Origin of the sequence: Lamprobacter sp. (genome assembly GCF_034860625.1) — a bacterium.
Lineage (GTDB): Bacteria > Pseudomonadota > Gammaproteobacteria > Chromatiales > Chromatiaceae > Lamprobacter.
This window is the reverse complement of sequence record NZ_JAYESN010000005.1, coordinates 56,389-101,659: the sequence shown is the minus strand read 5'-3', so window position 1 is coordinate 101,659 and position 45,271 is coordinate 56,389. Positions and strand designations below refer to the sequence as shown.

General features: G+C 63.0%; 46 protein-coding genes (1 of these 46 cut by a window edge). 18 read left to right on the top strand and 28 right to left on the bottom strand.

Annotation, left to right across the window (positions count from 1 at the left end):
- Positions 1-494 precede the first annotated feature (494 nt).
- From VBE63_RS02650 to VBE63_RS02640, 3 genes are all read right to left on the bottom strand, one after another.
- Positions 495-1,361 carry an Rpn family recombination-promoting nuclease/putative transposase gene (locus VBE63_RS02650; protein ID WP_323681441.1) on the bottom strand — a complete coding sequence of 289 codons (867 nt, stop codon included), beginning with the start codon at positions 1,359-1,361 and terminating at the stop codon, positions 495-497.
- Positions 1,354-2,343 (bottom strand): transposase, encoded by a 990-nt coding sequence (locus VBE63_RS02645; protein WP_323681440.1) that lies wholly within the window; start codon positions 2,341-2,343, stop codon positions 1,354-1,356. The genes VBE63_RS02650 and VBE63_RS02645 overlap by 8 nt, the downstream gene beginning before the upstream one ends.
- A 282-nt stretch (positions 2,344-2,625) precedes the next feature.
- The gene (locus tag VBE63_RS02640) at positions 2,626-5,256 is read right to left on the bottom strand and encodes a PEP/pyruvate-binding domain-containing protein (protein WP_323681439.1); all 2,631 of its coding nucleotides are present in this window, start codon (positions 5,254-5,256) and stop codon (positions 2,626-2,628) included.
- A 224-nt stretch (positions 5,257-5,480) separates the two neighbouring features.
- Between VBE63_RS02640 and VBE63_RS02635 the strand changes: the two genes are divergently transcribed.
- Positions 5,481-6,014 (top strand): MOSC domain-containing protein, encoded by a 534-nt coding sequence (locus VBE63_RS02635; RefSeq protein ID WP_323681438.1) that lies wholly within the window; start codon positions 5,481-5,483, stop codon positions 6,012-6,014.
- Between the two features lie 278 nt (positions 6,015-6,292).
- Here the strand turns inward: VBE63_RS02635 and blaOXA are convergent, their stop codons facing one another.
- The 3 genes from blaOXA to VBE63_RS02620 all read right to left on the bottom strand — a co-directional run bounded on the left by blaOXA (position 6,293) and on the right by VBE63_RS02620 (position 8,390).
- Complete coding sequence (gene blaOXA, locus VBE63_RS02630; RefSeq protein WP_416274495.1) at positions 6,293-7,108, bottom strand: class D beta-lactamase; 816 nt, start codon at positions 7,106-7,108, stop codon at positions 6,293-6,295.
- 72 nt (positions 7,109-7,180) lie between these two features.
- Complete coding sequence (locus VBE63_RS02625; RefSeq protein ID WP_323681436.1) at positions 7,181-7,945, bottom strand: outer membrane protein; 765 nt, start codon at positions 7,943-7,945, stop codon at positions 7,181-7,183.
- Positions 7,946-7,994: 49 nt separating this feature from the next.
- Entirely contained in the window at positions 7,995-8,390 is a 396-nt protein-coding gene (locus tag VBE63_RS02620; RefSeq protein ID WP_323681435.1) for a hypothetical protein, read from the bottom strand.
- A gap of 180 nt (positions 8,391-8,570) precedes the next feature.
- Between VBE63_RS02620 and VBE63_RS02615 the strand changes: the two genes are divergently transcribed.
- From VBE63_RS02615 to VBE63_RS02590, 6 genes are all read left to right on the top strand, one after another.
- Positions 8,571-8,819: a hypothetical protein gene (locus VBE63_RS02615; RefSeq protein WP_323681434.1), complete on the top strand. Its 249-nt coding sequence runs from the start codon at positions 8,571-8,573 to the stop codon at positions 8,817-8,819.
- Between the two features lie 415 nt (positions 8,820-9,234).
- Positions 9,235-9,528 carry a DUF333 domain-containing protein gene (locus VBE63_RS02610; RefSeq protein WP_323681443.1) on the top strand — a complete coding sequence of 98 codons (294 nt, stop codon included), beginning with the start codon at positions 9,235-9,237 and terminating at the stop codon, positions 9,526-9,528.
- Between the two features lie 148 nt (positions 9,529-9,676).
- Positions 9,677-10,567, top strand: coding sequence for an alpha/beta hydrolase (locus VBE63_RS02605; RefSeq protein ID WP_323681433.1), 891 nt, complete (start codon positions 9,677-9,679; stop codon positions 10,565-10,567).
- A 361-nt stretch (positions 10,568-10,928) separates the two neighbouring features.
- A complete protein-coding gene (locus VBE63_RS02600; protein ID WP_323681432.1) occupies positions 10,929-11,300 on the top strand; it encodes a DUF4158 domain-containing protein in 372 nt (123 codons plus the stop codon).
- A 172-nt stretch (positions 11,301-11,472) separates the two neighbouring features.
- Positions 11,473-13,590, top strand: a complete 2,118-nt coding sequence (locus tag VBE63_RS02595) for a Tn3 family transposase (RefSeq protein ID WP_323681431.1) — start codon at positions 11,473-11,475, stop codon at positions 13,588-13,590.
- 48 nt (positions 13,591-13,638) lie between these two features.
- Complete coding sequence (locus tag VBE63_RS02590; protein WP_323681430.1) at positions 13,639-14,256, top strand: hypothetical protein; 618 nt, start codon at positions 13,639-13,641, stop codon at positions 14,254-14,256.
- Between the two features lie 350 nt (positions 14,257-14,606).
- On the opposite strand, the gene trpE is transcribed toward VBE63_RS02590, so the two are convergent.
- The 18 genes from trpE to kdsC all read right to left on the bottom strand — a co-directional run bounded on the left by trpE (position 14,607) and on the right by kdsC (position 31,528).
- Complete coding sequence (gene trpE, locus VBE63_RS02585; RefSeq protein ID WP_323681429.1) at positions 14,607-16,148, bottom strand: anthranilate synthase component I; 1,542 nt, start codon at positions 16,146-16,148, stop codon at positions 14,607-14,609.
- Between the two features lie 81 nt (positions 16,149-16,229).
- Positions 16,230-16,910, bottom strand: a complete 681-nt coding sequence (locus VBE63_RS02580) for a phosphoglycolate phosphatase (RefSeq protein WP_323681428.1) — start codon at positions 16,908-16,910, stop codon at positions 16,230-16,232.
- Positions 16,911-16,923: 13 nt separating this feature from the next.
- A complete protein-coding gene (rpe, locus tag VBE63_RS02575; protein WP_323681427.1) occupies positions 16,924-17,622 on the bottom strand; it encodes a ribulose-phosphate 3-epimerase in 699 nt (232 codons plus the stop codon).
- A 73-nt stretch (positions 17,623-17,695) separates the two neighbouring features.
- Positions 17,696-18,928 (bottom strand): hypothetical protein, encoded by a 1,233-nt coding sequence (locus VBE63_RS02570; RefSeq protein ID WP_323681426.1) that lies wholly within the window; start codon positions 18,926-18,928, stop codon positions 17,696-17,698.
- A gap of 49 nt (positions 18,929-18,977) precedes the next feature.
- Complete coding sequence (gene mgtE / locus VBE63_RS02565) at positions 18,978-20,339, bottom strand: magnesium transporter (protein ID WP_323681425.1); 1,362 nt, start codon at positions 20,337-20,339, stop codon at positions 18,978-18,980.
- A 141-nt stretch (positions 20,340-20,480) separates the two neighbouring features.
- Positions 20,481-22,061: an AmpG family muropeptide MFS transporter gene (locus VBE63_RS02560; RefSeq protein WP_323681424.1), complete on the bottom strand. Its 1,581-nt coding sequence runs from the start codon at positions 22,059-22,061 to the stop codon at positions 20,481-20,483.
- 60 nt (positions 22,062-22,121) lie between these two features.
- On the bottom strand, positions 22,122-23,870 hold the full coding sequence (gene ptsP / locus VBE63_RS02555; RefSeq protein WP_323681423.1) for a phosphoenolpyruvate--protein phosphotransferase: 1,749 nt from the start codon (positions 23,868-23,870) through the stop codon (positions 22,122-22,124).
- Positions 23,867-24,136, bottom strand: a complete 270-nt coding sequence (locus VBE63_RS02550) for an HPr family phosphocarrier protein (protein ID WP_323681422.1) — start codon at positions 24,134-24,136, stop codon at positions 23,867-23,869. The genes ptsP and VBE63_RS02550 overlap by 4 nt, the downstream gene beginning before the upstream one ends.
- The gene (locus tag VBE63_RS02545) at positions 24,133-24,534 is read right to left on the bottom strand and encodes a PTS fructose transporter subunit IIA (RefSeq protein ID WP_323681421.1); all 402 of its coding nucleotides are present in this window, start codon (positions 24,532-24,534) and stop codon (positions 24,133-24,135) included. The genes VBE63_RS02550 and VBE63_RS02545 overlap by 4 nt, the downstream gene beginning before the upstream one ends.
- Positions 24,531-25,397 (bottom strand): RNase adapter RapZ, encoded by an 867-nt coding sequence (gene rapZ, locus VBE63_RS02540; RefSeq protein WP_323681420.1) that lies wholly within the window; start codon positions 25,395-25,397, stop codon positions 24,531-24,533. The genes VBE63_RS02545 and rapZ overlap by 4 nt, the downstream gene beginning before the upstream one ends.
- A 43-nt stretch (positions 25,398-25,440) precedes the next feature.
- Positions 25,441-26,415, bottom strand: a complete 975-nt coding sequence (gene hprK, locus VBE63_RS02535) for an HPr(Ser) kinase/phosphatase (protein ID WP_323681419.1) — start codon at positions 26,413-26,415, stop codon at positions 25,441-25,443.
- Between the two features lie 18 nt (positions 26,416-26,433).
- A complete protein-coding gene (locus VBE63_RS02530; protein ID WP_323681418.1) occupies positions 26,434-26,886 on the bottom strand; it encodes a PTS sugar transporter subunit IIA in 453 nt (150 codons plus the stop codon).
- A 198-nt stretch (positions 26,887-27,084) separates the two neighbouring features.
- The gene (gene hpf, locus VBE63_RS02525; protein WP_323681417.1) at positions 27,085-27,447 is read right to left on the bottom strand and encodes a ribosome hibernation-promoting factor, HPF/YfiA family; all 363 of its coding nucleotides are present in this window, start codon (positions 27,445-27,447) and stop codon (positions 27,085-27,087) included.
- A 55-nt stretch (positions 27,448-27,502) separates the two neighbouring features.
- Positions 27,503-28,990, bottom strand: a complete 1,488-nt coding sequence (locus VBE63_RS02520; RefSeq protein ID WP_323681416.1) for an RNA polymerase factor sigma-54 — start codon at positions 28,988-28,990, stop codon at positions 27,503-27,505.
- Between the two features lie 107 nt (positions 28,991-29,097).
- On the bottom strand, positions 29,098-29,823 hold the full coding sequence (gene lptB, locus VBE63_RS02515; RefSeq protein WP_323681415.1) for an LPS export ABC transporter ATP-binding protein: 726 nt from the start codon (positions 29,821-29,823) through the stop codon (positions 29,098-29,100).
- Positions 29,823-30,365, bottom strand: a complete 543-nt coding sequence (gene lptA, locus VBE63_RS02510; protein ID WP_323681414.1) for a lipopolysaccharide transport periplasmic protein LptA — start codon at positions 30,363-30,365, stop codon at positions 29,823-29,825. Before lptA ends, lptB begins: the two co-directional genes overlap by 1 nt.
- 31 nt (positions 30,366-30,396) lie before the next feature.
- A complete protein-coding gene (gene lptC / locus VBE63_RS02505; protein WP_323681413.1) occupies positions 30,397-31,020 on the bottom strand; it encodes an LPS export ABC transporter periplasmic protein LptC in 624 nt (207 codons plus the stop codon).
- Positions 31,001-31,528 (bottom strand): 3-deoxy-manno-octulosonate-8-phosphatase KdsC, encoded by a 528-nt coding sequence (kdsC, locus tag VBE63_RS02500; RefSeq protein ID WP_323681412.1) that lies wholly within the window; start codon positions 31,526-31,528, stop codon positions 31,001-31,003. Before kdsC ends, lptC begins: the two co-directional genes overlap by 20 nt.
- 71 nt (positions 31,529-31,599) lie before the next feature.
- Here kdsC and VBE63_RS02495 point away from each other — a divergent pair, with 71 nt between their 5' ends.
- From VBE63_RS02495 to VBE63_RS02450, 10 genes are all read left to right on the top strand, one after another.
- On the top strand, positions 31,600-32,193 hold the full coding sequence (locus tag VBE63_RS02495) for a hypothetical protein (protein ID WP_323681411.1): 594 nt from the start codon (positions 31,600-31,602) through the stop codon (positions 32,191-32,193).
- Positions 32,194-32,353: 160 nt separating this feature from the next.
- Positions 32,354-33,166: an ATP-binding cassette domain-containing protein gene (locus VBE63_RS02490; protein WP_323681410.1), complete on the top strand. Its 813-nt coding sequence runs from the start codon at positions 32,354-32,356 to the stop codon at positions 33,164-33,166.
- Positions 33,167-33,177: 11 nt separating this feature from the next.
- Positions 33,178-33,957, top strand: a complete 780-nt coding sequence (mlaE, locus tag VBE63_RS02485; RefSeq protein WP_323681409.1) for a lipid asymmetry maintenance ABC transporter permease subunit MlaE — start codon at positions 33,178-33,180, stop codon at positions 33,955-33,957.
- 4 nt (positions 33,958-33,961) lie between these two features.
- Entirely contained in the window at positions 33,962-34,432 is a 471-nt protein-coding gene (mlaD, locus tag VBE63_RS02480; RefSeq protein WP_323681408.1) for an outer membrane lipid asymmetry maintenance protein MlaD, read from the top strand.
- The gene (locus tag VBE63_RS02475) at positions 34,429-35,031 is read left to right on the top strand and encodes an ABC transporter substrate-binding protein (protein WP_323681407.1); all 603 of its coding nucleotides are present in this window, start codon (positions 34,429-34,431) and stop codon (positions 35,029-35,031) included. The genes mlaD and VBE63_RS02475 overlap by 4 nt, the downstream gene beginning before the upstream one ends.
- A gap of 4 nt (positions 35,032-35,035) precedes the next feature.
- Positions 35,036-35,407, top strand: coding sequence for an STAS domain-containing protein (locus VBE63_RS02470; RefSeq protein WP_323681406.1), 372 nt, complete (start codon positions 35,036-35,038; stop codon positions 35,405-35,407).
- The gene (gene murA, locus VBE63_RS02465) at positions 35,400-36,656 is read left to right on the top strand and encodes a UDP-N-acetylglucosamine 1-carboxyvinyltransferase (protein WP_323681405.1); all 1,257 of its coding nucleotides are present in this window, start codon (positions 35,400-35,402) and stop codon (positions 36,654-36,656) included. The genes VBE63_RS02470 and murA overlap by 8 nt, the downstream gene beginning before the upstream one ends.
- 82 nt (positions 36,657-36,738) lie before the next feature.
- Positions 36,739-37,407: an ATP phosphoribosyltransferase gene (gene hisG, locus VBE63_RS02460; RefSeq protein ID WP_323681404.1), complete on the top strand. Its 669-nt coding sequence runs from the start codon at positions 36,739-36,741 to the stop codon at positions 37,405-37,407.
- 122 nt (positions 37,408-37,529) lie between these two features.
- Entirely contained in the window at positions 37,530-38,852 is a 1,323-nt protein-coding gene (gene hisD / locus VBE63_RS02455; protein WP_323681403.1) for a histidinol dehydrogenase, read from the top strand.
- A 40-nt stretch (positions 38,853-38,892) separates the two neighbouring features.
- Entirely contained in the window at positions 38,893-40,125 is a 1,233-nt protein-coding gene (locus VBE63_RS02450) for a pyridoxal phosphate-dependent aminotransferase (protein WP_323681402.1), read from the top strand.
- Positions 40,126-40,153: 28 nt separating this feature from the next.
- Here the strand turns inward: VBE63_RS02450 and VBE63_RS02445 are convergent, their stop codons facing one another.
- Entirely contained in the window at positions 40,154-41,545 is a 1,392-nt protein-coding gene (locus tag VBE63_RS02445) for an FtsW/RodA/SpoVE family cell cycle protein (RefSeq protein ID WP_323681401.1), read from the bottom strand.
- A gap of 164 nt (positions 41,546-41,709) precedes the next feature.
- Complete coding sequence (locus tag VBE63_RS02440; protein ID WP_323681400.1) at positions 41,710-43,320, bottom strand: penicillin-binding protein 2; 1,611 nt, start codon at positions 43,318-43,320, stop codon at positions 41,710-41,712.
- Positions 43,321-43,684: 364 nt separating this feature from the next.
- Between VBE63_RS02440 and VBE63_RS02435 the strand changes: the two genes are divergently transcribed.
- The gene (locus VBE63_RS02435) at positions 43,685-44,101 is read left to right on the top strand and encodes a YajD family HNH nuclease (protein ID WP_323681399.1); all 417 of its coding nucleotides are present in this window, start codon (positions 43,685-43,687) and stop codon (positions 44,099-44,101) included.
- Positions 44,102-44,184: 83 nt separating this feature from the next.
- On the opposite strand, the gene bchO is transcribed toward VBE63_RS02435, so the two are convergent.
- Positions 44,185-45,078 (bottom strand): alpha/beta fold hydrolase BchO, encoded by an 894-nt coding sequence (gene bchO / locus VBE63_RS02430; protein ID WP_323681398.1) that lies wholly within the window; start codon positions 45,076-45,078, stop codon positions 44,185-44,187.
- A 146-nt stretch (positions 45,079-45,224) separates the two neighbouring features.
- Positions 45,225-45,271 carry the end of a magnesium chelatase subunit D gene (locus tag VBE63_RS02425; RefSeq protein WP_323681397.1) on the bottom strand. It continues 1,750 nt past the right edge of the window, so the window shows 47 of its 1,797 coding nt (coding positions 1,751-1,797); its start codon lies beyond the right edge, outside the window; its stop codon occupies positions 45,225-45,227.

Here is a 45,271-nt window from a genome sequence, read left to right as displayed (position 1 = left end):
CCCTGATATCTCTCTCAACCAGCTCCAGATACGCCTTCTCCACGTCCCCGTCCTCGATCCCTGCGGCGATGAAGTCGTCCAAGGCATCGCACAACGCAATCGCCTCGGGGCTGTCTCCGAGTGGCTCCGTCCAGCGATCCGAGAGGGCATAGCGTCGCTCCAGATCAGCTTGGGTCATCGGCTCGAACAGCAGGTGCTTGCAGCGCTCCAGTTCAGCCAGCCGCTTGGCGCGTGTCTCCGGCGCCCTCGTGCCTCAGTGGAAAATGGTCTCGGGCGTCTCGGCGCTGAGGATGCGTTTGGACCATTGCTACAGCTGTTCAGGTTCGGCGGCGGTGATACGCTCGCGGTAGGTGTCGACGTCGTCAGGTCCGAATTTCTCATCCAACTACGCCAGTAAGAGGGTCGCTTCGCCTAGCTGCAGCCGAGCGCTGCCGCCGCGTCAGTGCCCGACCTTCGGCAGCTCGTCCCGCAGGGCCTTGGCAGCGGTGCCGCAATCAGTGCGGCGTGTCCTGGCGGAGGCGTTGCACCACCTCCAGCGAGAGCCCGCTGTAGCGTGCGATGGTGGCGTCATCGAGTTGGCCGTCGCTCAGCATTGCCAGGGCGGTGGCGCGACGCGCCGCTTGCGAGCCTTTTTCCAAGCCCTGCTCCCGGGCCTCAGCGAGCAGCGTCGCCTCATCCCGCAGGGCCTTCTCACGCGCCTCGGCCCAGTAGCGCGCTTGCTCGTCGGCGCTCATGGTATGCAGCTTGCCGCGGGCCTTCTGAACCGGGGGATGGGTTAGGGTGTTCATCACAGCCTCCTCGCGCCAGTGCTCAAAGTAGGCGATCCAGGCCGAGAGGCGCGCCGGGAGATGCCCGAGCGCGTCGGCCTTACGCAGTTCGACAACGTTCAGCTGCAGTTCACGCCCGAGGCGCACCGCGGGCCGGTCGCGGTCGCGCAGCTCGAAGCACCACAGCGCCTGATCAGCCTGCTCGGGCGCAGCGAACAGCGCGAAGTCGAGCAGATGGATGCCGATCACCGGCTTGAGTTGACCATAGTCCTCGCCCACACCCGATTGCTCGCTCAGCATCCGCGCCAGATACAGCGTGCCGCGGGCGCTCCAGGCTGGAAACCGCCGCACCTGCATCTCCACATTGTAACGCTGGCCCTGCTCATCGATGGCCTTGAGATCGAGCACCAGGCGCTTGCCGCTGAGCCGCTCGGCCGTGAGACGGGGGTCGAGCAGGCTGACCTCGATGATCGGCGGCTCCTGAAAGCGCACCGCATTGATCAGGTCGACGAGCAACTCCGGCTCTTCGGAGAAGACGCGGAAGAAGACATAGTCGTTCTTCGGATCGAGCAGTTCGGGAGCGTTGTCAGCCATTCATGCATCCTACACCGCTCACCAGCCGCTCGGTCACGCCCTGCCAGTGCACTTGCACTGACCAGACGACGTCCTCGAAGCGCTCCTCGAACAGCGGGGTGATGCCAGGGGTGTGCCACAGCGCGGTGTCGCTGAGTACGCGCAGCGTCTTGCGTTGGCCCCGGTACCAGGCGACGGTCACCGCCTCGCCCTGGGTGCGCGCCTCCTCCACGCGCTCGGTGAGCTTGGTCAATCGGGCCCCTTTCTGGGGCTTGCGCCCGCGCCGCCCGGCAGGCACCGGCTCGGGGAACTCAAACAGGCGTGCATCCAGGCGCAGCCGACTGATCAGCATGGCCTGATTGACCACGCACTCCCAGCCCAGGTGGATGCAGGCATAGCGCCCATCGCCGATCAGAATCCAGGGGCGTCGTCCCAGCCAGCGTGCGACCAGACGCACCATGACGACGGTCCACTCGACGGTCGTGCGATGCCGGCGACCGGCCTCGCTGTCGGCCTGCTTGGAGGGCCTCAGCAGGGTCAGAAACGGCAGGGCCCACATCCGCTGACTCCAGGGCACGGGCACCAATAGCGCCATCACCAGCCATTCCACGCCCAGGCAGGTGACCACCTTGCCGCGACTTGAGCGCACCGCATCGCGATACATCCCTTTGGCCCGGATACACCGCCCGAAGCGCCGCTCTAGGGTCTCGTCGACCGCCATCACGATCGGCACGCCAGCCGGCAGGAGGGCCAGCAACAGCCCCAGCAGGATCTGCGCGCCGCGCAGTCCTGACCAGCGCGCCCGGTTGAGAACCCGATGGTCGCGCTCGAAGCGCCGCTCGCCTGAGCGCCCCATCGCGCGCAGCGCTGCGGTCACCGTGCGCGGCCCCTGTGCGAGCAGGGTGCCAATCACCAACACCTGCGCATGCGCCCAGCTCGGACGCGTAAACAGGACAGCAAACGGCTCTAAGACGGCTACAATGGTGAACGGCAGTGCGAGCATGGGCGGCGTCGTTTGGCGTTTTGGTCGACATCAGACGATACCGCCCACCTCGCGCTGCCGCCAACCGCTCAGCCGTCGGCCACCCCTTGCAGGGCGCTCTCCGGCCACGAAACCGCTCGGCAAAATGGCCAAAGTCGAGTTATTGAGAAGTTACGAATAACAAGATCGCCGACCAGGTGAATTAGGGATTCACTGTAATGTCTTAATTTCTCTGCGCTTATCTGCGTCATCTGCGGTTGAAATGCTCTTTTGGGTTGATTGGCTGGCCAGCCGGGATGACTGCTAGGCGAGATCGACGGTCTGTGCTGGCTCGGCTGGCTGATAACACAGCAGGCGCTGTTGCACCACATCAGCGCTCAGACGCAGGCCGGTGGCGCGGACGTCGACCACAGTGACGCTCGCGGCCACCTCGGGATCGGTCTCGGCGGGCGCGGCCATGCGTGTCGCCGCAGGCAGGCGTTCGAGCCAATCCGGATGGTAGTGATGCCCAGCTAGGCGCGGAAACAGGGCCACATAGGCAATCCCAGACTCGACCAGATCCTGGAAGAAGTGCGAGCCGAAGGACAGGTCCGGGGTCATGCCGGCACCGATCTCGGCGACCTCGGCGATCACCGCCATGCGGTTGATGTCGGCGAAGCGGACCGGCACCCCCAGCTCAGGGCTGCTGGTTCCCCAACGGCCAGGACCGATGAGCAAGGTCGTGCAGTCGTCGCCCTCGGTGAACGCGCGGTTGAAGTCACCGACGAGCCGCCCGACGGCGTACTTTTGCATTCGCGACAAGGCCCCATAGCGGCGGCCATCGACGCGGATCACGCGGCTGATCGGCCGATCGATATTGCCGCCCATGAAATGCCCGCGGGTGGCGAAGAACAACTGCTGCTCGCTAACCGTCTCGGGCAGCTCCACCCGTTGCGTCGGCCCCAGGGTTTGCAACGGGCGGCACTGCACGAGACTAAAGCTCGGCGTGCCGTCCGCGGCCAGGTGCGCGGTGAACTCGATGTCGACCGGGTAGGCATAGGCCGCCTCCAGCGTTTTCAGCATGCGCTGCAGCACCGCACCGAAGGCGGTGCGCTCGAGCAGGGGCGCGAAGGTCACGCGCCAGATCGGCGCGCCACCACGCGCGCGCGTCCGTTCGCTGGCCTCGCGATCGATCTCCGCGCACCAGGGCAGCGGCCAGGCCGGCGCCAAGATCGCGAGCTCGCGCACCGCGATCGTCCGCCGCCGGTTATCGCTGATGTCTAGTACATCGACATCGCGCTGGGAGAACTGCCCCGGATCATTGGCGTCGCGAAAGGGCAGTCGGCGTGGCTGATCGAGTGCGACCACCCGCGCATGATCGCCCTCGATGCGATCCACGGCGCGCGTTCCCAGGCCCACCACCAGTCGCAGCATGCCCGCCGCCGGATCGAGATCCGGCTCCCAGGCGAAGAGGTTGCGCGAGACCCCGACCCCGGCGCAATCCGGCAGATAATAGCGTCCGTGATAGCGTCCGTTGACCCGCTGCAGCAGCAGTGCCATCGGCTCCTCACGCGCCTCCAGACCGCGCTGGCGACGGTAGACCAGGGCATCGTTGCTCATGGTGCTGGCGTACACTTGGCGGATCGCCGCCTCCAGCTGCTCGAGGCGCTGCTCCGGCGAGCCCTGATTGACGCAGAAGACACTCTCGTACTTGCCGGCGAAGGCATTGCCGAAGCCGTCTTCCAGCAGGCTGCTGGAGCGCACCAGGATCGGATACTGGCCAAAGTGATCGAGCATGCGCTCGAGATCCAGCCGCACCTCCTCGGGCAGTTCGCCTTGGCGCAGATCGGCGTTGAGGGTCTCGGCCTCGGCGAAATAGCCCTCCGGGGTGCGCTGGCGCATCAGGCGCGTCCACCAGCCGTTGTGCACCAGGTAGGAATAATAGACATCGGAGCCGAGGTAGAAGGAGTCGTGCGGTTCGAGAATGGGCGCCCAGAACGCGGGATCATCACGCTCGAGGATGCGCCGCGCGAGCAACATACCGACGGCCTTGCCGCCGATGAAACCGCTGCCGATCATGCGCCCGCGGATCGCCACCAGATCCTCGAGGTCGAGATGTCGCCGGGCCAAATCGAGGACTGGCTCGTCGTGGCTGATGAGCACCCGATAGAGCCGGTCGAGCACTTGTGCGCGTTGCGCACCCGTGTCCTCGCACTTGGCCAACTCCGAGGCCTCCAAGAACAACCGATCCCAGTAATCCATCTGACAGACAGTTTCGCTGTCGCGCCGCAGCAAGGCCGCCTGCAAGCGTGTTGCCGCCCTGCTGTCGGCGACGGGCGTGAAATCGCCGTTATGGTGTGTGTGGGGCAGGAACATGGTCGGCGAGTGCCGACCACTGACCTTGACCGGCTGCAGGTAGCGCGCGTTGTTGGCATGACGCACGTCGATCAGCACCTGGGTGGTGTCGCGGATGCGCGCCATGGTGCGGTGGGAGTGCGCCTGTGACTGCAGGCCGAAATAGGCCACGGTGTCCAGTTCGCAGAGATACGGACAGACCACCCGGAACAGGTTGCCGACCATCAGATCGGTGGCCCAGGCCGAGAGCAGATCGGAGAGGCAGTCGAAGACGTAGAAGGCGCCCCGACCATGATTGGTGATCAACTGATGCACATGGCGCGTGAAGGCCTCGAAGCCGCGCAAGGCATCGACGCGCACAGCGCGCACCGCAGGCCCTGGCGCGATCAGCGGCGCATGGCGCCCGAAGCGGACATAGATGATGGCGCGTCCTTGGGCAGCGGCGGCGCTGACGAAGGGCGGCACGAAATGGCGATAATCCTCGATGTCATCGACGCGCCAGACGACATTGTCGCCGAGGCGTAGACCATCGAGCACCCGGTCTAATCCCTCGAGCCCGGTGGATAGGATGTCGTGAGTATTCGTTGGTGCCCCCATCATTCATCCTGTTCGCCTGATGTGCCTTTTCCAGATCCTGATCGATGATGCCACATTCACCGACTGGCATTCGGTTGGAGAGCTGACACCGAAGCGCCGATCGAGCAGCCGCTGGATCTGAGCACAGCGTCCCGCTTCGTTGCCTGATTGCGATCCCCTGCTGGCAGCGGATCGACACCAACCCCCTCACCTTGACTGAGACCCTGTGGGTCAACCTGGAGCAACGCATGTCCCCTTGGCGACACTGGCTATTGACACTGCGCTACCGCCTGCGTCGCGAACGCAGCCAGATAGGTCGACTGTCGGCGATCTTCGTTGCCGACCACGCTGGCGCGCCGATGCGTTCCTGTGATCAGGCCTTGGCCCTGGTCGACGCCGGGCTCGCCGAGGATCGATACGCACTGGGCCATGGGTTTTGGCGACTGACCGATGGTTGTCAGGTGACGCTGATCCACGCCGAGGATCTGGCGCGTGCGCAGCGCCAATCCGGGCTGTCACTGGATGCCGGTCAGCATCGGCGGAATCTGGTCCTGTCCGGGTTGGCGCGCACTGAGCTGCGCCAGCGGACAATTCGCATCGGCGAGGCGGTGTTCGACTGGCATCGGGTTCGCCCGCCCTGCGGTTATCTCGACCGCGTCTCTGGGCCGGGAACGGCCAAGGCCTTGGGACGCCAGTCCGGTCACTGTCTTCGCGTGCGCACAGCGGGCCTGATCAAAGTAGGTGACCGTGTCGAGGTCTCAGCGCCGGCTCGGCAAGGATAGCACCTGCAGTGTCCTGTGCCCGCCAATGGGGATCTGCCCAGGTGCCTAGAGCGGGATCTGACAACACGCCCCGATTGCGATCTGCGCATTCCTGCCCGCAGTGCTATCCAGCTGCACTACAGGCTTAGGCGATTTCTGTCAAAGCTGATACCGCCTTGCTGGTCTTTTCGTTTGCCTTCTTCGTCGCGCCGCCGGTTACATAGCCCCGCTATGGCGACGCTCTTCTAAGGCAAGCGAACATCCTGCGCAATTCGGTACGAGCTTTTCCGGCAATCGCTTTATTCGCCGATGATTCCTTTCGCCTGCAAGCTGGCTCGCGTGAGTGACTGGCGCAAGGGCAGATCAGATTCATCGCGGGTGTCGAGGTTCAGGGCGAAGATCCAGGTGGCCTCAGCGGTCTCGACATAACCGACGTACCAACCGATCTGAGGTGTCGCGCGTGCCGCCCAGCCGGTCTTGGCGTAGAGGCGGAAGTCTCTACCCTCCTCGGCCAGCATGATCGCGCGCAGGCCGGCGTAGGTTTCCGGGCGATAGGGCAGCCGGCGATCGATGACCTGGCGCAGGAAGCGCACCTGCTCCTGGGCGCTGATGGTCAGGCTGCCGTCGAGCCAGAATGCGGTGGTGACAAAAGGCTCTTCGAGCCTACCATAGTCCGCCTGAGCCAGATGGACGCGATAGCGCTCCGCGCCGATGCGCTCGGCCAAGCGCTGGTAGCACCAGACGCAGGAGACGGCAAAGGCGCTTTTGAGGGTTTGATCCTGGTTCCAGGTCGCATAGTCATGCTGGCGACCGTCCCAGGGCAGCACCTCGTCGATGCCGCTGATCGCACCCTCTTCCAAGGCGATCAGCGTGTTGAAGATCTTGAAGGTGGAGGCGACCGGCAGGCGTTGCTCGGCCCGCGCGGCGTTATGCACGATGATCTGCTGGCCATCAAGACGGTCGAGGACGATGGTGCCCTGCACGCCCGCCTCGGCGAACAGCGCGGCGAACTCGGGGGCCTCGGCCTGAACCGCACTGATGGGGACCATCATCGCCAGCAAGAGCCAGAACAACTGTCCCGGTAAAGTTGGTCTTGGGCCGTCGGATGGCCGCATGGTCTGGTGGGTCATGAGCGCAGTGATCCCTAAGCATTGTGGTTTGGTGCGTGGCGGGAATCCAGTCAAGCCTCAGAACGCGTAACGCAGCCCAAGATGGATCCCGAGCGTGCGCAGGTGGGTCTCGGTCTCGTCAATCGGAATGCCCATCGGAACATGGTTCATCACCATGACACCCGCGTCCGTACCAACCTTGCCGAGATCGCTGTAAGCAATGGAGAGGTCCAGTATCAGGCTGTCGGTTAGACGGATGCCGGTTCCGGCCATGAACCGATAGGCGAAGCTGGTCCGTTCACCACCAGGGGTGACGCTGAGCTTGTGCCGGTAGGGATTCTGCGGAAAGCGGTAGGTCATCTCGCTGAGTTCGTTGTAGGCGATGCCGGCGCCGGCGCCCACATAAGGCTGAAAGCGGCCCAGATCGGCCTTGATAAGCGGCGCGAGGTCCACGAATGCATTGACCATCCCGCTCCAGGACTTGAGATCTGCTGAGACCGGTTCATGCGTGCCCACCGAGAGGAAGTTGGCGTTGCCGTCATAGGCGCTGTCAAAGCGGTAGCTCAGCGACAGATCCGTTCGCAGCCAGGACAGCAACCGTTTGCCAAGCGCGACTTCGATCAGCGGTGAGCGGCCAAAATCACCATAGGCACCGAGCGGGCGTCCATCATCGCCCTTGACACAGCCGAAGAGCGCAGCGGGCTGTTGCGAGGCGCAATTGCGGTCGGAAAAGTCTGCATCGCTTGACTGCTCAACACCTAGGGCAGCGCGGATGTACCACCCGTCCGCGGCCTTTGCCGTGGTCCCGAGCCCGAGCAACAGGACGCAAGCGAATGGACACAAAGGCCATCCCCTCGTCGCGTGCCAAGCGGTTATTTTCATTCCTGGGTCCTCAAGCTGGAGTCGCTGGCTTGGGCTTCTTCTCGAACACCTGCAGATTCGGCTCCTGCAGCAGGATCGCCGGCCCCTTGTCGGTGGGCACTTGGGCACCGAGCGTGCCGCTTAGCGCCGCGACCCACTGCGACCAATCCGTATTGGCCTTGGTGAGCTTCTTCCAAGCCTTCAGACGCAGCGTGGCGACCACCAAGGCGTTGTCGGTTTGGATGCCGATTTTCATGCCGTCCTTGATCTGGACCGCCTTGGGCAGTTGGTTAAACTTCAGGGTGAGCTCAAGGCGACCGGGCACGATGGCATCCTCCGTCAGTGGGGCGTCTTTGGGGAGTTCGGGAGCGGCTGCGGCTGGTGGCTTGATTGAAGGTAGCTTACGCGGTTTGGTGAACGGCGCCACGGATATCACAGTAGCGAAAGCCTACCCTGTACGCGACGTCCTGCCCAACGATGAATCGTCTGGGATGCGCCATAGATGTCCAGTCGGAGGCTAAGCACTTCGCCTCATAGCGCCTGAACCAGATCGCTTGACGGCTGAGGACTGACGAACAGCCACTAACCGATTGAAGCTGGAGATGACATGACCATCAACGCACTCGACAACGGCCTGCTTGGCCTGCAGCGCGGCTTCCAAACGGTGACAACCGCCTCCGGAAACATCGCAAGGCAGACGAGCGGTTCCGGGGCTCATCAGACATCTGGCGTGGGGTCGGATCTCGTGCGGGAACTGGTCAGTCAGCGTATCGGCCAGCGGCACACGGAGGCCTCCGTCCAGGTCGGCAAGGTGGCCGATGAGACGCTCGGAACGCTGATCGATCTGTTTGTTTGAGCGAGGCTGGCGGCCGTTGTCGACACGGCGGATGACACTGAACACCAAACCTTCTCATATGGCCGTTCTGGCGCTCCTCCCGCTGCTGCTCGCGGGTTGCACCCACCGGTCGCTACGTCAGCGACTGGGGTGAGATCACCCTCGCACCCGGAGATACCGGCCTGCGTCACTCCAATCCCGGCCTTGTGTTCTTTAAGATGCCTGCGGTGAGGGGAGTTATGCTCTGTGTGGCAGCGCGTTTCCGATCGGCGAGTATCCCGCCGGCCAAACAGCAATGATCGGCAGCTTCCTCGAGAGCTGCGTCATCGAGGTTGTCGGCACCGATCTGCCAAAGATCGTACCTCACGGTGCCGGAGGCCTCTGGTGAGACGCGGTGAGTAGGCTTTTGCGGCATCGAACCGCCACTGTGTTCAAAATGCTTGGCCTCATCGGCTCAACGCTCACCTTCGCGACTGATCCCCCCAAAGCCCCAACCAAGCAGGGCTTGGCGAATCCGGCATCGGTGAACTGCACCCAACTTGGCGGGATGCTGGACATGCGCACGCGCACCGAAGGCGGCCTCAAGATCACCGGCTATGAGAGCGATGCCGAGATCGACTGCGCCATCACGGGTGGCGAGGTTGATAGGCAGGCTGGCAGCTGCCAGAGCGCAGAGGGTACGCGTTGCGGGCTGGATGAGAACCTTGCCGGCAGTTGTCCAGCAGGCTAAACGCTGCCCTCGGAGTGGCTGCAGCAAAGGCCAGCCGACCGCTGTCGCCGCGACGCGGGCACTGGCGGGCTGGCTGATCCAGGATTGGAGGGCGATCTAGCGACGATCGTCACTGCGCGCGAAAACAGGCCAGGGGTAGAGTGGCTCAATGATCAGCTCCATCATCACCACCGCCTCGCTGATGCTCGCGCTGCTTGCCTTTCTCGCGCTACTCGTTGCGATCTTGATCCCGCTCGGCGTCCATCTGGGCTTTCGGGCACCGCGCATCGCGCCGATGAGCTCGCCCGCGGATCTCGGCTTTGCGTTCGAGAGCATTCGATTTCCGACGCTGCGCGGCCGCAGGCTCAGCGGCTGGTTTCTGCCAGCGGACGATGCCACGCGAACGGTCATCATCCTGCACGGCTGGGGCAGCAATGGCGAGCAGATGCTGCCGCTCGCGCAACCATTGCATCGCGCCGGATTCAATGTGCTGCTATTCGATGCACGCAACCATGGTGCGAGCGATAGCGACAGCTTTTCCTCGCTGCCACGCTTTGCCGAGGACCTCGGCGCTGCGATCGCTTGGCTGCGACGAGCGCATCCTTCGCAATCAACAGGTATCGCCGTGCTAGGCCACTCAGTCGGCGCCGGCGCGGCGCTGTTTGAGGCGACAAGGAATCCACTGATCGACGCGGTGATCAGCATCGGTGCCTTCGCCGATCCGGCGCAGCTCACCGAGCGCTATCTGGCGCGGCTGCACTTGCCCCGCGTTGTGGTCGAGCTCACCAAAGGCTATGTCGAATGGGTGATCGGTCATCGGTTCGCACGCATCGCCCCAGCCAATAGCATCCGCGATGTTCCCTGCCCGGTGCTGTTGGTCCATGGCGATCAGGATCGAACCGTGCCGCTCGAGGATGCCAGGTGCATCGCTGCGGCTGCTGATCCGGTACGGACACGGCTATTGATCATGACGGGCGCGGGTCATGATTCGGTCGACAAGATCGAAGCCCATGCCGATGAGTTGCTGGCGTTTCTGGGGCCAGCATCCGCCACGACATGAGTCCATCTGGGGTGCCTTTGCCATCCTGACTTTATCGAGCTTGGCTGCCCATCGCTCGCGGACGTCACCTTGGCATGTTTCCGCCGTTTCCGGCTGCGTGCCCGTTTAGGCGTTACCTTATCGCCGTGCCCCGGCCAGCGAGGCGTTACCCCCGCTTTTGGATATGGCGCCCCTTACCCGGGCACCAGTGGAAACGCGCGCGTAGCCCAGGAGCATGGCACAACCACCATGTTGCAAATATCATCGCGAAACAGTTTAGTTTCGCGACAGACTTTTACAACAGTCCAAAAGCCCTCGTTCGAGCCTTGTGGTCGTTGTCGTTTCAGTTAGGACTTATGCGACATGGGCATGCACTGAATCCATGGGACTCAACGACGAGACGAGCGAGCGCGTACCACCGCTGACCCCGACGGAGTACGCGCTGGTCATGGCGAAAAACGCCGCCAACCGTCTCGGTTTCGCGTTACTGCTCGTGTTCTACCGGGAGCATGGGCGATTCCCGCCCAGTCTGGCCAAGATCGATTCCGGTCTGCAAGCGCAGGTGGCGGGTCAGCTCGGCCAGGAGTCCACCTTACCTGACCGCTACGATCCGTTGCAGCGGACCTGGAAGCGCGCCCGCGCCGAGATTCGCGCGCTGTTTGGCTTCCGCGAGGCGACGGTCACCGACGCCGACAACCTGGCGATCTGGCTGCGCGATTGCGTCATCGCTGCCGTCAGCAGCGATCTAGCATGACTGCTCGAACACTTGGAAAGGCGTTGTCGCGAACTCGCCATCGAGCCACCGACTGTCGAGCGGATGGAGCGCATCGCCCGCTCGGCGGTACGCGCCTACGAAGACGCCTTTCACGCCCGCCCGCACGCTCGATCGGCTCTCGTCCGCGACACGCAAGCGGCTGGATGCCTTGTTGAGTCCAGAGGAGACTGACAAAGCCGCTGCCGAGCATGAGGCCAGCCGCCAGCCCCCGGCAGTCTTGTTGAAGCTGCTCGGCAACCCTGGCCGACCCAGTCTTGCCAGCCTACAAGACGAGTTGGGCAAGCTAAATCTCTTGCGCGGGATCGCACTTGCCCCGGATCTGTTCGAAGACGCGGTGCCGCGCGATCTGGAGCGCTGCCATCGCCGGGTCTGCGTGGAAGCCCCCTATGAGCTGCGTCGGCACCCGGAGGGCGCGCGGCTGACCTGGCTCGCCGCGTTCGTGCATCTGCGCGCACGCACGCTCACCGACGACCTCGTCGATCTACTCATCGAGACCATCCACACGATCGGAGCACGTGCCGAGCGCAAGGTCGAGCGCGAGCTGCTCGAGGATCTCAAGCGCGTCAATGGAAAACAGAACTTGCTGTTCGCCCTTGCCGAGGCGACGCTGGCCGAGCCGGATGGCGTCGTGCGAAACGTCGTCTTTCCCGTAGTCGGCGAACAGACGCTGCAGGACTTGGTGAAAGAATGGAAGGCCACCGGGCCGACCTATCGCCTCACCCTGCGCGCGGTGATTCGCAACTCCTACCGTGGGCACTACCGACGCATGGTGCCCCGGTTACTGGCCGCGCTCGACTTCCGCTCCAACAACGACCGTCATCGTCCGGTGGTGGAGGCGCTTGAGCTGGTCAAGCGCTTTGCCGAGAGCAAGGTCCGGATCTTTCCGTCCGAGGAGGACGTTCCACTCGATGGCGTCGTGCGGGGCCTGTGGCGCGAGGCGGTGGTGGAGCAGGACGCTGCCGGCGAGGATCGCGTCAACCGCATCACCTATGAGATCGCCGTGCTGGAGGCCCTGCGCGAGCGCCTGCGCTGCAAGGAGATCTGGGTGGTCGGGGCTGACCGCTACCGCAATCCCGACGAGGACCTGCCGGCCGATTTCGAGCACAACCGCGAACGCCATTACCAGGTGCTGGAGCTGCCGTTGGACGCCGATCGGTTCGTCAACGACCTGCAAGCCAAGATGCACGAGGCCCTGAGCACCCTGGATGCCGGCTTGACGAAGAACCCGGCCGTTCGACTCACCACCAAGAAGGGCGGTGGCTGGATCACCCTGACCCCCTTGGATGCACAACCCGATCCGCCCAACCTGACCGCACTCAAGACCGAGCTCAATGCCATCTGGCCGATGACGAGCCTGCTCGATATGGTCAAGGAAACGGATCTTCGGCTCGGCTTCACCGAGGTGCTCAAGAGCCCGACTGCCTACGAGACCCTGGAGCGTGCAGTCTTGCAGCCACGCTTGCTGCTGTGCCTGCACGGGATGGGCACCAACGCCGGCTTGCAGCGCATGGCGAGTCTGGATTCGGGAGCGACGGCCAAGGATCTGACCTATGTGCGCCGACGCTATCTCAACGTCGACGCCATGCGCCGGGCCATTGCCATCATCGCCAATGGGACCCTGCATGCCCGCAACCCGGTCATCTGGGGAGAGGGGACGACGGCCTGTGCCTCGGATTCCAAGCATTTCGGCGCCTGGGATCAAAACCTGACGACCCAGTGGCATGTCCGTTATGGCGGGCGCGGCGTCATGATCTACTGGCATGTCGAGCGCAAGTCGCTGTGCATTCACAGCCAACTGAAGTCGCCGTCGTGGTCAGAGGTGGCCTCGATGATCGAGGGCGTCCTCCATCACTGTACCGAGATGGAAGTTGACCGCCAGTACGTCGATTCGCACGGTCAGAGTACGGTTGCCTTTGCCTTCTGCCGCCTGCTCGGGTTCGAGCTGCTGCCTCGACTGAAGGCCATCCACGCGCAGAAGCTGTATCGACCGGAAACCGGCAAGGCCGATGCCTACAAGGATCTTCAACTGATTCTGACCCGACCGATCGATTGGGAGCTGATTCGGCAGCAGTACGACCAAACGATCAAATACACGACGGCACTGCGCCTAGTGACCGCCGAAACCGAGGCGATCCTGCGACGCTTCACCCGACAGAACGTGAAGCACCCGACCTACAAGGCGTTGGCGGAGCTTGGAAAGGCCAGACGGTTTGATCTCGACATGGAAAGGCGGACTCCCCCTCGACTGAGCCGAAATGGCCCCTGGTGACACGACTGTTGGGTCTACCCCCAGGAGCGCGCCGAGGCCGCCGCCCGAGTGACCTCGAATCAGGCCCGTGGGGTTCGTAACATGGGTGCTGGCGCAACGATTCTCGGCATCGGACAAAATCCCGCATCGGCCGCCGAGGTGGACCGATTCGTGCTGCTGGGTCTCTCCGGGCGCACGCAAGAGAACCTGCCCTGGGTGTTACGAGGCGACTGGTCGGCACTGGCCAAGGACTTGCCGGAATCGCGCTTCGCCTACTTCGAGCGCCTGCTGGCGGGCTATGTCATCTTCTACACGGCGGCCCGCACCCGTGATGTTGTGACCGACTGGTGCCGGTTGCTAATCTGCTCTGGATGCCGATCTTTTGGACGGTACGGATACTCACCTCGGGGCGCATCCGACCGCGCTTTGGCCGCTGGGACATCGCCCGCACTCAGAGACTGTCCAGGAAGGGCGGTCTATCAGAGTGGTACGCGCATCGCGACCACCGCGGCACCGGTCCCAGCGATCAGCCTTGATCCGCAGGCCTATCAACCGCCGACGCTGCGTCACGGAGCCATATCGCCGGCGCGTTTACAGCTCGATCCGCATAGCGTCGTTCCGCTGCCCCTCGCGTCAGCCGGCCTTGATGCTCAGACGCTGTCGGCTTGCTCGCACCGATACTTTTAGGCAAAGGATTCGGCAAGGCTTTAGCCTCCATGTCGCCAACTTCGCTGCACAGCGGGTGCGCCGATCACGACCAGGCAAACATTCCGTGGTCGCCAAGAACATGAAGGACTGGGAATATCCTTTCCACCACCGAAGAGGATTCGATGATGCAACAGATGGAGCCTTCTGCGGGACGGCAAGCAAGTCGGACGCGCTTGCGCCGGGTGGATTTGCCCAGAGGGTCCAATTGGAGCTGGCGATAGCCCCAGGGAATTCTTGCAGCAAGCTGCTGCAGAATTGTCTTGTCCAGCCAGCGCAGCGAGATTGTGCATCTAGGCGAGGTTACACGCGGAGAAGCGTCCAACCTGAAGTTAAATGCCATCACGACGCCCAGACTCAGGCTCCTCAGCCGCTGCGGCAGCACCAGCGACACAGGGCTGACGCTCAATACCGGCCTCGGCCATCGCCACGGCGCGGAAGATCGCTCGCCCCTTGTTCATGGTCTCTTTCCATTCCAGCTCCGGCACCGAATCAGCGACGACGCCGGCTCCGGCTTGGATGTGCAGCTGGCCGTTCTTGATCACGGCGGTACGGATCGCGATCGCCGTGTCCATGTTGCCGTTGAAGGCCAGATAACCAACCGCGCCCGAGTAGATGCCGCGCTTGATCGGCTCGAGCTCGTCGATGATCTCCATCGCCCGGATCTTGGGCGCACCGGAGACGGTGCCGGCCGGGAAAGTGGCGCGGAGCACATCCATCGCGCTCATGCCGGCCTTGAGCTGGCCGGTGACGTTGCTGACGATGTGCATCACATGCGAGTAGCGCTCGACGATCATCCGGTCGGTGAGCTTGACGCTGCCGATCTCGGCGACGCGACCACAGTCGTTGCGGCCCAGATCGATCAGCATCAGATGCTCGGCGAGTTCTTTCGGATCGGCGAGGAGCTCCTGTTCGAGCGCCTGATCCTCATCCTCGGTATAGCCGCGACGGCGAGTGCCGGCAATCGGGCGCACGGTGACCACGCCATCCTCGAGCCGGGTCAGGATCTCGGGTGAGGAGCCGACGATCTGGAACTCACCGAGATTCAGAAAGTACATATAGGGTGAGGGATTGAGCCCTCGCAGTGCGCGATAGAGATCGAGCGGGCGCGCCCGATAGGGGATCGAGAGCCGCTGCGAGAGCACTACCTGCATGCAGTCGCCCTCGAGGATGTAGTCCTTGATCCGCTCAACCGCCTGCTTGTAGCCCGCTTCGGTGAACCCAGAGACGAAATCGGTCTCGTCGATGTGGCGGCCGCCGGCGCTTGGATCGCGCGGAGCGCCCCGCTGCATACCATGCACTAACTCATCGATCCGCCGCTGGCCAGAGTCAAGGGTATCGCCGACGCTTGGGTCCAGATGCACGATGATGTACATCCGCCCCTGCAGGTTGTCGAAGACCACGACCTCCTCGGACAGCATCAGCAGGATGTCGGGCGTATCCATGGCATCGGGGTTCGGACAGGGATCGAGCCTCGGCTCGATATAGCGCACGCTGTCATAGCCGAAGTAGCCGACCAGCCCACCGGCGAAGCGCGGCATGCCGAGATGCTCGGCAACCTTGAAGCGCTGCTGAAAGGCCTCGATCCAGGCTAGGGGATCGGCGGCCTCGGCCTCTTCGACGATGGCCCCATCACGTTCGATGATGATGCGGTGGCCATAGACCTTCAGCACGCTGCGGCAGGGCAGACCGATGATCGAGTAGCGGCCCCATTTCTCGCCACCCTGCACGGACTCGAACAGATAGCTGTAAGGCGCATCCGCCAGCTTCAGATAGCAGCTCAGCGGGGTATCGAGGTCAGCCAAGACCTCGCAGATCAGCGGGATGCGGTTATGACCCTGCGCGGCGAGGGCGTGGAGATTCTCGGGGGTCATCGGGCGGACTCCAGACGATACGGAAAACCAAGGGCGGGCTCGAATCCTTGGATGACCTGAGCAACAGCCTCGGCATTCGTCTTACCCGCGCTCGAGTAAACCATCAAGCTCGGTGAAGGAGTCGATCACGGCATCCGGCTCAGCGGTGAGGATATCCTCACCGTGGTTGTAGCCATAACTCACGCAGATAATGCTGAAACCGGCTGCACGCGCCGCTTTTACATCGCTGACCGAGTCACCGAGCATCAGCGCCGCCGAGGGCTCAACACCGAAGTGTTCCGCAGCATGCAGCAACGGCACCGGGCTCGGCTTCTTCTCCGGCAGGGTATCGCCGCTGACCACCAGCTCGAACGCGTCGCGAATGCCGACTGCAGCCAACAAGGGTTCGGTGAATTGGGCCGCCTTGTTGGTCACACAGCCGAGTCGATAGCCGCGCGACCGCAGCAGATCCAGTCCCTCGCGCACGCCGGAATAGGGTCGCGAGCGCACCGAGATGTTCTCGGCATAGAGCTCGAGGAAGATTGGCAACGCGCGGTCGATATCGGCCGCGTCTGGCTCACCCTCAAGCTGACCGATCAGCGCCCGGGCCACCAGACGCTCGACGCCATTACCCACCCACTGCCGCACTGCGCGCTCGCCCCGTGGTGAGCGCCCAAGCCGGACCATCATTTCATCGACGCAATAGGTCAGGTCCGGCACGCTATCCACCAGCGTGCCATCGAGATCGATCAGGACCATACCGGGACGGAAGGGGAACTGCATGAAGGCGTTGCCCTCAGCGACCCGCGCCGGCCAGGGCCTCGCGCATCTGACGGATGATGCCGTCGTAACGGTTCGGGTCGCTGTCCTGACCCTTGCCGAAGATGCCCGAGCCGGAGACGAAGGTATCGGCGCCGGCGGCCTTGATCTCGGCGATATTGTCGACCTTAACGCCTCCGTCGATCTCGAGCCGGATGTCGCGGCCGCTGGCGTCGATCATCGCGCGAGCCTCACGCAGCTTATCCAGCGCCGAGGGAATGAAGCTCTGACCACCAAAGCCAGGGTTCACCGACATCAGCAGCACCATATCGATGTTGTCCAGCTCGTACTTCAGATAGTCCAGCGGCGTGGCGGGGTTGAAGACGAGCCCGGCCTTGCAGCCCTCAGCCTTGATCAACTGCAGGGTGCGGTCGACATGCTCGCTGGCCTCGGGATGAAAGGTGATGTAGGTGGCACCGGCCTTGGCAAAGTCAGGGATGATCCGGTCGACCGGCTTTACCATCAGATGCACGTCGATCGGCGCTGTGACACCGTGCTTGCGCAGCGCATCGCAGATCAGCGGACCAATGGTGAGATTGGGCACGTAATGGTTGTCCATCACATCGAAATGGACGATGTCGGCGCCCGCGGCGAGCACATTGTCGACCTCTTCGCCGAGACGTGCGAAGTCAGCCGATAGGATGGACGGGGCGATCAGGTCTTCTGCTGCGGCCATGGGAAGCCTCCGGTTAGCGGCATCGAGCAGACAGCCTCGTGCCAGACAGGAAAAAGACGCTCAGTGTAGCGGATCAGAGGGCTTTTTTCACCGCATCAACGATCGGCAAGGCCTCGATCCGACGGTCGATCTCGTTGATCAGTATTCGATACGCGGGGTCATCGCCACCGCCGAAGTCACGCTCAAAGATCGCGCGCGACATGCTCTCTGGCAGCCAGTCGACAGCAGGCATGATGTCGGCCTGGCTGAGACCACGGCGTGCTTGCGCTTGCATGCGACGCGCCGCCTCGGGATCAGCGGTTGCCAGCTGAGCAAACCGAATCCCGGCACGATTCGCCGCGATATCTTTGAAGCTAAAGCCGCTTGACCCCTTCGCATCATCCAGTTCTTTTGCAAACCCGATCAGATTGGCAAGGCGACTCCCACCCTGCAAGAACAGCGCACCTGAGGTGAAGAAATGTTGGGCGATATCCTTGCGGCCTCGCATGCTCAGCCTGATCGGGCGCGGAGGTGGGGAACCGCTAGGATCTGGCAGCGAACGCCCGTTCACATAGAGCGCCAGCGCCAGGATCAGGGCCCGATTCTCGTCGACGGGGTCCGGGGCATCGGCTGGCACCGCAGCGAGCAGCGCTGACAACAGCTCAGCGGCATCGATCCTGCGCCGATTCGTGCGCAGGATGCTCAGGTCGGCAAGCCGTCGTTGGGCCACCAAGATCGAGGTCTTCGTGCCCGAGGTCAGGACGGTCGCAAGCCAATCAATACCGGTGCCCGTCGGCTTGAAGGCTTGCCATCGAACCGCCTCCGGAGTGAAGACGATCCCTTGCGGCATGACTGGCAGATCCATCGCAGCAAGCAGCTGATCGACAATCAGCTCGGTGAGGGCTGGTGGCAGCTTCAGGCTGCCGACTTGAACAGCCTCCACGGCTAGTTGCCCATCCGGCGCGACCAGCCGCGCGCGCAGATTGAGCCAGCCTTCCAGCGCATTCGGCAGGCGCAAGGCGAAGCGAATCTCGGCGCTGCCTTCGTCAAGATGCATCTGTAGGCGGCTATCAGGGATCGACTCGGCTAGGAGCGCCGATAAAATATTGAGGTCTGCCGGAGTCATGCTGATCGATTCAGCCTCCTCTCCATCAGCCTCCATGAACCCTCGCTGCAACAGCTCCATGCCCCAGCGCCGCTGCTCAGCACTGATGACCGGCATCGACTGCAGGCTCGGCTCGGCGTCGCGCAATAGGCCGAGCAAGATGAGCGCGCCGATGACGAGCAAGAACAGCAGCCCGAACAGCGAGGACATCAATCGCAGCATCGCGGACCTTCATCAATTAGGGGTTCATGGGGTGATGGTTGCGGTGCGGTCAAAGCAAGAACATCGTCGCAAGGCCAAGGAAGCTGAGGAAGCCAATGACATCCGTGACGGTGGTCAGGATGACGCCACCGGCTAAGGCCGGATCAACACCCAAGCGGTCCAGCAGCAAGGGCAGCAGTGCGCCCGAGAGCACCGCGGCAAGCACGTTGATGATGATCGCAACGGCGATGATCAGCGCGATGCCGCTGTTGCCGAACCAAAGCCAGGCGATGCTGGCGATAACCAACGCCCAAAGCAGTCCATTGAGAACGGCAACCGCCATTTCTTTCGAGACCAGCCAGCGGATATTTTTTGCCGAGAGCTGCCCAAGCGCGATGCCACGGATGGCCAGGGTCAGCGTCTGGGTGCCGGCGATGCCACCCATGCTTGCCACAACTGGCATCAGCACGGCAAGCGCGACGACTTTCTCGATAGTCGCCTCAAACAGACCGATCACCCAAGCAGCAAGGAAGGCGGTCATCAGGTTGATCCCGAGCCAAACGGCGCGCCGACGCGCGCTGAGCAGCACCGGCGCAAACATGTCTTCACCCTCGCTGAGGCCGGCTTGACCAAGAAACTGATGCTCGGCCTCCTCGCGGATCACATCCATCACGTCGTCGACGGTAATGCGCCCGAGCACCCGGCCCTCAGGGTCGATCACCGGTGCCGAGACCAGGTCCAGTTGCTCGAACCGGTTGGCCACCTCGCGCGCCTTGGTCTCGGCGGCAATCGGCTGAACGTCCAGCGTCATTACCTCGGCCACCGAGTCGTCGGGGTCATTGGTGAGCAGATCGGTGAGATACAGCACACCGAGGTAACGACCCTGGCGGCTGACCACGATCAGATTATCGGTCAGCTCGGGCAGCCTGTCCTTGCGCCGCCTGAGATAGCGCAGCACCACGTCGAGGGTCACTTCAGGCCGGACCGTGACCACATCCGGATTCATCAGCCCGCCGGCACTGTCTTCCGGATAGCTCAGCGCGGTCTCCAGGCGCTCCCGGCGCTGCTCATCGAGTGAGCTCAAGACCTCCGAGGTCACCCTGGCCGGCAGGTCCTGCACCAGATCTGCCAGGTCGTCAACGTCGAGGCCCTCAGCCGCCGCCAAGATCGCGGTCGCATCCATGCCGCGCAGGATCTCATCGCGCACATCATCATTGAGGTACAGCAACACCTCGCCTTCGGCCGCATCGTCCACCATCTGCCAGACGAGCTTACGCTGCCGTGGCGGCAGCGACTGCAGCACATGGGCCATCTCAGCCGGATGCAGCGCGTTGAGCATCCTTGTGGCCTTGCGTACAGAGCCGCTCTCGAGCACCTGATGGAGCCGATCGATGCGGTCAGTCTCTGAATGGGTCTCGACAGGCTCAGTCATGCAACAGGTCTCGGGCAGCGGCGGCGCGGCATGAGAGCCGCGAGCAGGCTTGCAGTGTACCGAGAATCCCGCGGATCTCGCGAGCCGAGCAGGCGCTGAGCAGCAGCTTCCTTCCGATCAGCCCGAAACGCAGGTTGCTCTTTAGCCAGGCTGTTCGCGCAACGCCAGCTTGCGCCCAGCGAGCCACACCAATAGCAACACCGGCACGCCAATCAGCGTCGTGAAAATAAAGAAGCCGGGATAGCCGATGCCATCGACGATCGAGCCCGAGTAGCCGCCCAGCACCTTCGGCAGCAGCGTCATCAGCGAACTGAAGATCGCGTACTGGACGGCGGTGAAGGAGACGCTGGTCAGACTCGACAAGAACGCAACGAAGGCCGCGCTTGCCAGCCCGGCGGCGAGGTTATCAGCGGCAACGGTGAGATAAAGCAGCGGTACATTGTGTCCGGCATAGGCCAGTGCGACGAAGATCAAGTTGGTCAAGGCCGAGAGGACCGCGCCCAGCATCAGGATGCGCATCACGCCGAAGCGCGTCGCCATCAGCCCGCCGATGAAGCCGCCGGCAATGCTCACGACAACGCCGAAGGTCTTTACCGCTTGGGCGATCTCGGGCTTGGTAAAACCCAAGTCCTGATAGAACACGTTGGCGATCACGCCGAGCACGATGTCTGAGATCCGGTACAGGCCGATCAGCGCCAGCAGCAACAGCGCTGTGGACAACCCATAGCGACGAAAGAAATCCAGCACCGGCGCCACCCAAGTCTGGCGCGCCATCTCGCGATTGACCGCGCCGAGGGCGACCAAGGCCCAACCGACCAGCCCGGCGATGCCAAGCGCAAGCGCAAAGTGCAGGGCCTCGAACAGGAAGGCACCGATCGGGCCGCCACCGGTCGCCAGCTTGAGCGCGGCAACTGTGCCGCTGGTGAAGAAAAAGGTGGCGGCAAAGGCCGCGACCGCAAGTAGAAACACCAACACCAGGCGCGCGTAGTCAAAGGGGCCATAGGCATAGACATCGAGGCGCTCGACCTTGGGCTCGGGCACCAACAGCGTCGTCGCAACGCCGATCAGCATGGTCGCGGCCATGATCAGATAGGTCAGCCGCCAGGCTTCGTAAGAGTACTGCTCCATCGACGACAGGAAGGCTGCGGCAAGGAACAAGGCCCCGGCGCCGCTCGTCACCATGCCGATGCGATACCCGGCGATATAGGCTGCGGAGAGCATGCCCTGCAATGCAGGCGGCGCGATCTCGATGCGGTAGGCATCGATGCAGATGTCCTGAGTCGCGGCCGAGAAACCGAGCATCACCGCCGCCAGGGCCATCAGCAGCAGACTCTGCTGGCCTTGGGCCGGGTCGACCGAGGCCATCAGCGCGATGGCCGAAATGATGGCGATCTGCGAGAGCAGCAGCCAGCCACGTCGACGCCCGAGACGGCGCGTTAGCCAGGGCAAGGGTAGCCGATCGACTAGCGGCGCCCAGATGAATTTGAACGAATAGCCGAGCGCGGCCCAGCTGAAGAAGGTCACCGCACCACGCTCGACCCCGGCCTCGCGCAGCCAGAGCGACAGCGACGAGAAGATCAGCAGCAGCGGAATGCCGGCGGCAAAGCCGAGGAAGAGCATGGTCAGCACGCGCGGATCGCGCAAGGCACTAAGACCTTTGCGCCAGCTCCGACGCTCTTTATCGGCGTTCGTGGAAGACGCGGAAGTGTCGCTGGTCGTCATTGGCTGGTTACAGCTCCGGCAATGGAGGTCGAGCTCGGTTGGCGCGCCATGCTAGCCGAATTAGTCGTTCGCGACCTCGTTGACGGCGTCCAAGAGCTGCATTGGGGTCAAGTCGTCGAGGCGGTCCATGAGTTGGTCCATGCGGGTGCTGACGCGACCAACATCGCAACGCCGCACCACCTCTTTGACCTCGAGCAGGGAGGCCGGCTGCATGCTCATCTCGCGCAGCCCCAGACCGAGCAGGATGGCTGTGTAGCGCGGATCGCCGGCCATCTCGCCACACATGCTGACACGGGTGCGCGACTCGGCGGCGCTGCTGAGCGTGTAGCGAATCAGCCGCAGCACCGCGGGATGTAGGGGTTCATAGAGATAGTTGACGCTATCATCGACGCGATCGATGGCCAGCGTGTACTGGATCAGATCATTGGTGCCGATCGACAGGAAGTCGACGCGTTTGGCAATGCCGCCGGCACAGAGGGCAGCGGCTGGAACCTCGATCATCGCGCCCACTGGCATCAGCGGGTCGAATGGCAGTCCCTGGCGACGCAGGGTGCGCCGGGTCTCGGCGATCATCCCGAGCACGGTCTCGACCTCAGCGATCGAGGAGATCATCGGCAGCATGAGCCGCACCGGGCCCTGCGCCGACGCCCGCAAGATCGCGCGCAGCTGCGGTACAAATAGGCCTGGCTCGCGCAGACACAGCCGAATGGCGCGCAGGCCGAGTGCCGGATTGGTCAGGCTCGCGGAGTTGCCAGCGAGACCATCGACCTGCTTATCCATACCCAGGTCGAGGGTACGAATGGTCAGTGGGATGCCATCCAGGCCGCGCATCACATCGAGATAGGTGGCCAGATGCTCTTCTTCATCCGGCAGTCCGATGCGATTCATGAACAGAAACTCGGTGCGGTAGAGCCCGACGCCGGATGCGCCGCTGGAGCGGACGGCCTCAACATCCTCGGGCAGCTCGAGATTGGCGAGCAGGACCACCGGCACGCCATCGCGACTGGTGGACGGCTCCCGCACCAGTTCGCGCAGCCGGTGCCGACGTTGATCGGCACTGACCAGGCGCCTGCGATAATGAGCCAGGATGCTCTCATCGGCGCCTGCTAGAACGGTTCCGCTCTCGGCATTGACGACCAGGAGCTCATCTTGGCGCAGCAGATGAGTCGCATTGTGCACCCCGAGGACGGCCGGGATATCGAGACTGCGAGCCAGGATCGCCGTGTGCGACATCGGACCACCGTGTTCGATCACGAAGGCACAGATGCCGCGATGTCGCAGCAGGATGGTATCGGCAGGGGTCAGGTCATCGGCGACGATGACCCGATCTTTGAGGTCGCTCGCGGAGATCGATTGCGCCGAAGGCTCGCCGCTGAGGAAGACCTGGATCTGGCGCACAACATGGTCGACGTCATCACGCCGGGTGCGCAGATAGGCGTCGCCCATGGCGTCGAAGACCTCGACCAGGGTATCGCGCTGGATCTGTAGGGCCCAGCCCGCGTTGATGCTGCGCTCGCGGATCAGATCGCGGGTGGCGTCGACCAACGCCGAATCCGTCAGCATCAACAGATGCGCGTCGATGAACTCAGCAATATGCAGCGGCGTTGAATCCGGGATCTGACAACGAACCGACTCGAGGTGTCGTCGCGCGCACTCGAGTGCGGCATCAAGCCGCGCGACCTCCGCCTCGATCTGATCTTGATCGATCTCCTCGGTAACGACCGTCGGCTCACGGGCAAACAGCTGGGCACGACCAATCGCGACCGGTCGCGAGCCACTGACGCCAACCCCCAGCAGCGCGGTAGTCACTCACCCTCTCCGAAACGATCGGCCACCAAGGCCTCGAGCGCGTCGGCCGCCTGCTCGGCGTCGGGCCCCTCAATCTCAACCCTGATCCGTGTGCCGCAGGCCGCTGCCAGCATCATCACCCCCATGATGCTCTTGCCATTCACTCGGCGACCCTGACGCTCGACCTGGACATGGCTCGCAAAGCGGCTGGCACAGGTGACAAATTTGGCGGCGGCACGGGCGTGAAGCCCCAGCCGATTAATGATATCGAGCTCTCTGTGGATCATGACGGCCTTCCCTCATGACAGCGAAACACACCATCACGACCACCGCTCAGCGCCTTCTCCGCGAGCGCCGCCAGCTCGAGCTGACAGTAGTTGAGCACACGGACCAACATCGGCAAATTGACCCCGCTGAGCACGCGGACCTGTTGGCGACCGCAGAGCGCATCGGTGATATTGGCGGGCGTCGAACCGTAGAGGTCGGTCAAGACCAAGAGGCCGGCGCCATCATCCAACTGCTCGGCATACTGCAGAATCTGCCGACGCAGCTGGTCGGGATCATCCTGCTCGTGCACGTCGATCGCAATCGCGGCCAGGGGGCAACAGCCAAGCATGCGGGTCGCGGTTTCCAACAATTCCGCACCGATTCGGTTGTGGGTGATCAATAAGACGCCAACGCTCATCCCAGCTCCCGATGACGCACCAAGATCGGGCGCCCCTGCGCCTCGAAGTGTCGATGCAGGGCCTCGACCATATACACCGAGCGATGGCGGCCTCCCGTACAGCCGATACCGATGGTCAGATAGCTGCGGCCGTCGGTCTCGAAACGCGGCACCCAGCGGTCGAGAAAGGCGATGAGGTCATCGCGCATTTGCATCGCCTCAGGTGAGCGTTCCAGGAAATCCGCCACCGCTTGGTCCATCCCCGTCAGCGGACGCAGTTCTGCCTGCCAGTGCGGATTCGGCAGGCAACGCAGGTCGAAGACGAAGTCGGCTGCGGTGGGAATGCCGTTCTTGAACCCAAACGACTGTAGCAGTACCGGCGCCTGACCACGACCCTTGCGGTTCAGATTATCCCGCACCAGCTCTTTTAATTCATGCACATTGGTGCTGGAGGTATCGATCTGTGTGGAAGCGACTTCGCGCAGCGGCCGCAGCAGGCGACGCTCGAGCTCGATGGCCTCGGCTAAGGGGCGCTCGGACCCGGTCAGCGGATGCTTACGCCGGGTCTCGCTGAAGCGGGTGACGAGGGTCGGCGTATCGGCTTCAAGAAAGATGACGCGGATCGCAATGTCCTTTGCCGACAGTGCCTCAATCACCCCCGGCACCTGAGCGAGTAATGCAGGGCCACTGCGCGCATCAATGCCGATCGCTGTCCCGGCGCGGCCATCCCCGCCCTCAGGGCGAGTCTCCTTCAGCCCCAACGCCAGGTCATGCAGTAGGAACAGGGGCAGATTATCGATACAGACATAGCCGATATCTTCAAGCGTGCGCAGCGCGACGCTCTTGCCTGCCCCTGACAGGCCGCTGATGATGATGAGTTCCATGCCTAACATCCGTTAGTCGACAGGAGCCGCATCGATTGCTGTGCTAAATGGACGGCGACGGGGTAACACATGGGGCATTCTCGTCGATGGAACGGGCTTGCCGATCGATCAGATCGACGCCAGCATCATAGCCGCGCAACCGAAGGATTTGGTTGCGCACCGCGGTTTCCAGCAGCACCGCCAGGTTGCGACCAGGGGCTACCGGTAGGGTGACCTCAGGAACCGACACGCCCAGGATATGGCGCGCAGAGAGACTCCCTCGCAGGCGGTCCATCTGCGCCAACGCGTCTCCATCGAACGACCGCATACTGACGATCAAGTTCAGATGCTCTCGCCGCTGGACCGCACCCTCGCCAAACATCGCACGCACATTGAGCACCCCCAGTCCGCGAACCTCCAAAAAGTCTCGGAGCAGTGCTGGGCAGCTACCCTCTAGGGTCTCGGGACCAATGCGCGCGACCTCGGGCGCGTCGTCGGCAATCAACCGGTGTCCACGCACCACCATCTCGAGCGCCAGCTCACTTTTGCCAATGCCCGGGTCGCCGACCAAGAGCACGCCCATACCGAGCACATCCAGAAAGACGCCGTGCAGGGTGGTGCGCTCGGCCAGCGCGTAAGTCAGGAAATATTGCAGCCGGTCAACGATCTCCTCTTCAGCATTCGGCGAGGAGAGCAGCGGGGTACCGGCCTGTCGAGCACGGGCGAAAAAGCCCGGCGGCGGATCGATGTCCTGAGCAAAGATCACCGCCGCGGGCTCGGCGGCAAAGAGCCGATCAAGAATGTCGCGGCCCGCGGCCGGACTCAAGTCATGGAGATGACGAATCTCAGCCCCGCCTAGAACCTGCAGGCGATTAGGATGGATGCAGTTGAGCGAGCCGACCAGACTCTGGGCCGCCCCAGCGAGTGAGTCCGTATTGACCAGGGCGCGCGGCTGATCCGGTATGGGGGTTAGCCAACGCAGCCCAAGCCTCGGCCCGAGGTGCTCAATCAGGCCTTGCAAGGTATCGACGGGGGGCATCTGTGCGACGAGCCAGCCTTAAGCGTGACGCTGCAATAAGTCCAGCAACGTACTGGCATCATCGGCAGCCCGAAGTGCCGCGCGCAGTTGCGGATTGCTAAAGCGCTCGGCAAGGCTCGCCAGCAGATTCAGATGGGCATCGGTTGCCTCCTGTGGCACCAATAGGCCAAAGGCGAGGTCAACCGGACGATCATCCGGCGCATCAAAGCTGACGCCCTGGCTCAACTGCACGAAGGCGCCAATGGCCGTGTCGATGCCTTGGATGCGCGCATGCGGAAGCGCGATGCCCTCGCCTAAGCCCGTGCTACCGAGCCGTTCGCGATCGTTCAACAGGTCGAAGACAGAGGCTGAAGAACACTGCAGACCCGCACTCGCCAAGAGCTCGGCCAAGGCCTCCAGCAATCGCTTCTTGCTCGTGACCTCGACACGACAGCGGATGCGCGGCTCAGTAATCAGGCTGGGGGGAAACATCGACCGTCGCTCCAAATAAAGTGATCTTCGCATGCAGGACGCAGTACGGCCTGGTTGGATAAGGACAACAACGGCAGAGGCATCAGCCTAGCAGCATCGCAAAGGAGGCCGGAGCGCCTCACATCCCGCTCCGGCACAGTCATTGACCAGACGCTCATCGCTGCAAGCAGCCTGAGCATCGCTCAGTGCAGTGGCGTCTCATAGATCATCCTGCTCATCGTCTAGCTCACCGCTGACCGTCTCCCCTTCGGCAGCCGTCTTGGTGGCGCTACCGCGATGACTCTGGCGCTTCTCCTTATACTTCAGCACCTGGCGATCGAGCTTGTCGATCAGCCCATCAATGGCCGCATACATGTCTTCATGAACGGCATCGGCGAAGACATCGGCGCCATTCATGTGGATGCGGGCCTCGGCCTTCTGCCGTAGTTTCTCGACGCTCAGGATCACATGCACTTTGATCACGTGATCGAAGTGGCGCTCTAGGCGCTCGAATTTGCTCTCGACGTAGCCTTTCAGCGGTTCGGTAATATCGACATGATGGCCCGTGAGGTTGATTTGCATTGCGTCACTCCTGGGTTTGCAGGCGAGCCTTAGCGGCAGACATTCAGCGCTGCAGCTAAAGGCGCTTGCGCTCATTCGAGGGTGGGATACCCATTGCCTCGCGGTACTTGGCGACAGTACGTCGCGCGACATTGATCCCCTGTTCGGACAGGATGCCGGCGATCTTGCTGTCGCTCAGCGGTTTGTTCGCCGCCTCGGCGGCGACCAGCTTGCGGATAAAGGCACGAATCGCGGTCGAAGAGCATTCTCCGCCCGATGCCGTGCCGACATGACTGGAAAAGAAATATTTGAACTCCAGCGTACCACGCGGCGTATGCATGTACTTCTGCGTGGTCACGCGTGAGACGGTCGACTCGTGGAGCTCGAGCGAGTCTGCGACATCTCTGAGGATCAGCGGACGCATGGCCTCCTCGCCGTACTCGAAAAAATCGCGCTGTAGCTCGACGATCTTCGCCGCCACTCGCAGCACCGTATCGTTGCGGCTGAGCAGACTCTTGATAAACCAACGGGCCTCCTGCAGATGCGTCTTCAAGCAAACATTCTCGGCCCCATCATCGGCGCGCCGGATCAGCTTTGCATAGTCTTCGTTCACTCTCAGTTTAGGCTGAGTTTCAGGATTTAGCTCGACTTGCCACACACCAGCCTGCTTACGCACCAACACATCAGGAATCACATAGTCTGTCCGATGGTCACTGATCAGGGAGCCTGGCCGCGGCTGCAGCGACCGGATCAGCGTTAACGAGCGCGCCAGATCAAGGTCGGAAAGCTTGGTGTGACGGCGCAATTCATCCAGATCGTTGCGCGCCAGCGCGTCGAACAAGCTGTCGCAAATCTTCAGCGCACCCGCGCGATCTGGCGTCTCCGGCGGCAGCTGGCGTAGTTGCAGCAACAGGCATTCGCGCGGATCGCGAGCACCAACCCCAGCGGGATCGAGGGCCTGAATGCCATGCAGCACGGCCTCGATCTCGTCGAGCTCGAGATCCTCCAGATCCAGCGTCTCAAGCAGCTCGGCGGGATCGAGCCGAAGATAGCCATCCGCATCGATCGCATCGATCAGCGCCTCGGCGATCAGGCGGTCACGCGCCCCAAGGCGGCCCAGATTGAGCTGCCACTCGAGATGGTCGTGCAGCGTCTGTGGTTTCGACTGCTGCGCAAAGAGGTCGACATCGCCAGACGCGCTCGACCCAGGGGAACCTGAAGGGCCGGCATACTGGGCGCCAGGATCACTGTCGAAGGTATCACTCCACTCGCTGTCGAGCGCCAGATCATCGGGCAGCGTGCTCGATTCAGCGGGAACCTCGGCATCGACGGAGGCATCGGTCTGTGCTTGGCGCAACTCAGCAGTCTCGCCAGCGGTGTCCCCCGCATCCTCTCGCCCAACCTGATCTTCGTCCGAGGTCTCCAGCATCAGATTAGACTCGAGCGCGTCTTGGATCTCGCGCTGGAGGTCGAGCGTGGAGAGCTGCAACAGCTTGATGGCTTGCTGGAGCTGCGGCGTCATGGTCAGCTGCTGACCAAGACGGAGCTGGATGCTTTGCTTCATTCCGAGCGGCTATGCGGGTACAAAAGGCCTTATTGGCTTGCAGTCTAGACGAAAAGGTGGCTCAGTCGCAGCGCCAAGCTTAGATCTCCTGGTTTCTACCAAGGTCTTCAGAGTCGAAAGTGCTCGCCAAGATAGACCGCCCGCACCTGCGTATCTTGCAGCAACACCGCCGGCGCTCCGCTGGCAATGACTCGGCCGGCGTTGATGATATAGGCCCGGTCGCAGATGTCGAGCGTCTCCCGAACATTATGATCGGTGATCAGCACAGCAATCTCACGATCGCGTAAATGACTGATAATTTGCTTGATATCGCCTACCGCGATGGGATCGACCCCAGCAAAGGGCTCATCAAGCAGCATGACCTTGGGCTCAACCGCAAGCGCGCGCGCGATCTCGAGCCGCCGGCGCTCACCACCGGAGAGGCTGAGCGCAAGTGAATCGGCCACATGGCCAATGCCCAACTCATCAAGCAGCTCGTCGCAGCGCTGCCGGCGATCCTCGCGGCTCGTGTCGTCGCGCATCTCGAGTACCGCCATCAGATTATCCCGAGCCGAGAGTTTACGGAAGACCGATGGCTCCTGTGCCAGATAGCTGAGACCCCGCCGCGCTCGCGCGTGCATTGGCCGATGGGTGATGTCCTCGGCATCGAGCCTGATGCGACCAGCGTCAGCGCCGACGAGCCCGACGATCATGTAGAAACTGGTGGTTTTACCGGCCCCGTTTGGTCCCAGCAGGCCCACGACCTCACCGGCATCGACAGCCAGATCAACACCATCAACCACGCGCCGTCGTCGATAGGTCTTGGCCAGCGCACGCGCCTCGAGGATCGCCATCAGGGAGCCGATGCTGGCCGTGAAGCGGGCTCCGACTCGGGCTCGATCCGAATCTTCACTCGCTCGCGGCCTTGGGCGCTGCTACCCGCAGTCACGCGCTTGGTGATCCGATTGTAGACGATGCGATCGCTCGCAAAACGGTCCTCGCCTTGGATCAACACCGCCTCATCGATCAGGGTCAGCTGTTCGCGGTCAGCCTCGTACTCCATCCGCAGCGCGCGGCCTTTGACCTCTTCCGGATCATCATCAAGCAGCTGCCGATAACGCACCGGTTGACCGATTGCGATGATCTTCTCAGCACGGCGGTCTGGCTTGTGATGCACAAGCACCTCGTCGGCCTGGATGAACAGGCTGCCCTGGGTGACCTCGACATGGCCGATGTAGAGGCTGGTCAACTGTTTCTCGTCGAGCTCTGCGGCATCAGCCTCGATATACATCGGCTGATACTGATCCGACTCGAGCGCGCTCGTGGAGGTCGCCGTTGCCAACGCCAGACCTAACAGCAGAGTCCGCCCCCAACCGCAGCATTGCTTCGGGCTCATGACCCTCTCCTCATCGTGCATTCATCCTGCATCATCGTCGTTGAGCGGCGTCATCATCACCAGCCAGCGCCGCGCGAGCGCGTCCAAACAGCTGAATGCGAGTCGCGCTACCGAGCCAGGCGCGTAGGCCATCGGTCGCGCTGATCCAATCCTGCTCGCGCTCGATCTCGACGAAATGACTGGTCTCGGCGTAGTCGAACTGCGGCAGAAACAAGAGCTCGCTGGTCCGCAGCTCGATCGGCGCCGAGTCCGCTGTTGCTGCTCGCTGCAGCCGGACATCTTGCTCCAGCAGGATCTCATCGCCGCTCGCGTTGATCCAGGCCAGTACCGAACGCGCTCGCAGGTCTGGACCATCATCGTCATGCACCAGGAGCACAGGATCATCTAGCTCACTGCTTCCATCGTCCGCGTAGTGCCGCAGACGACGCGCGTCAAGACGCCGATAAGGCATACCCTTGTTATCCAGGCTGAGGGCGCGAAGCCCTTCCACGACATAGTCGGGGCGACGGTCGCCACCGGCCCTAGGGCCTTGGCCCGGATCGCGTGCCGGCAGCAGCCACCAGGACAGGAGGCCGGTGACCACCAAGAGCACCGCCAGCCAGCGCTCGCGCCCAGCGCCCAGCGCGACGGGTCCATCAGCAGCTCGCATAACCATCGAATAGGGCCTCAAGCTTTCCCTGGGCCTCGAGCAACCCTTCACAGACCTCACGCGCGGCGCCGCAACCGCCGGGCAATCGCGTCTGCCAGTGCGCGTATTGCTTCACCAGCGGATGCGCATCCGCAACAGCAATCGCCAAGCCCACCTGCCGCATCACAGGCAGATCAACGACATCATCTCCCACATAGGCGATCTGCGCGTGCTCGAGCCCGCAGACTTGGCGCAGCGCATCATAGGCAGGGCGTTTATCGCGCTGGCCTTGGTAGATATGCTCAACCCCCAAGCTTTCCATGCGAATACGCACCACTTCCGACTGGCGCCCGGTGATCACCGCCATCGCGATACCCGCCTGGCGCAGCATCGCCATGCCGTGGCCATCGCGCGAGTTGAACGCCTTGTATTCCTGACCATCGTCGCCGAGAAAAAGGCTGCCATCGGTCAGCACCCCGTCGACATCAAAGACCACCAGTTCGATTGCTTTGGCGCGCGCCTTGTAGTCGGTCATTGGTTCTGGCTCTCCACGCAAGTGTAACCATGCGGCTTTAACCATGCAGCTTTCCGCCCTATGATACGCGGATGCGTGACACAACGATGGTGACTTGCCGCGGCTGGGGGGATTTGGCCGATAGTGACCAATTCTATCCGAGCGATCTGCCCGAGGATTGGCGGCTGAGCTATTTTGCCAACGACTTCCGCGCCACTGTGCTGCCAGCCATGCTGTGGACGAGGGCGGACCCTCGGGAGGTGGCGCAATGGTCCGAGGATGTGCCTCCAAGCTTTCGCTTCGCCGTCGAACGCCGGTCCATGCAGCCGTCGCCAAACGCCGCCCCAGGACTAGAGCCTGAGGCTCAACTCCAAGCACTCGGCGCAAGACTCGATGGTTGGCTCGAACCCATTGCGCAAGCGTCCCAGACGACAACAACGCCCGACGCAGCCCAGTATCTGCGCTATCAGTATCAGCACTCGACGCCACAGGCCACCAGCCCCACCGATCAGTATGCCGTCCTCGCCCCAGCTGAGCTTCATCGCGACCTGCGCCGGGCACGGGACTGGCTGAGCGCGATGACTGAACGTCAGGGTCGCGCCCCGCGCTTAGTGATCTTGGCCCGACCGAGCAGCAACGCGCTCATGGCCTGGCAGGAATTGTTGGATCTCCTTGGGCTGAGTTAGCAGGTCAAGCCGCTCAGCGCGGCCACGTCCTTGACGCTGTGGGGGGAGGCCGCGAGAATGCCGGGCTTTGGATCGCCGCCTAAGCACGGACTTTCATCTAATGGCACCAGCCCTTTCAGAGACTGCAGCCGCCCCGCAGACCAGGGCCGAGGCATTCGCGATGGCCGAAGACCAGACACTAGTGCGCGTGCGCGGTCTGCGCTTTTGCCATGGAGAACGCTGTATCTTCGATGGCATCGATCTCGACATTCGGCGCAACCTGGTCACGGCGATCATGGGCCCAAGCGGAACCGGCAAGACGACCTTGCTGAAGCTGATCAGTGGCCAGCTACAGACAGATGCTGGAACGATTGAAGTAGACGGCCAGGCCATTCAGTCATTGAGCCGCACTGAGCTGTACCGATTGCGCACCCGGATGGGCATGCTGTTTCAGAGTGGCGCTTTACTGACGGATCTGAACGTGTTCGAGAACGTCGCCTTCCCGATTCGCGAGCATGCCAAGTTGCCAGCGTCGATCCTTCGCAAGCTGGTGTTGATCAAGCTCGAAGCGGTCGGACTGCGTGGCGCGGCAACGCTCATGCCGAGCCAGCTCTCCGGCGGCATGGCGCGACGCGTCGCACTAGCGCGGGCAATTGCCTTGGACCCGATGATGATCATGTACGACGAGCCCTTCACCGGCCAGGACCCCATCTCCATGGGGGTCTTGGTGTCGCTGATCCGGCAACTGAACGATGCCAGCGGTCTCACCAGCATCATCGTCAGCCACGATGTCACCGAGACAGCCAGCATCGCCGATTACCTATACATCATCGCCAACGGACAGATCATGGCGGCGGGCACGCCGCAAGAAGTCGCCGCTAATGAATCCGCTTGGGTGCGGCAATTCATAGACGGCGAGCCGGATGGCCCTGTGCATTACCACTACCCGGCCGAGACGCTGGAGCAGGACCTGCTCCAGGGCGTCCGCCACTGAGCGTCGCCCCGATGTTCGACGCGTTGGCGAACCTCGGGCGCGCTGGACTCGCCATCTTAGCGAGCCTAGGCCGTGCTCATTTGCTGTTGCTCGGCATCCTCGGCGGCCTGCCCTCGATGCTGACTCGCCCGCGCTTGCTGTTGGCGCAGATCTATCACATCGGCGTGCTCTCGCTCTTGATCATCATCGTCTCGGGCCTCTTCGTCGGCATGGTACTCAGCCTGCAGGGCCACTATGTGCTCTCGCAATTCGGCGCCTCGGAGAGTCTTGGCGTCATGGTCGCGGCCTCACTGGTCCGCGAGCTCGGACCGGTGGTCACGGCACTCTTATTCGCCGGCAGAGCCGGTTCTGCGCTGACCGCGGAGATCGGCTTGATGAAAGCAACGGAACAGCTTTCCGGTCTGGAGATGATGGCCGTCGACCCGGTCAAACGGGTACTAACGCCGCGCTTCTTCGCCGGTCTGATCTCGATGCCGCTGTTGGCCGCCTTGTTCAGCGCCATCGGCGTGATCGGCGGCTGGTTCGTTGGTGTCGGTCTGCTCGGTGTCGACGACGGCGCCTTCTGGGGGCAAATGCAAAGCAAGATCGACTTTGATGAAGATCTGGTCAACGGCGTGATCAAAAGCTTAGTCTTCGGTCTAGTCGTGACCTGGATCGCGCTCTATGAGGGCTATGATTCGAGCCCGACCTCAGCCGGTGTCAGTCGCGCCACCACACGCACCGTGGTGCAATCGGCGCTTGCGGTGCTGGGGCTGGATTTCATTCTCACTGCATTGATGTTCGGAGCCTGAAGCTATGGCAGCGAGTCGCCTGAGCGAGATCCTAGTCGGTGCCTTCATGGCACTCGGCTTCGTCGCGCTGTTCTTCTTGGCCATGCGGGTCAGCAACCTCAGCACGGCCGCCACCAGCGAGGGCTATATCCTCACCGCCAAATTCGACAACATCGGTAGCTTGCGCGTGCGCGCACCGGTCAGCATGGCTGGTGTCAGACTTGGCCGGGTCGAGGCGATCGACTTCGATCAGGAGACCTTCCAGGCCCTAGTGACCTTACGCATCGAGGACCGCTACGATCAGATCCCGAACGACACCTTTGCCAACATCTACACCGCCGGGCTGCTCGGTGAGCAATATATCGGCCTAGACCCCGGCGGCAGCCCAGACTCACTCGGCGACGGCGATCGCATCGAATTCACACAATCGGCCTTGGTACTCGAACAGATGATCGGACAATTTCTCCTAAGCAAAGCAGAAGGGGGTGGCGAATGAGACGGCTCCTGATCGTTGGCATCTTACTGCTAACCTGCCCCCTCCATAGCATTGGCGCCGAGCCGTCGGCGACGCAGCTGGTTGAGCGCACCGCCGACAAGATGCTCAGCACGCTCGAACATCGGCGGGCCGAAGTCGAGCGCAAGCCACAGCTCATCAACGAGCTGGTGGACAGCATCTTGGCCCCACACTTCGACTTCGAGCAGATGACCCGGCTGGCCGTCGGCCGCGACTGGCGTAACGCGAGCCCAGAGCAACAGCAGCAGCTCACCGATGGCTTCCGCAATCTCCTGGTGCGGACCTACGCCAGATCGATCATGAAATACTCGGGCCAGGACATCGTCTATGAGTCCGCACGCCCTGGCACGCGCTCTGGCACCCTGGTGGTGCCGACCGAGGTCCGCGACCCTGGCAGCGCGCCAATTCCAATCGACTACTACTTGCTCGAGCGTGGCCGCAGCTGGCAGGTCTATGACGTGGTCATCGATGGCGTCAGCATGATCTCCAACTATCGCAGCCAGTTCCGCAGCACGATCGCCACCTCAGGCATCGATGGCCTGATCGAACAGTTGCGTGCGAAGACCGCTCGCGGTGCCTGAGTCCGTGCTTGATCGCAAAGCAAGACAGACGACAGCCGATCAGACGGCGACCCTCACCGAGGTTGGCCCAGGTCAGTTCGCACTACAGGGATCGCTCTCGCTCAGCAGCATACCCGCATTGGCGCGGCAGGGCGGGCGGATGCTTAAAGCCATGCGCGCCGAGCATCCGCGCGAGCCCGTCGTGGTCGTCATCGACCTCAGTGGTGTCAATCGCAGCAGCAGTGCTGGAGTTGCACTGTTGCTCGACTGGGTAGAGCAAGCCGTCCGCGATGGGATCAGCCTCCGCTTCCAGCACTGGCCGGAGGCAATGGTTCGCATCGCCACCTTCTCGAACGTCGAGGATCTCCTCGGCATCGAGGCTGCGCAGCATGGATAAGCTCCTGATCAGCGGCGGCGCGCGTCTCGATGGCGAGGTCCGTGCCTCCGGCGCCAAAAATGCGGCCTTGCCGATCATGGCGGGCACCCTGCTGGCCGATGGCATCTGCTCGCTCTCTAACGTCCCTCATCTGCGCGACATCACCACCACCATGGAGCTGCTCGGGCGGCTTGGGGTGCAGCTGACCGTGGACGAGCGCATGGGCATTCAGGCCGATGCCCGCCAGGTGACCAGCATCGAGGCGCCTTATGATCTGGTGAAGACGATGCGCGCGTCGATCTTAGTGCTCGGCCCGCTATTGGCACGGTTCGGCGCGGCCGATGTCTCGCTGCCCGGTGGCTGTGCGATCGGTGCCCGCCCAGTGAATATCCATCTCGAGGGGCTGCGCGCGATGGGCGCCGAGATCCGAGTCGAGAACGGCTTTGTGCATGCGCGAGCCAAGCGCTTACAGGGCGCCCACTTCGTGATGGAGATGGTCACCGTGACCGGCACCGAGAACCTGATGATGGCGGCCACGCTCGCCAACGGCGAGACCCTGCTCGAGAACGCCGCACGCGAGCCCGAGGTGGTAGATCTAGCGCTCTTCCTGAACCAAATGGGTGCGCAGATCAGCGGCGCCGGCACCGATACCATCCGCATCCAGGGCGTCGAGCGACTCGACGGCACCAGCTACGCGGTGATGCCGGATCGGATCGAGACCGGCACCTATCTGGTCGCCGCGGCGATGACCGGCGGGCGTGTGCGGGTGCTCGACACGCGCGCCGATCTGCTCGACGCGGTACTGATGAAGCTGCGCGAGGCTGGTGCTCGAGTCAGCGCCGGCGAAGGCTGGATCGAGGTCGATATGCAGGGCAAGCGGCCGCGCGCGGTCGATATTCAGACCGCACCGCATCCGGCCTTCCCGACCGACATGCAGGCCCAATTCTGCGCCCTCAACAGCATCGCCAAGGGGACCGCCATGGTGAAGGAGACGGTGTTCGAGAACCGTTTCATGCATGCGCTCGAGATGCAGCGCATGGGTGCCGATATCCGCATTGAAGGCAATGTCGCGATCTGCCGCGGGGTTGAGCGGCTGACCGCCGCGCCGGTGATGGCGACCGATCTGCGCGCCTCGGCCAGCCTAGTGCTCGCCGGTCTGGTCGCTGAGGGCGATACACTGATCGATCGCATCTACCATATCGATCGCGGCTACGACAATATCGAAGAAAAGTTCGCCACCCTGGGTGCCGTGATCCGCCGCGTGCATTGATCCGCCCTAGCCTCTGCTGATCTCTGCCCGACCCCTTGCTGATCTCCCCTGACCCGTCCAGTTGCCGAGAGTGACCATCGCTATGTCCGACGACCCAAGGCTCACCATCGCGCTCTCCAAGGGACGCATCTTTGAGCAGACACTGCCCTTGCTCGAGGCCGCTGGGCTTCAGGCGACGGAAGACCCAGAGACCAGCCGCAAGCTGATCCTGGATACCAATGATCCGCGCGTGAAGCTGGTCATCATCCGCGCCAGTGACGTGCCGACCTATGTGCAATACGGTGCCGCCGACCTCGGCGTCGCCGGCAAGGACGTCCTGCTCGAGCATGGCGGCGAAGGACTCTACGAGCCGCTCGATCTGCGTATCGCCTGCTGCCGGCTGATGGTGGCTGGCCGCCCCGACACCGCGTTGGTGCCACCGCCGGCGCGTGGCCGGCTGCGGATCGCGACCAAGTACGTGCGCAGTGCCGAGCGCCACTTTGCCGCCAAAGGCCAACAAGTCGAGATCATCAAGCTCTATGGCTCGATGGAGCTCGCACCCTTAGTTGGGCTCTCAGACCTGATCGTGGATCTGGTCGAGAGCGGCGGTACACTCAAGGCCAATGGGCTGGTGCCGATCGAGCACATCAGCGACATCAGCTCGCGCTTGATCGTCAACAAAGCCTCTTGGAAGATGAAGCATGGTCGCGTGACCACACTCGTCGAATCCCTGCGGGAAGCGGTCGAGGCCCAGGCCGCCGCCGGCCGATAACGACGCGTCATCAACCGCAAAGCGGATAGAAACCAGCTCCCTGAGCACAAACACCCTGGCAAAGTTGGCGGGCTTAGGCTGCTTGAGCCAAAGATGGACAGGGACCAACACAGAATTGCAGCATGACTAAGATCACTCACCCCAGGATCGCTCGTCTGAGCACCACGGATGCGGATTTCGACGCCCGCCTAGACGCCCTTCTCGCCTGGGAGTCCGTTTCGGATGCCGGCGTGAAGCAGACCGTCGAGACCATCATTGCGGACATTCGTCAACGTGGTGATGCGGCGCTGATCGACTACACCGCGCGCTTCGACCATTGGCAACCTGAGAACGCCGCTGCCCTTGAGCTGGATCAGGCCCGGCTCAGCCAAGCGCTGGAACAGATCCCTCGGGTTCAGCGCCAAGCCCTCGAGGCCGCAGCCGAGCGCATCCGCGCCTATGCCGAGCATCAGCGCCTGCAGAGCTGGGAGATCACCGACGCCGAGGGTAATCTGCTCGGCCAAAAGGTCAGCCCGCTCGATCGCGTCGGACTCTATGTGCCCGGAGGCAAGGCGGCTTATCCCTCATCGGTGCTGATGAACGCGCTGCCGGCCAAGGTCGCTGGCGTGCCCGAGCTGGTGATGGTGGTGCCGACCCCTGGCGGTGAGCTCAATGAGTTGGTTTTAGCCGCAGCCGCCATCGCCGGCGTTGATCGCGCCTTCGCCGTTGGCGGTGCGCAAGCCGTCGCCGCCCTCGCCTACGGCACGGAGAGGGTTCCAGCTTGCGATAAGATCGTCGGCCCCGGCAACATCTATGTCGCCACCGCCAAGCGCGCCGTGTTCGGTCAGGTCGGCATCGACATGGTCGCTGGCCCCTCCGAGATCCTGATCCTCTGCGACGGCGAGACCGATCCGGATTGGATCGCCATGGACCTATTCTCGCAGGCCGAGCATGACGAGGACGCGCAATCGATCCTGATTGCCTGGGATCTTGAGTATCTGGATCAGGTCAGCGCCAGCATCGAACGCCTGCTGCCGCAGATGGAGCGCAGCGAGATCATCGCCCAAGCCCTGAATGCACGCGGCGCGCTGATCCTCGCCCGCGATCAAGACCAGGCCGCCGAGGTCGCCAACCGCATCGCGCCCGAGCATCTGGAGCTGTCGGTCGCCGAGCCTCGGGCGCTGGCCGAGAAGATTCGCCATGCCGGCGCCATCTTCATGGGGCGCTACACTGCTGAGGCCCTTGGCGATTACTGCGCCGGGCCAAATCACGTACTGCCGACCTCGCGCACCGCCCGCTTCTCATCCCCCTTGGGGGTCTACGACTTCCAGAAGCGCTCGAGCCTGATCATGGCCTCAGCGGCTGGTGCCGCAGCGCTCGCCGGCACCGCCTCAGCGCTCGCGCGTGGCGAGGGCCTGACCGCGCACGCCCGCTCCGCCGAGTATCGAGGCGCCAGTCAAACATAATCTTTCCACCGATTTCCACAGGATAGAGCGGCCAACTGCCATGCATCACCAGATCGAGCAGGGTCCGATCGCGCAGAACCTAATCGAGCAGCTCATCCGCCCTGAGATTCGGGCGCTGAAGGCCTATCCGGTGCCTGACGCCACCGGCATGATCAAGCTCGACGCGATGGAGAACCCCTATTCCTGGCCGGAAGCCCTCTGCGACGACTGGCTCGAGGCATTGCGCGAGGCCGAGCTGAATCGCTATCCGGACCCGCGCGCGCCTGCGCTACAAACAGCACTGCGTGAGGCGATGCGGATTCCGCAAGACATGGATCTGCTGCTTGGCAATGGCTCCGATGAGCTGATCCAGATGCTGGCGCTCGCAGTGGCTGCGCCGGCTGTCGCTCAGGGTGACCAACCCGGTACTCGCCTCGGCAGCAGCCAACCCGCTAAGCTCGGCGACAGCCTTCGCGCTCGCTCGCCAAGGCCCTCGGAACCCTGCCGCCCGACTCTGCTCTCGCTCGATCCTGGCTTCGTCATGTACCGGATGATCGGCCTCTTTGCCGGGCTCGAGTATGTAGGTGTCAACCTCAACGCCGCCGATTTCTCGCTCGATTTAGCAGCCACCCTCGCCGCCATCGAGCGCCATCAGCCGCGCTTGACCTTTATCGCCTATCCGAATAATCCCACCGGCAACCTCTTCGATCCCGCCGCCATCGAGCAGATCATTGCCGCGAGCCCCGGCTTGGTCATCGTCGATGAGGCCTACGCGCCCTTCACTGATGCCAGCTTCCTGCCACGGCTCGGAGATTGGCCGAATCTGCTAGTGATGCGCACGGTCTCAAAGATGGGGCTCGCCGGACTGCGGCTCGGTTATCTCGCCGGTCCAGCGCAGTGGATCGAGCAGATCGACAAGGTCCGCCTCCCCTACAACATCAACGTACTGAGCCAAGCCAGTGCTGCCTTCGCGCTCAACCATCGCCACGTCTTAGACGCACAGACCAACGCGATCCGCAGCGAACGCCAGCGGCTCGCCAACACCCTCACGACCCTCGACGGCGGCCAAGGCCGACTCCACCCGTTCCCGAGCGATGCCAACTTCATCCTGGTCCGCACCCAGCCAGGCCGTGCAGGCGCGCTCTTCCATGGCCTGCGCGGACGCAACATCCTAATCAAGAACCTCGATGGCGCTCATCCCATACTCGCCGACTGCCTGCGCATCACTGTCGGCACGCCAGACGAGAACAGCGCCCTCCTTAACGCCCTTGCCGAGCTCCTTGACGAGGGCTAATTAGGCCCAAAACCGCGACCTTGTTCATTCAGCCCTTCGCTCGCGAAGATCGCTGATGACCTGCTGCTGATTTCCCTGTCGACCTGCCCAGGTTGGACGCCTTGGCTGCGGTCCCCTTACGCGACTTGACCGGCTCGCCATCAGAGATCGCGAGCACCAGGCCGAGGCTGGCAAAGACCGTCAGTAGACTGCTGCCGCCATGGCTGATCAGCGGCAAGGTGATCCCGGTGAGCGGCAGAGCCTTGGTGACGCCGCCGATATTGAGTAACGTCTGCACGCTCAGCACGGTTGCCACGCCGGTTGCCGCCATCACTCCAAAGGGCGTGCGTGCACGTGCCGCCAGGGTCAGCAGACGCGCCAGCAGCAGCCCGAACAGCAGCAGCAACAGCAGACTACCGACGAAGCCAAGCTCTTCGGCCCAGACCGCATAGATGAGGTCCGATTCTGCGATCGGCGTATAGCGTGGGCGTGCCTCGCTAAAGCCCTCGCCCCAGAGTCCGCCCGCATACATCCCGGACAGACCTTGCAAGACCTGCCAACCGGCGCCGGTCGGGTCGGAGAAGGGGTTCAGCCAGACATCGATACGACGCTGGCCGTGAGCAAAGACATTGATCACCGCAGCGCCTGCCGCAGCCGCCAGCGCCGAGCCGTAGAGCAGGTAACCGGGATGTTGAGTGCCCGCAGCCAAGACGGCAAGCAGCGTCAACCCCAAGATCAGCACCAGCCCAAGGTCGCGCTGCAGCAGCAGCATCGCCAGCAGCAAACCCCAGACCAACAGCAACGGCCAGAGCCGGCGCAGTGGCGGCAGCAGACCAGGCCAACGACTCAGCGACTTGAGATGGCGATCGATGAATGCAGCGGTGAAGAGCACCATGGTCAGCTTCAGCAGCTCGGTCGGGGTGATGAAACCCAGTCCGTAGACAGCGCCGCGATAGCGTTGACCGGTCGCCAGTACCAGCGCGATCAGCAACAGCGAGAGTCCGGCCCACAGCCAGGTCGCGCGCGTGGCGAGGCGATAACGTCCATTGCGGCCGGCGATGGCGATGCTCAGCATCAAGGCGACACCGAGCGGAGCCAGGATCAGCTTGTCTAAGCCCGGTGCTGGCGAGGCAAAGATGCCCGTACGCGACTGTGCGATCAGGCCGATCGCGCTCAGCAGCGCCGCCAAGGGAAGCAGCAGTTGATCACCCCGGAAGCGCGCCAGCACCAGGAGCAGATGGGCGCTGAGGAAAGCTCCCAGGTAGACCAGAAAGGGGATCAAGGCGCCGAGCTGCAGATCCAGCCCATCCTTGGGCCCGGCGCCAAGCAACATCAAATACCCCAGCAGCGCGATCAGCAGCGCCCAAAGCAGGAGTCGGCGCTCGGGCGCGCGCAGCTGCCAGAAATCCGCGAAACAGGTTGGCTTGCCGCGACCTGCCATGGCTAGATCACCTGGACCAGGCCGATCTGGAACTTACCGTTCCGCTGTAAGCCGTAGCGCCGGGCGAGCCTGATCTTCTTGCTAGGCATTGCGAGGTATTGCCAAGCCCTGCCCGACACACGAGCAGCTTTGCCAATCCCTATCCCTATCCCTAAAAGCGCAGATCACAGCCCTTGCTCAACAGCCTTGAGCAGGAGATCACGGGCGATCGGCGCCGCCATCCTCGAGCCGTATCCGCCATGCTCGACTAACACCGCGAACGCCAGCCGTGGTGCGGACGCGGGTGCGAAGCCGATGAACCAGCTGTGCGAGCTGCCTTGCGGGTTTTCTGCGGTGCCGGTCTTGCCGGCGATCTCGAGCCCAGGGGTCTCGATCCCTTTGCCGGTGCCTTCGGTCACCGCCTGCCTGAGCATCAGCCTCAGCCGGCGCGCGGTATCCGCGCTCATGAACCGCCCGACCATCTCGGGCTGAGCATCACGCAGCAGACGTGGCCGCATCGCCACCCCATCATTGGCAATCGCGGCGGCGACCAAGGCCATGTAGGCCGGCGTCGCCGTGACCCGGCCCTGGCCGATGGCCGCCTGAGCCAAGCCATAACGATCATGCTCAGGGATGGGCTGGAGCTGTGCCGACTGCAACTGCAGGGTCCCGGAAGGACCGCCAACGAAGTCGATCGAACGGTTGAAGCGCATCCGCTCGCCGGTCTTCGCCAGCGCCGCATGACCACCGAGCACACCGAGCTGAGCGAAAAAGACATTCGATGACTTGGCGAGCGCCGTCGACAGGTCAAGCACACCCAGTCCCGCCCAGGACCGACCCGCGCGCCGGGCCTCGTAATACTCGTGATCACGGATCGGCCGGTATCGACTCGAGGTCGTATAGCCATCGGCTGGACAATCCAGGCGACCGCGAAAGCCGTTTTCGAGCGCCTGAGCGGCAAGGATCACCTTAAAGATCGAGCCGGGCGGATACTGACCCTGAGTTGCGCGGTTCAAGAGCGGTGTGGTTGGGTCGCCACCGCTGAACAGCGTCGGTTGTAGCTGATTGGGATCGAAACCCGGCAGGCTCGCCATCACCAACAACGCACCATCAGCAGGACGCAACATCACCACCGCCCCCCGACCCACTGGCTTAGCCGCTGCAATTCGCTCGACCGCAAACTGCTGCAGCTCCGCATCCAAGGTCGTGACCAGGTCCTGCCCGCGCGGGCGCTTGCTCTGGGTGAGCAACTGGCGCCCAAGCTCGCTCCAATCATCGAGGCTATCCAGCGTCGATCCGTTCAATGCGCGATTGGCCATGGCCTCCACACCGTTGAGGCCAAAGCGCGCATCCGCATAGCCAACCGTGTGCGCAAAGGTCGGCCCGTAAGGATAGACACGCTCGGCAGCGCCATCGCGATTCCTGGTCTCGGCTAGGATCTGCCCACGCCGATCGAGAATACGTCCGCGCTGAATCCAGTGCGCGGGATTGAATTGGCGACGATCGTGCGATTGCATGAAGGCGATGAACTGCGGTCGCGCCCGGCCGCCGAGCTGCCAGGTGGCCTGATAGGCAAGGATGACGGTGAGCGCGACTGTCAGCAGGCCAATCGCTGGCAACAGCCAGGCGCGCGGCTTGGCGAGATGCCGTAGCGGCACCGCATGACGCAACTGAAAGGCTTGCCAGAGCCAGAACAGCAGCGCGAGGCCGAACGCCAGCTGCAGGCCAAGGCGCAGGGCTTCCCAAGGCGGCGAGCGAAAGAGGTCATTGAGCAGGTCCATAGCGGGCGAGAGCATACCTTGAGAATCGCGCCAATGCTCCGTCTACATCGAGACCATGACCGAAGAGGGCTATGTCGAGCTCGATTGCACCGCGTGCATTTACCGGATCGAAGAGGGTGCTCACAATATGCCCGAGCTGGCGCACTCTAGCTTACAATCCTAAGCCAAGACGATTTCTGTCAAAGCTCATACCGCCTTGCTTGTCTTTTCGCTCGCCTTCTGCGTCGCATCGCCGGTCACATAGCCCGGCTATGCTCCCGACGATGCTCCTTGAAGGCAAACGAACATCCTGCGCAATTCGGTACGCGCTTTTTCCGGCAATCGCCTAACATCGAGTCAACATTCAGAGGCCAACTGCCGCAACAGAGCGGAGTCCAAGATGCCCAAAGACGCTCCCCGCCATGGCCGCACCGGCCAAACCATCGACAGCAACAAGCTTGACCGTGTCGTCGCCGACGCCCGCCGCGCCATGGACGATCGCGCCGCTGGCTATCGCGAGCAGGCGCTCAAGCTCTATCCCTGGGTCTGCGGTCGCTGCGCGCGCGAGTTCGATCGCAGCAATCTGCGCGAGCTGACGGTCCACCACAAAGACATGGACCACGACAACAACCCGCCCGATGGCAGCAACTGGGAGCTGCTCTGCCTTTACTGCCACGACAACGAGCATCAAAAATACGAGGAGCACATCGCGGCGGTGGCGGCTGGCCGTGATACCAGCGTCACCGGTGGACGCACCGCTGCGCCGAGCACCCATAACCCCTTTGCCGGTCTCGCCGATCTGCTCAAGAAAGACTAGATAGAGCGAGCACCACCCCTAGACCAGCAGACCCCAGCAGCAGCTCAACGTCTTCGAGCGACGGCAAGCCCAGCGATGAAGGCTCAGGGGTTGGCAGTCTCGCGCAGCACCAGCTCCAGCACCTGCTGCGGGCGCTCTTCGTGACCGAGATGCCCAAGGCCAGGCATCAGCCGCAAGCGCGCCCGTGGCAGCAGACATTTGGCACGCTCCGCCTCCTTTGGCGGCACCGTGCGATCCTCGGCAAACCCCACCAAGACCAACGCCGGCTTGAGCTGTGGTAGCTCGCGCAACAGCGGCTCGAGATCCCAATTGGCCATCATATTGAGCGCCGCAGCCAGATGCCCCGGATAGGAGATCAACAGCCGATAGAGCGCAATCCCTTCAGGAGTGAGGCGTGAGCCTGTGCCATCGGCCATGCGCTTTACACTACGCGGGTCCTTGCGCGCACCGCGAGCGAAGAAGCGCGGGACCACCGAGCTGCGGGCAAAGAGCTTCGCGGCGGGCGAGAACCATCGCCCGGCAAATCCCCGCAGCGGCAGCAGCGCCCCGCTCAGACTGATCAACAGCCTGGGTTGAATGCCCCCGTCGAGACACATGCGAGCCAGGATGGCAGCACCGGCGGAATGGCCGACGGCGATCTCCGGCTCAAAGCCCAGAGTCTCGATCAAGGCGCTAACGGCCGCGGCCATGCCGGGTAACGAGAGCTGTGATGGTGCCGGTGCGGCGGTGAAGCCATGGCCCGGCAGATCTAGCGCAAGCACTTGAAAATGCTCGGCGAGCAGCGGCAGCAGTCCACCCCAGGAGTGCGAAGCGGCTCCGGTGCCATGGATCAGCAACAGTGGCGGGCCGCTGCCGGCCTCCTGGATATGCCAGCGCAGGCCACCAGCCTCGACAAAACGACTGTGCTCGCGATTTGGCCAAGACTGCCCGTCTCGCTCCCAGACCGGCTTGTCATTCATGACCGAGGCGGAAGTCATCGACGGCTCGTCAGTCGCGGTCGTGAAACACGGCTGAGCCGATCGCCCGGACTGTCGGGTTTGGCGAGCACAGCAACGAGTTTGGCGAGCACAGCAACGCGAGGCCAGGTGGCTTGTATTGTCTGACAATCAGCGGCAATGACCACTTAACTGACCGCCTGCACCGCGCCGGAGAGCGCGCGCGCATCTGCAT

Coding starts and splice junctions, on each gene's coding strand:
- VBE63_RS02440 (WP_323681400.1), bottom strand. CDS start 43,320: ATGCTCTCGCCCGCTATGGACCTGCTCAATGACCTCTTTCGCTCGCCG.
- VBE63_RS02495 (WP_323681411.1), top strand. CDS start 31,600: ATGCGTGACACAACGATGGTGACTTGCCGCGGCTGGGGGGATTTGGCC.
- VBE63_RS02475 (WP_323681407.1), top strand. CDS start 34,429: ATGAGACGGCTCCTGATCGTTGGCATCTTACTGCTAACCTGCCCCCTC.
- VBE63_RS02450 (WP_323681402.1), top strand. CDS start 38,893: ATGCATCACCAGATCGAGCAGGGTCCGATCGCGCAGAACCTAATCGAG.
- VBE63_RS02560 (WP_323681424.1), bottom strand. CDS start 22,061: ATGACGACCAGCGACACTTCCGCGTCTTCCACGAACGCCGATAAAGAG.
- VBE63_RS02570 (WP_323681426.1), bottom strand. CDS start 18,928: ATGCTGCGATTGATGTCCTCGCTGTTCGGGCTGCTGTTCTTGCTCGTC.
- lptC (WP_323681413.1), bottom strand. CDS start 31,020: ATGGTTATGCGAGCTGCTGATGGACCCGTCGCGCTGGGCGCTGGGCGC.
- rapZ (WP_323681420.1), bottom strand. CDS start 25,397: ATGGAACTCATCATCATCAGCGGCCTGTCAGGGGCAGGCAAGAGCGTC.
- VBE63_RS02605 (WP_323681433.1), top strand. CDS start 9,677: ATGATCAGCTCCATCATCACCACCGCCTCGCTGATGCTCGCGCTGCTT.
- hpf (WP_323681417.1), bottom strand. CDS start 27,447: ATGCAAATCAACCTCACGGGCCATCATGTCGATATTACCGAACCGCTG.
- VBE63_RS02530 (WP_323681418.1), bottom strand. CDS start 26,886: ATGTTTCCCCCCAGCCTGATTACTGAGCCGCGCATCCGCTGTCGTGTC.
- VBE63_RS02615 (WP_323681434.1), top strand. CDS start 8,571: ATGACCATCAACGCACTCGACAACGGCCTGCTTGGCCTGCAGCGCGGC.
- blaOXA (WP_416274495.1), bottom strand. CDS start 7,108: ATGCGGCCATCCGACGGCCCAAGACCAACTTTACCGGGACAGTTGTTC.
- rpe (WP_323681427.1), bottom strand. CDS start 17,622: ATGGCCGCAGCAGAAGACCTGATCGCCCCGTCCATCCTATCGGCTGAC.
- lptA (WP_323681414.1), bottom strand. CDS start 30,365: ATGAGCCCGAAGCAATGCTGCGGTTGGGGGCGGACTCTGCTGTTAGGT.
- mgtE (WP_323681425.1), bottom strand. CDS start 20,339: ATGACTGAGCCTGTCGAGACCCATTCAGAGACTGACCGCATCGATCGG.
- VBE63_RS02600 (WP_323681432.1), top strand. CDS start 10,929: ATGGGACTCAACGACGAGACGAGCGAGCGCGTACCACCGCTGACCCCG.
- hisG (WP_323681404.1), top strand. CDS start 36,739: ATGTCCGACGACCCAAGGCTCACCATCGCGCTCTCCAAGGGACGCATC.
- hprK (WP_323681419.1), bottom strand. CDS start 26,415: ATGCCCCCCGTCGATACCTTGCAAGGCCTGATTGAGCACCTCGGGCCG.
- VBE63_RS02610 (WP_323681443.1), top strand. CDS start 9,235: ATGCTTGGCCTCATCGGCTCAACGCTCACCTTCGCGACTGATCCCCCC.
- VBE63_RS02640 (WP_323681439.1), bottom strand. CDS start 5,256: ATGATGGGGGCACCAACGAATACTCACGACATCCTATCCACCGGGCTC.
- lptB (WP_323681415.1), bottom strand. CDS start 29,823: ATGGCGATCCTCGAGGCGCGTGCGCTGGCCAAGACCTATCGACGACGG.
- VBE63_RS02435 (WP_323681399.1), top strand. CDS start 43,685: ATGCCCAAAGACGCTCCCCGCCATGGCCGCACCGGCCAAACCATCGAC.
- VBE63_RS02490 (WP_323681410.1), top strand. CDS start 32,354: ATGGCCGAAGACCAGACACTAGTGCGCGTGCGCGGTCTGCGCTTTTGC.
- VBE63_RS02520 (WP_323681416.1), bottom strand. CDS start 28,990: ATGAAGCAAAGCATCCAGCTCCGTCTTGGTCAGCAGCTGACCATGACG.
- VBE63_RS02545 (WP_323681421.1), bottom strand. CDS start 24,534: ATGAGCGTTGGCGTCTTATTGATCACCCACAACCGAATCGGTGCGGAA.
- hisD (WP_323681403.1), top strand. CDS start 37,530: ATGACTAAGATCACTCACCCCAGGATCGCTCGTCTGAGCACCACGGAT.
- mlaE (WP_323681409.1), top strand. CDS start 33,178: ATGTTCGACGCGTTGGCGAACCTCGGGCGCGCTGGACTCGCCATCTTA.
- trpE (WP_323681429.1), bottom strand. CDS start 16,148: ATGACCCCCGAGAATCTCCACGCCCTCGCCGCGCAGGGTCATAACCGC.
- VBE63_RS02550 (WP_323681422.1), bottom strand. CDS start 24,136: ATGATCCACAGAGAGCTCGATATCATTAATCGGCTGGGGCTTCACGCC.
- murA (WP_323681405.1), top strand. CDS start 35,400: ATGGATAAGCTCCTGATCAGCGGCGGCGCGCGTCTCGATGGCGAGGTC.
- mlaD (WP_323681408.1), top strand. CDS start 33,962: ATGGCAGCGAGTCGCCTGAGCGAGATCCTAGTCGGTGCCTTCATGGCA.
- VBE63_RS02645 (WP_323681440.1), bottom strand. CDS start 2,343: ATGCTCGCACTGCCGTTCACCATTGTAGCCGTCTTAGAGCCGTTTGCT.
- bchO (WP_323681398.1), bottom strand. CDS start 45,078: ATGACTTCCGCCTCGGTCATGAATGACAAGCCGGTCTGGGAGCGAGAC.
- VBE63_RS02580 (WP_323681428.1), bottom strand. CDS start 16,910: ATGCAGTTCCCCTTCCGTCCCGGTATGGTCCTGATCGATCTCGATGGC.
- VBE63_RS02650 (WP_323681441.1), bottom strand. CDS start 1,361: ATGGCTGACAACGCTCCCGAACTGCTCGATCCGAAGAACGACTATGTC.
- kdsC (WP_323681412.1), bottom strand. CDS start 31,528: ATGACCGACTACAAGGCGCGCGCCAAAGCAATCGAACTGGTGGTCTTT.
- VBE63_RS02445 (WP_323681401.1), bottom strand. CDS start 41,545: ATGGCAGGTCGCGGCAAGCCAACCTGTTTCGCGGATTTCTGGCAGCTG.
- VBE63_RS02635 (WP_323681438.1), top strand. CDS start 5,481: ATGTCCCCTTGGCGACACTGGCTATTGACACTGCGCTACCGCCTGCGT.